Raw genomic sequence first — 56796 nt, 5'->3', positions numbered from 1 at the left:
GGACCGCACCAAGCGCACCCAAGATGTCCTCGAACTGGTCGAACTGGACAAGTTTGCCAACAAATACCCGTGGCAACTGTCGGGCGGGATGCAGCAGCGCGCCTCGATTGCCCGCGCGCTGGCTTTCGATGCCAAGGTCCTGCTGATGGACGAACCGTTCGGCGCGCTGGATGAAATCGTCCGCGACCGCCTGAACGAAGAACTCCTCGCCCTGTGGAAGCGCACCAACAAGACAACGCTCTTCGTCACCCACTCGATCCCCGAAGCCGTCTACCTGAGCACGAAAATCGTCGTCATGTCCCCGCGCCCCGGCCGCATCACCGACATCATCGACAGCCCCCTGCCCCACGACCGACCCCTCGATATCCGCGACACGCCCGAATTCCTCGCCATCGCCCACCGCGTCCGCGAAGGCCTGCGCGAAGGGATGGAGGTCGCATGACCCGCGACACCTGGCAGACCATCGCGGACATCATCGTCATCGCGATCTCGCTCTGGTTCCTGTTCTCGGGCAATTTCGATGACATTCCCGCGCGGCGGGTGGTCAGCGCCGTGGCCCTGTTCGTGATCGCCACCTCGGCCTGGCGCATCTTGCGGCGCTGGCGGGCCAGATCGTGACGGATACGCAGATCTCTGCCCCCGGCGCGGGCATCGGGCGGTCCGGCAGGGTCGCGCTGGCCATGCGCGGGATGCACCATCGGCTTGGCCCCGTTCTTGCCGTCGTCGCCGCGCTGATTGCACTCTGGTATCTGGCCGCCATACCGATGAACGCGCAGAACAGCCTGATGCTGGCCGAACGCGAGGGCATCGTCCTGACCCCTGCCACCGCGTCCGAGCGGCGCAACATGAGCGGCTTCGCCCTGACGCTGGCCGAACCATCCCAGGCCGTGGCCCGCGCCTTTGCGCAGGACCGACCCCGCCTGCCTTCGCCGCATCAGGTGCTGGCGGAATTGTGGGACAGCACGGTCAACCAGAACGTCACCTCCAAACGCAGCCTCGTGCGCCACGCGGGCATCACGCTGGCCCCCACGCTCTTGGGTTTCGTGATCGGATCGCTGGCCGGTATCGCGCTGGCCGTGGGCATCGTGCATTCGCGTCTCATGGACCTCAGCGTCATGCCCTGGGCCATCGCGTCGCAGACCATCCCGATCCTCGCCATCGCGCCGATGATTATCGTGGTGCTCAATTCCATCGGCGTGCAGGGGGTGCTGCCCAAGGCGATCATCTCGGCCTATCTGTCGTTCTTCCCGGTCACGGTCGGCATGGTGAAGGGGTTGCGCGCGCCCAGCCCCTCGGACCTCGACCTGATGCGGACATGGAATGCCTCGGCCACCCGCACCCTGCTGTCACTGCGCCTGCCGACGTCGCTGCCCTATCTGTTCACCTCGCTGAAGATCGCGGTTGCCGCCGCGCTCGTCGGCGCCATCGTGGGCGAATTTCCGACCGGCGCCGTGTCGGGCCTCGGCGCGCGGCTTCTGGCGGGCAGCTACTACGGCCAGACGGTGCAGATCTGGTCGGCTCTGTTCGGTGCGGCCATCGTCGCTGCGGCACTGGTGGCGGCCATCGGGCTGGCGCAGCGCGTGACCCTGAAACGCATGGGCTTGTCATGACTGTCGCCGCGCACAGGCCCGCTCGACTGGCCCCGTGGGGTCTGGCCCTCGGCGGGTTTGTCCTGATCGGCGTCGCGTTCCTTGTGGGATGGCAACTGGCGCTTGTGCTCGCGGTCTGGCTGGCACTCTGGGCGGTCAACGTCGGCGTGGCACGGACGACGGCGGGCACATGGGCCGCGCCTGTTCTGTTTGGCCTGACGCTCCTGATCTTGTGGGAACTGACCGTCCGGCTGTTCAACGTGCCCGGCGTCATTCTGCCCGCCCCGACACAGATCGCCGTGGCGCTTGCCGAAAATACCAACATGCTCCGGGCCGATTTCGTCCAGACCGTGCTCAAAGGCGCACTCGGCGGCTGGCTGATAGGCAGCACCGCCGGCATCGCCACGGCCCTTCTGGTGGCGCGCTCCGATTTCCTGCGCCGTGGCCTTCTCCCGGTCGGAAACTTCGTCGCGGCCCTGCCGATCGTCGGCACCGCGCCCATCCTTGTGATGTGGTTCGGCTTCGGCTGGGAAAGCAAGGCCGCCGTCGTCGTCGTCATGGTCTTCTTCCCGGTGCTCGTGAACACCGTCGCGGGGCTTGCCGACACGACATCCATGCAGCGCGACCTGATGCGCACCTACGGCGCCTCCGCGGGACAGGACCTGCGTTACCTCCGCGCGCCCTCCGCCCTGCCCTTCGTGTTCAACGGCCTGAAAATCGCCACCACGCTTGCCCTCATCGGGGCCATCGTCGCCGAATTTTTCGGCAGTCCCACCTTCGGCCTGGGCTTTCGCATCTCGACAGAGGTCGGACGCCTGAACCTGCCGGTCGTCTGGGCCGCAATCGTCGTTGCCGCCGTGACCGGAAGCCTCTGGTACGGGGCCATCGCCATGTTGGAAAAACGCCTGACGTTCTGGCATCCTTCACAAAGAGGGCGGGGATGACATCCGCCCCTGACAAGCGCACGGTCCAACCCGTCCGCACAACAGCAGAGAGAGAGACATGAAACATCTGATAGCTTCCGCAGGACTTGCCGTCGCAGGCCTGACCGCCCCGGCCTTCGCCGATGCGCACGCGAACTCGGTAACCCTGCAATTGCAGTGGGTCACGCAGGCGCAGTTCGCCGGATATTACGTCGCCAAGGACAAGGGCTTCTACGACGAAGAAAACCTCGACGTCACGATTCAGCCCGGCGGCCCCGACATCGCCCCGCCGCAGGTCCTCGCGGGCGGCGGCGCGGACGCCATGCTCAACTGGATGCCCTCGGCCCTGTCGGCGCGCGAAAAGGGCCTGCCCGTCGTCAACATCGCGCAGCCCTTCAAGACCTCCGGCCTGATGCTGACCTGCTGGAAGGACACCGGCATCACCGGCCCGCAGGACTTCATCGGCAAGACCATCGGCGTCTGGTTCTTCGGCAACGAATACCCGTTCCTGTCGTGGATGTCGCAGGAGGGCATCCCGACCGACGGCGGCGACGACGGCGTGACCGTCCTGAAACAGGGCTTCAACGTCGATCCCCTGCTGCAACGTCAGGCCGACTGCATCTCGACCATGACCTACAACGAATACGGCCAGGTGCTCGACGCGGGCGTGTCCGAGGATGAACTCGTCACCTTCAAATACGAGGACATGGGCGTCGCCACGCTGGAAGACGGCATCTGGGTTCTGGAAGACAACCTGGAAGACGAGGTCTTCGTCGACAAGATGACCCGCTTCGTCCGCGCCTCGATGAAAGGCTGGAAATACGCCGAGGAGAACCCGCAGGAGGCCGCCGAGATCGTTCTGGAAAATGACGAAACCGGCGCCCAGACCGAGGCGCATCAGGTTCGCATGATGGGCGAAATCGCCAAGCTGACGGCGGGCTCGAACGGCGCATTGGACGAGGCCGACTACCAGCGCACGGTCGATACCCTGCTGGCAGGCGGGTCCGATCCGGTGATCTCGAAAGCGCCGGAAGGGGCCTGGACGTCGGTGATTACGGATCAGGCGCTGAACTGAGGCTTGGTGTTTGGTGAAGGAGGGGGCGTCTCGCGGGGCGCCCCTTTCCGTTCGGCGGATATGCGCGGCTAATTCGATGACGGCCGATCTCCGGCTCCAGTGGATCAGGGCAAACGCATGAAAGGAACAAAAAGCCGAAAGCAAGGGTTCCGTCCGAGGGCCGGCAAAATCACAACCAACACCGATAGTTGTTCCATCGAAGCGACCCCTGAGGACACCACGCCATGGAAGATCCAATCGTTCCATTCGATTTGATGCGTATGTTCTTCGGGACAGATCCGGCGCTGTTCTACCTTGAGATCGTATTCCGAACTTTCGTGATCTACGCCTATGCCCTTCTTCTGATCCGCTGGGTCGGCGGGCGAGGCATCGCGCAGATGTCGGTAGTCGAATTCCTGCTTGTCATCGCGCTGGGCTCAGCGGTGGGCGATGCGATGTTCTACCCGGAGGTGCCGATACTGCACGCCATGCTGGTCATCACCATCGTGGTGCTCATAAACAAGTTCCTCGATGTTCTGATATTTCAATACAAGCCGATAGAAGAAATCATCGACGGCGTAACGTCAGAGGTAGTCAGCGATGGCGTGATCAATATGGAGACCCTGCGTAAAAGCAAACTCGGCAAAAGCGAACTCTTCGAGGGTCTGCGCGAGCAGGGCTATGTCAACCTTGGCGCCGTGCGGCAGGCATATCTCGAGTCCTCCGGACGGTTAAGCACCTTTCGCGCCAGGCCCCCACGCCCCGGACTGCCGATCGAACCCGCATGGAGTGTATGTCCTCCGGAAAAATTCGGCCCCGGCACGGTCGTTACCGGAACAGGGGCGGCCTGCTGCAAATGCGGCACGGTCATACAAGACTCCGGCAGGACACTGACTGCATGCCCCCGTTGCGGCAACAAGACCTGGACACATGCCGTGCTGGCTGAACAGTACGGCTCTTGACTGCAAATCCGGCTCACAGCCAAAAAATGGCACCGCCGGGTGCCATTTTTCCGCTTCGGGGGGTGAACCTGACGTCATCGCCTCTCCCATAGTTGAAAGACGATCTCAGGCCTCAGGCTCCAACGGGCGATTTCGCTGCATCGTTGACCGTCTTGTCCGCAAGTTTGGTCAGATCGGCGTCGGTCTTCCATTCCTGCTGCAACGTTTCATCCAGCAGTTTTGCCGCATCACCCATGTTCAGTTCCTTCGCCCAACGGTGAAGGGTCCCGTAGCGCGTAATCTCATAGTGCTCGACGGCTTGAGCGGACGAGATCAGGCCCGCATCCAAGGCCGGACTGCCCTTGAACTCTTCGATGATTTCTTCGGCCTCCGAGATGATCCCCTCGATTGCATCGCATGTCTTGCCACGCGCGGGCTTGCCGAGGATTTCGAAAACCTTCTGAAGGCGTTCGATCTGTTCTTCCGTTTCGCCAAGGTGCTTGTCGAACGCCGCGGCCAACTTCTCGTTGGTCGCCGCGCGTTTCATCTTGGGCAGAGCCTTCAGGATCTTGCGTTCGGCATAGTAGATATCCTTCAACGTATCGAGAAACAGATCTTCAAGTGTCTTGACCTTGGCCATCGTCGCGTCCTCTCCGATGATGAAATTGTTTTACGAACGGCATCACGTGCCGCGCAGGCCAACACCTGTCTCGATCAAACGTTCCATTCGCTGGGAAACCGCCGCCATCGTCCCGGGCAACGACGAGACCGCGGCCCACCAAGTCCGCATGATGGGCGAAACCGCCAAGCTGACCGCCGGGTCGGACGGATCGCTGGACGAGGCCGATTATCAGCGTACGGTCGATAGATTGCTGGCCGGCGGCTCCGACCCAGTAATTTCGGAAGCGCCCGAGGGGGCTTGGACGTCGATGATTATGGATCAGGCGCTGAACTGAGGCTTGGTTCTTCGGTGAAGGAGGGGGCGTCCGGGAGGGCGCCCTTTTTGACAATGCCCCTATCCGCCCCCACGCCGGGCGCGCGCCTGTCCGTGTGATGGTGCCGCACCGCCCGTGAATCCCACTTTATCCCCGTTCCACCCCTCTGCCGTCACGTTCCGCACCACGGCAGCACCGCGCCAAGCCGCCCGGACGGGCAGGCGCGCGCCCGGTGGCCGCACGCGGCCTTGTTCCGGGCGGGTTGGCGACACCGACAAGCCGTTGCACAGCGGCGACTGGCATGGCTGTTTCGCCGGTGACGTCCGCAGCCTACTCGACAGTCTGGAGATCGAGACTTGTACGGTTCTGGCCCGTGCCTCCGCCTATGCCCCCAACGCCTTGAGCCGTGCAATCAGGCTCGATGTGTCCCATCGTCCGCCCCCCATCGCCTGCACATCCTTGTAATACTGATCGATCAGAGCCGTGCCCGGCAACGGCGCTCCGATGTTCTCGGCTTCCGACAGGCAAATCCGCAAATCCTTACGCATCCAGTCGACGGCGAAGCCATGATCGAACTTGCCCTCCAGCATCGTCTTGTGGCGGTTGACCATCTGCCACGATCCGGCGGCACCGCCCTGAATGACATCAACCACCGCTTCGCCGTCCAGTCCGGCCTTCTGCGCGAACAGCATCGCTTCGGACAAGCCCTGCACCAGTCCCGCGATGCAGATCTGGTTAACCATCTTGGTCAATTGGCCCGCACCCACGTCACCCATTCTGCGCGAAACCTTGGCGAAGGCAGCCATTACCGGCTCGGCCCGATCATAGTCGTCCTGCGCGCCGCCGCACATGATGACCAGCTGGCCATTCTCCGCGCCCGCCTGTCCGCCGCTGACCGGCGCGTCGACCCAAGCGATGCCCTTCTCGGCCGCCGCCGCCGCCAATTCGCGTGTCACCTCGGCGGATACGGTCGTGTGATCGACGAACAGCGCCCCTTCCGCCATGCCCGCGAAGGCCCCGTCGTCGCCCAGGCAGACACCGCGCAGATCGTCGTCATTGCCGACGCAGGCCATCACGATGTCGCGACCCGCCGCAGCGGCGCGGGGGGTTTCGGCTGATGTCCCTTCATGAACTTCGACCCAGGATTCCGCCTTGGCGGACGTGCGGTTGTAGACGCAGACATCGTGTCCGGCCTTTGCCAGGTGGCCCGCCATCGGTGCCCCCATCACACCCATTCCCAGAAACGCGACATTTGCCATGATGGCCTCCCTTTGCATCTACTCGTCGTGAAGGTTAGATCGGCCCCGACCAAGGGGGTCAACAGGGGGAAGTATGGAGCGTCTGTTCCGCTGGACATTCCGTATCGTTGCGGCTGTCCTGCTGCTGGCCGGTCTGGCCATCGGCGTTGTCTACTGGCTGGCCTGGCGCAGCCTGCCCGACTATGACGCGACCGAGGTCGTCGCCGGACTGACAGCTCCGGTCGAGATCGTGCGCAATACCTACAATGTTCCCCACATTTTCGGCGAAACGGATGCCGACGTGTTCTTCGGGCTGGGCTATGCCCATGCGCAGGACAGGTTGTGGCAGATGACGCTGATGCGGCGCACGGCGCAGGGCAAGCTGTCGGAATTGTTCGGCCAGCGTACCCTGCGCACCGACGAATTGCTGCGCCGCCTTGGCCTATACCGTGCCGCCGTACGGTCGGTCGCGGCGCAGGACGACGAAACGCTGGCGATGCTGGAGGCTTATTCCGCCGGCGTGAATGCCCGGATCGAGGTCATAAACCGCGAGGCGCGCGGACGTGGCGCGCCCGAGTTTTTCCTGTTCGAACCTCAGATCGCCCCGTGGCAACCCGCCGACAGCATCGCGATCGTCAAGCTGATGGCGCTGCAATTGTCCGGACAGGCCAGTGAAGAAGTGCTGCGCGCCCGCGCCTCGCTGATCCTGCCGGAGGAGCGTCTTCGCGACCTGCATCCCGACGTTCCCGGCAAGGGCAAGGTTGTTCTGGCGAGTGATCTTTTCCCGACGCTGTCGCAGACCCAATTCGCCCAAGCCGACCCCGAAGATGACCCGTTTTTGTGGCCCGTTCCGCGCCGTGGTCTGTCGGGCGCGTCCAATGCCTTCGCCGTCGCCGCCGAACGAGCGGCCGCCGGGGGCGCCCTGCTGGCCAACGATCCGCATATGGGGCTGACGGCACCGACGATCTTCTATCTGGCGCGGTTGCAGCTATCGACGGGTGGCGCCATCGGCGGTACGATCCCCGGCATACCTGTCGTTATGGTTGGCCGGACAAACCAGCTGGGCTGGGGCCTGACATCCAGTTACATGGACGATCAGGACGTGATGATGGAGCAGTTGAACCCCGATGACATCACTCAGTATCGCACCCCAGACGGATGGGCCGATTTCGAGACCGAGCGGACGATCATCAAAATCAAGGATGCCCAACCCGTCACGCTGACCCTGCGACGGAGCGTCAATGGCCCGATTCTGACGGGACGCCAGTTCGATCTGGGAACGGTAACCCCGCAGGGCTATGTCCCCGCCCTCTCCTGGACCGCGCTGGCCGAAGACGACACGTCGCTGCGCACGGGGCTGGATTTGATGCGGGCCGCAGATCTGGACGAAGGATTGGCTGCCGCCAGGTATTTCGTCGCGCCGTCGCAGAACCTGATGCTGACCGATGGCAAGCGTATCGCCATGCAGGTGATGGGCCGTCAGCCCGACCGGGACGAACTGCATCAGTCCCAGGGCCGCATCCCCGCACCGGGCTGGGTCGAGGCCAATCGTTGGAAGGGCACGAAACCCTTCGAAGAGAATCCCGTCTGGACCGACCCCGAGGGAGGGTTGCTGGGCAATACCAACAACAAGACTGTCGATACGCCGTTCCCCGATCATCTGAGTTTCGTATGGGGCGACAGTCAGCGGGTGCAACGCATGGAGCGCCTGTTGCAGGCCCGCGACGTGCATACCCGCGCCTCCCTGATGGAAGCGCAGCTGGACACCGTGTCTTTCGCCGCGCGATCGCTGCTGCCGCTGGTCGGGCGGGATCTGTGGTTCACCGGAGATTCCGCCCCCGCCGACAGTGTGCAACGGCGCAGGCAGGTGGCGCTGGAACTGCTGGCCGCATGGAACGGCGAGATGTCCGAACACCTGCCAGAGCCGCTGATCTACTCCGCATGGATGCGATTCCTGCAACAGCGTCTGATCCGCGACGACCTTGGCCCGCTTACATCGGAATACCCCCTGATGGAGCCGCTGTTCATCGAACGTGTCTTCCGCAACACGGACGGCGCGGGCGCGTGGTGCGATGTCATTCAGTCGACCGCGCCGGAAACCTGCACCGAGATCGCGCGCCAGTCGCTGGACGATGCGCTGCAGTTTCTGGAAGACCGCTATGGCTCCCGTGTCGAGGCATGGCGCTGGGGCGATGCGCACGAGGCCCGGTCGGACCACCCCGTTCTGGGCGACATTCCCGGTCTGGGACTGATCGTGAATATTCGCCAATCGACCTCCGGCGGCGATCATACGCTGCAACGCGGGCGCACCAGTGGCGAGTTGCCCGACCCGTTCCTGAACGTACAGGCGGCGACCTATCGCGGCGTCTATGACTTTGCCGACCCGGAAAGCAGCGTCTTCATCACCTCGACCGGGCAGTCAGGGCATCCGCTGTCCAAGTATTACGACGACCTGGGCGAGTTGTGGCGACGTGGCGAATACATACCGATGACGCTGGACCCCGATCTGGCGCGCGCCGGTGCAGTCGGGATCACGACCCTGTTGCCCGTACCTTAAACGGGCGCTCCTTCAGTCTGACAGGGCCTTGCCCAGCCGCGGCAAACGCGCCCGTTTCATCAGGGCGCGCAAGGGTTGCGGTGTGCCTGAAAGACGCTGCGCCGTCGCACGCACGTCTTCGACGACCCACGCAACAGTCGCGCCATCCACCAGCCAAAGGTCCATCAGGAAAGCGTCGGGATTCTGCAACTTCATCCCCTCGGCAGCCACGTCGCGGCGTGGAAAATCCTTGATGTTCAGTGTCACCAGCACGTCGGCCCCGGCGTCCGAGGCCGACGCCAGAACATGGATGTCGTCCGGGTCCGGCAACCAGAGCCGGGCCTGCGTTGCATCGCCAGGAAGGACCTCCGCCTTCGGAAAACGCGCTCGCAGGGTCGCGATTTCACCCCGCGAAAACACTTCGCCGCCTTCGATCTTGCGCGAGGCCCTTGCCCATTCCTCCAGCACCCGCGGCGACCAGAGCGGACGATACAGTTCCGCGCGGGCGCAGCCGATCAGAATTTCGCGCAGAACCGTCGGATACAGCACACAGGCATCAAGGAAGACTTTCAATCCAGCAACCGGAACGTCAGTGTCTTGAGATACCCGCTTTCGGCCAGTTGCGGATGCACCGGATGGTCGGCCCCGGCGAACCCGGTATGGATCAGTTGTGCCGTTCTTCCGGCCCGCCCGATCCCCCGGATGCACGATGCTCGAAATTTGGACAACTCCGCAGCATGGCTGCACGAACACAGCGTCAGGTATCCACCCGACGCGACCAACGGGGCCGCAAGCCGCGCCACCCGTTCATAAGCCCGCAGGCCTGCCGTCAGCGCCGGTTTCGCTGGCGCGAAGGCCGGTGGATCGGCGACCACGATGTCGAACCGCATGCCATCCTCGCCCAAGGCGGTCATAACGTCGAAGGCATCGCCCTTGCGCGTCGTGAAAGCCTCGGCTCGTCCCATCCGCGACGCTCCCTCCTCGGCCAGCGCCAGCGCGGGGGCCGATCCGTCGACAGCCAGCGCCGATACCGCGCCCGCCGCCAATGCCGCCAGCCCGAACCCGCCGACATGGCTGAACACGTCCAGAACGGTCGCATCCTTGGCAAGCCCGGCGAGGAAAGCATGGTTCGGGCGCTGGTCGAAGAACAGCCCGGTTTTCTGCCCGCCTGTCAGGTCCGCCATATAGGTGGCCCCGTTCATCGGCACCGCAACCGCCGCGTCGAGTCCCCCACGCAGCCAGCGGGTCTCGTCACTCAACCCTTCGGTCGTTCGGGCCCGACCGCTGGCGTTCAACAGAACATGCGCAATTCCAAGGTCGCTCAATGCCGCCGCGATTTCCTCGACCAGAACATCCGCCCATGCTGCATTCGGCTGCACCACGGCGGCCTCCCCGAAACGGTCGATCACGACGCCCGGCATTCCATCAGCCTCGGCATGGATCAGACGGTAGAAAGGCGCACCGATCAGCCGATCTCTATGCGTCACGGCAGTCGATAACCTGGCCGCGATCCATGCGCCATCGATGGCGGCGTCAGGGTCCAGCGACAACACCCGCGCGGCAATCCGCGATCCCATGTTAACGCCGACCGTGGCCAGCGGCACGCGATCGGCGTCTTCCAGAACGGCAAGGCTGCCGGGCGCGATGGCGCGGCTGCGGCGGTCGGCGACAATATCGTCAAGATAGACCCAGGGGTGGCCGTGCCGGATGCGTTTGGCATCGACCTTGGGTTTCAGGCGGAGCGTCGGGCGGGGCGTGGGGGTGCTGTCGGACATACGCCTCCCCCTAATCGGTGCCCACGCCGTGCGAAAGCCCTGCCCGACATGCAAAAGCCCCCGAATAGGGGGCTTCGCATGGAACGTCCGGGCAAAAGGCCCGTCGTCATGTGACTCAGGCGTGAACGTCGCCCGTCGTCGTGGTCGCGCGCGTACCGCGGATGCGGGCGGCAAGGGCTGTGACCATATCGCGCACAAAGGCCGCACGAAGGGCGCGGGCATTGGCTTCGATTTCCATTGTGTCGATCATGATTGGGTGTGTCATCTTGCGTCTCCGGCTGCATCAGGAGCGTAGGACACGCTCCGCTTTTGCTTGAAAGATACTTATGCCGCGATGCGGCAGAAAACCAATGCCAGCGCAGCATTTCCCCCATGCAGTAGATGCAACCCGGAAAATCCGCCTATTTCAGCCCGCGAATACCTACTGCAACCGCCTTCGCACCCTGCAATATCCAGCTGTGCTCGCTGGCCACCACGAACATGGTGAACCCGTTGGGGCGCCAGTTTCGCGCCGTTTCAATGTCGGGTACCCAGGTCGCAAAGGTTTTGTTCTCGTCTGCGCAGACCTGTCCGACGGAGGTCATCGCGGCAGGCAGATCGGGGTTGTCGAGCGTCTCGTGGCCATAGGCGACCGTCAGATCCGCCGGACCGATGAACAACCCGTCGACACCCGGCACGGAGGCGATTTCGCGGGCCGCTTCCACGCCCTCCGGCTCTTCGATCTGGGTCAGCACGATGGTTTCCGCCGCCGAGCGGGCCAGCAGGTCGGGCATCTTCTGCGCCGTGAAACCGGCCCATCGGGTCGATCCGGCATAACCCCGCCCGCCATGGCCGAACCGGGCGGCGCGGGCGATGGCGCGGGCCTTCTCGACAGTATCGACATGGGGCACCACGATGCCCGTCGCCCCCATGTCCATTACGTCGAGGATGCGCGCCGGGGACCCATCGCCGATGCGGACCAGCACCGGAAAGTCCCGTGCCCGCGCCACGGCCATGCAGGCGTCGATGGCACCCCGGTCGAACGGCGAGTGTTCGGCATCGAGGCAAACGAAGTCCAATCCGGCCAGCATCAGGATTTCCAGCGTGACGTGGTTCGGCGTCTTCATGAATGTCCCGACGAGCATGTCGCCCGCCTGCATCCGGGCGCGAAGTCCCCTGGCTCTGGTCAGATCGGTCACGTCGCGGCCTCCGGAAATGGTGTCGGACGCAACCTTAAAAGGCGGCGGGTGGAGGGCAAGCCCGGAGGATCGCGTCAGGGTAGGTCTGGCAAGTCGGGCAGGTCAGGCAAGTCGGGCAGATCGGGTAATTCCAACATGTCGGACAAACCGTCCATCGCGGGCACTTCGTCCATCGCGGCCAGACTACCGGATGCAGCCTGCGGTGCACTCCGTTCAGCTTTCGGCCCGTCTTCGCCGTCAGATGCAGTCTCCGCCTTTGAAGAGGTCAGTTGGCCGGTCCCGCCGAACTCCGATTGCCCGTCGCAACCGCGATCGACCGCCTCTCCCGGAAGGGCCGTGATCTTGACGGCGCGCAGGCCGTTCAGCTGACCCAGCCGCGCCATCATTGCCGCGCCGCGTGGCAGACGTTTGCGGCCTGGCAAGGTCAGGCCCGAGGCACCGCCATGCAGAACGATCTGCGACAGGGCTTGCGGGTCAAGCGGGATAAGGTCGCCTGCTTTCATGTCCATCAGACGCGACAGCGGCAGACGCATCGGCGGCAACACGGCCTGCAGCAGCACGGGGGCCTCTTCAGTGGCGGCGCGCATCGCGGCTTTCCAGTCGGCCTCGGGGTCCAGCGCCTCTCCGACTTGCGGAAGCGGCGCGGCGTCCACTGGAAGGATCACCGAAATCGACCCGTCCCGCAGGCCGTCGCCCAGCTTCACCGCCATATCCAGCCGCAGGAACTGCGGCGACGTCAGGATCAAGGCCAGCGAGTCCGGCCCGGCAATGAAACTGCCCCCGCGCAATGCTCCGGGGCGCGGCTCATCGGTCGCGGCGGGCAGCAGACGCTGTATCTGCACCAGCAGGGCGCGGGCGAAGGGTTGGACCAGTGCCGCATCGATCCGCGTGGCCCGTCGCGCCGGGCGGGCGGGGCCATCGACCCGGCCAATGGTCTGCACCTCCACCAGGGCGTCAGTCAGCGCCGGATGCAGCACGATCAGACCGGTCAACGCGGCCAGAACCTCGGGCGAATGCGCCGTAGGCGCGCCGGGCACCATTCCCGGTGGATCGATCGGCAGGCAAAGCGCGCGTTCGTTCAGATCATCGAACGCGGTCTCGGCCATCACGCGTCGGGCCGTCCGCTCGCCCGTGGCAAGCCCAAGGCCCGACATGTCATCGCCGACCCGCAGTGCGGCCATTCCAAGCGCACCCAGCAGATCGGGTGCCGCCGAGGGGGCGGCACGACCCGACATGCCGGAGTCCGGCCCGTCGGACGGGCCCCCGGCCATACGGCGGAGTGTGGAAGAGGACAGATCGGGCGACATGGCATCCGGTTGCGAAGAGACTCACTGCCTCCTGTGTGCGGCAATCGGGTTAACAAAACCTTTGCACGGGTCAAAACTGGGGTCGGGCGGGGCTATTCCGCCGCCCGCGCGGTGCCCGCGGTCCGCGTCTCCCCCGGCAGACGCAGGCGGAATGCGGCACCGCCCTGCCCCGGCAGATAGTCGATGCTGCCGCCCAGCCGCGCCATGACCTCCCGGCAGATCGCAAGCCCAAGGCCCGCACTGCCTGCCGCCGCCTGGTCCGATAAACGTGCGAATTTCTCGAAGATCAGGCCGCGATCGGGCGCGGCAATACCGGACCCGTTGTCGGTGAAATCGACGATTACGCCATCTACCTCCGCCATCACCGCAATCCGCAACGCAGGCTCGTCCGCATCGCAGTATTTTGCGGCATTGGTGATCAGGTTGATGAATACCTGCGACAGCCGGTCCGGGTCCGTCCGCAATGTCACATCCTCGCCCTCCGGGTCTCGGTCGATCCTCAGGCCGAGTGACACCGTGCCGGCCGCCGTCACGGCACGGTCGATCACGGTGCGCAGTGTAACGTCTGCGGGGTTCAATACGACTTGCCCCGATTCAAGGACGCTCAGGTCCAGAAGGTCATCCAACAGACGGGTCAGTCGCTCGCTCTCGTCCAGAATGATCCCGGCATAGCGGGCACGATCCTCATCGCTTACCCTACCGTCAGCCTCGTCTCCGCGCAAAATCTCGGAAAACGCCCGGATCGACGTCATCGGTGTCCGTAACTCATGGCTTACCTGACTGAGAAAAGCGTCTTTCTGATGACCCAGTGCCGTCAGCTTGTCATTGGCCGCACGCAATTCACCCGCAGTGCGGACCAATTCTGCCGACGAGGCCTCCAGCCGGGCTGAATAATCCATTATCTGCGCCGTCTCGTCGGCCACGGCCAGCAGGTCTTCAACCGATACGGCGGCATCGCCGGTGATGCCGGTGACCATCGCGTGCGCAGTCGCGGCCCCGACCGACCCGGCAAGCTTCCGTTCCAGCCGATCCAGTAGGTCGGGCGTCGTTTCCGGCAGATCCGATGGACGTCCCTGGGCGCGGGATTCGGCAGCAAACACCTCCTGTGCCTCGGACGCGCCAAGAATGCGCTGCGCCATGATCAGAAGTTCCTCGGCCCCGGCATGATAGCTGCGACGGCCCCGAGGTGCTGCGGTACGGTCGAAGACCTGTACGAAACGCGGGGCCTGCAACTGCTCCATCGGCGTGGGGCGGGTCAGCAGGGATGTCAGGCACAGGACAAAGGTATTCAGCCCCAGCGACAGGATCATCGCGGACAACAGCGGATCGCCGGTTAGTCCGAACGGTGCTTCCGGGCGCAGCCATTCGATACCGAACGGTCCGACCGACGTCGGCCCCGCCAACACCGGCACCAGCATCGTCCAGGCCCAGATGACGAAGCCGGTGACGATGCCCGCCGCCGCGCCCAGACGTGTGGCCCCCGTCCAGAACAGGCCGAATCCCAGTGCCGGCAAGACCTGCGCCATGCCGACGAAGCTGATCAGCCCGATGGAGGCCAGCGCCGCCGTGCCGCCAGTCGCCAGAAAATAGAGATAGCCCATCGCCAGCACGACCAGGATCGACGCCCGCCGCGCCCGCAGCACGACGCCCCGCACATCGCCGGAAATCGACGCCTGTGCCTGCCCGCTTCCATCTCTGTTCTGCGCCGCCAGCCAGAGCGGCATGACGACGTGGTTCGACAGCATCGTCGCGAGCGCAACGCTGGCCACGATCACCATGCTGGTCGCCGAGGAAAATCCGCCGAGAAATGCCAGAAGCGCCAACCCGCCCTGCCCCTCGGCCAGCGGCAGCGTCAGGACGAACAGGTCGGGATTCGATCCGGCAGGCAGTCGCGCCAGACCCGTCACCGCGATCGGCACCACGAAGATGCACATGGCCATCAGATAGGCCGGAAACGCCCAGCTTGCGGTTACCAGGTGCCGCTCGTCAGAGTTTTCGACGACCAGCACCTGAAACATGCGCGGCAGGCAGATGACGGCGGCACCCGACACAAAGATCAGCCCGGCCCAACGCCCCGGCACTGCCGTCCAGTTCGCAACCGGTGACGTCGCGATGGCTTCGCCCGTGGCCGCGGCCCCGCCGTTGATCCCCCAGACCACGAAAGCGCCGACCGATAACAGTGCCACCAGTTTGACCACCGCCTCGACCGCGATGGCCGAGACGATACCGTCGTGACGTTCGCCTATGTCCAGCTTGCGGGTGCCGAACAGAATGGTGAATACCGCCAGCCCGCAGGCCACCCAGAATGCCAGCCCGGTCAACTCGCTGGCCTGCGTTCCCGGTGCCGCAAAGACACCGAACGACAGCGTGACCGATTGCAGTTGCAGCGCGATGTAGGGTGTCGTGCCGACCACGGCCAGCAACGTCACGATCACCGCAAGCAGGTTCGACTTGCCATAGCGGCTTGAGATCATATCGGCGATCGAGGTGATGCGTTCTGCCCGCCCGATCCGCACCAGTTTGCGCAGGCCCCACCACCAACCGATGAAGACCAGCGTCGGGCCAAGATAGATGGTCATGAACTCCAACCCCGATCGGGCGGCGTATCCGACGGCACCATAGAACGTCCAAGCTGTGCTATAGATCGACAGCGACAGGGTATAGATCGTCGGGCCACGCATCAGACTGCGCCCTTTGGCGGCAGCACGCTCGCCCGCGAAGGCCACGACGAAAAGGAATGTCACATAGGCCAGGCAGACCGCGACCAGTAGGCTGAACGTCAGGTTCATGTCCGCTGCCCTGCAAGAAGCGCATGGCCGATCATTCAGCCCCGCTTTCGCGATCTGCATCGTCACGCAGATCCCGCATGTGCAACCGCCCGATCCAGAGCGCCAGACCGATCAGACCCAACCACGAAGCGAAAAGATACGTAAGCCAAGGTGCTGTAGCCCCGGCAGCGGCCGGATCATCGGACAGCACCAGATCGGGGATCAGAAACAGGACCGCCCCCAGAAACGGCAGCAGCCGGGCCGCATCCACCAGACGTGCCCTGCGATGCGCGCGGGTTTGGGCGTCCGTGGCCATTCGGTCCGCCGTCGCCCGGCCCGTCATCCGGGTGCCGTCCGCGCCAGATCACGCACGGCCTCGATCAATTCCCGGTTCGAAAAAGGCTTGGTCATGAACCGGCTGACGCCCAATGCCTCGGCCCGGTCACGATCCTTGGTCTGGCCTTTGGCGGTCAGCATCAGGACCGGCAGATCTGCCCGCGTGCCATTCTGTCCGGCGCGCAACCCTCCCAGCACCTCGAACCCGGACTGGCCGGGCAACATCACGTCCAGCACGATCACGTCCGGCGCATGCCGCACCACCGCGTCCAGCGCCGTCCTGCCATCTGAATGGGTGGACACGCGCCAGCCCTCTCGTTGCAGCAGAAAGCCTATGGCGGTGGCGATATTCGGTTCGTCCTCGATCAACAGGACACGGCCGCGCGGCGCGTCAACAGGCGCATCGGCAGAAGGTATATCAATCATGTCCGGCCTCCCCTCCGATCATGAACGCGGTAAAGTGTCCCCCGTCAGGTCCACCATGTCCAGCATATCCGGTCGCGTCGACAGGACCGACGGTTCCCGACGCGCCGGACATTCAATGCGGGGACAGACGCGGCAGCCCGGTCCGACCGGCGCACCCGCACCGCCGCTTTGAGTTCGGGTCAACAGCATCGTCGCGCGTATCACGGGCGCGGCGCCAAACCCCGCGACCGCCACCGCCTGAGCGATGGCATGAACGCGCCAGTCCGCGCCGTCCGGCGTTTCAACCACCACGGTCAGAGGGCGACCCGGCTGACCCAGCGCAGTGTACACAGGCCAGAGCGGACATCCGGCCCCCATTACCGGCAATGGAAATCCCGCCACCGGCTTGCGCCGCAGCAGTGCACCGGCGGCATCGCAGATCACCAATCCGCGCCCCGGATCGACGACACCCATGCGCCGCAGAACCAGTGCCAGATCGCCCCCGGCAGCGGCGATCAGATCATCCGGGCCGTCTGCTGCCTCGACGAGCGCGCGTGGCAGTCGAGATGCGTCCTCGGCGTCGCCCGTCAGAATTTCTGTGGCCAGGACGCGCGCATCCTCCCCCGTCAGACCGCCGACAAGGTCCGGGACGGCGGCGACCCCGTCCCGTTCCAACACATCGAACCGGTGGCCCGCATCGTCCAGAAACCGCGAAACCGTCTCGGAAGGCAGCATGCGGTCCGCCCCGCGCGCCGCCTGCCGGTCGAACAGGCCGACGACGGCTTCGGCCCCATCGGCCAACCTGCGGCTGTCGGCGTCGAGGTTGGCATGAAACCGGCCAAGCCAGTTGGCGTCGATCTCGGGCGTCTGCGCAAGGATCGAGGCGGTGGAGCGGACGACAGACACTGTCGACAATAACTCGTGCATTGCGTCGGCCAGTGTCGGATCGTGGGACAGACGGTCCGATAGCGCCTCGATGGTACGGGCCTGTGCGGCCAGGGCCCGCGCCTGCGCCGCGATCAACCCGGCCCAGTGTGGAAACCGACGAGCCAGGTCGGGGGCATCGTCAAACTCCGCCTCGTTGTTCTGCTGTGCCCCTGCAGCCGCCCGTAGTTCCTCGATCAGTGCTTCGTCGCCGTCTTCGGCCAGGGCGGCGCGATCGGTTTCCAGTGCTGTGGCCAGGCGTGACAGAAGACTGCCCCCGATCGCCCTGCGGTTGTGCTCGATCAGGTTCAGATAGGACGGCGAGATACCCACTGTCCCGGCCACGGCGGTCTGTTTGCGTCCCAGGGCCAGGCGGCGTTCGCGGATTCGGCTGCCGGTTGGAATGGACCTTGGCATACAACCTCCTGACCTTGTTCGATTGCTGCGCGTGCAAGCGATTTGCTGCATGTGCGGGACAAAAAATTTACACGTATCCGGACAAGTCTGTCATATTATTTACAATAAAATCGCATCCCGTCTATGAGTTATTGATGATTTCACTTCAGGTCGTCGATAGTGCCGTTGACCCGTCAAGCTGGACGGGCCTGTCGCGCGGACCTTCGGAGGAGGGGGAGCGGGGCGTCAAAAACAGGGAGGGTCTCAATGACCAAATCGAATTTCACTCGCCGTGGCGTGATGAAGACCGGTGCCGCAACCGGTGCCGGACTTGCCATTCCAACGGTTTTCTCGGGCGCGGTCTGGGCCGACGCCCATAGCGGTTTCACCAATGCGCCTCAGGGCGACACGGTCACGCTCGGCTTCAACGTGCCCCAAACCGGCCCCTATGCCGACGAAGGCGCGGACGAGCTTCGTGCGTTTCAGCTCGCGGTCCAGCACCTGAACGGTGAGGGCGATGGCGGCATGATGCAGACGTTCTCGTCCAAGGCTCTGGATGGCACCGGCATCTTGGGCAAGAAGGTCGAGTTCGTCACCGGCGACACACAGACCAAGTCGGACGCGGCGCGCGCCTCGGCCAAGTCGATGATCGAAAAAGACGGCGCCATCATGATTTCGGGCGGCTCCTCGTCCGGTGTCGCGGTCGCCGTTCAGGGCCTCTGCCAAGATGCTGGCGTGATCTTCATGGCAGGCCTGACGCACTCGAACGACACCACGGGCAAGGACAAGAAGGCCAATGGCTTCCGCCACTTCTTCAACGCCTATATGTCCGCCGCCGCCCTCGCCCCCGTGCTGGAGCAGCTTTATGGTGCCGACCGTAAAGCCTATCATCTGACCGCAGACTATACTTGGGGCTGGACCCAACAGGAATCGATTGCCGCCGCGACCGAAGCTCTGGGCTGGGAAACCGTCAACGACGTGCGCACACCGCTCGCCGCGACGGACTTCTCGTCCTACATCGCGCCAGTTCTGAATTCCGGTGCCGATGTCCTGATCCTGAATCACTACGGCGGAAACATGGTCAACTCGCTGACCAACGCGGTTCAGTTCGGCCTCCGTCAGGCGCAAGCCAACGGCAAGCAATTCGAGATCGTCGTGCCGCTCTATTCGGAGCTAATGGCGCAGGGTGCTGGCGAGAACATTGCCGGTATCGTGGGCTCGCAGAACTGGGACTGGAAACTCGAAAACGAAAAGGGCGCGCGTTATACCGGCACCAATGCCTTCGTGAAATCGTTTGGCGAAAAGTACGGCTTCCCGCCATCACAGGCCGCTCAGACCTGTTATGCGCAGACCATGCTGTATGCGGATGCGGTCACCCGCGCCGGCTCGTTCAATCCCTGCGCCGTTGTCGAAGCCCTGGAGGGTTATGAGTTCGACGGTCTGGGCAATGGCCCCACGCTTTACCGCGCTGGCGATCACCAGTGCTTCAAGGACGTGGTCGTCGTGCGCGGCAAGGAGAACCCGGAGAACGAGTTCGATCTTGTTGAAATCGTCGAGGTCACTCCGGCCGAGCAGGTCACATACCCGGTCGATCACCCGATGTTTGCCGGTGGCGAACTGGGCGAATGCAACCCGGGCGCGTAAGCGAAAGCTGACAAAAGGGGCCGTGTCACTGGCACGGTCCCATTCCTTCCCAGCCGGTTCATCGGTCGCCGGATCGTCAAAGGCAGCGGTCCCGCGTCCCATGCACCCCGATGCCGCCCCATAATCAGAACGCATCGTCTTACAGGAGACCTCGGGCCATGGAAGCCTTCATCCTCCAGATCCTCAACGGCCTAGACAAGGGGTCCGCCTATGCGCTGATCGCCTTGGGTCTGACGCTGATCTTCGGCACGCTGGGGGTGGTCAACTTCGCTCACGGCGCGCTGTTCATGGTCGGGGCCTTCGTGGCCGTAACCATGTCCAAGCTGCTGTCGCTGTCGACCACGACAATCGACCCGACCCGCACCGACTTCCTCGGAAATCCGGCAACCATCGATACGCCTTATGTCGTCAACTGGTTCGGGCCGGAGGTCGGGGCCACGCTGATTGACTGGGCAGTGCCACTGGCCATCCTTCTGGCGATCCCGGTGATGATCCTGTTCGGCTTCATCATGGAACGCGGGCTGATCAAGCATTTCTACAAGCGCCCCCATGCTGACCAGATCCTCGTGACGTTTGGCCTCGCCATCGTGCTGCAAGAGGTCATCAAGTATTTCTACGGCGCGAACCCTATCCCGACCCCCGCCCCCGACGTATTTCGCGGGTCATTCGACTTCGGGACTTTGCTGGGCTTCGATCCGAATACCGTCATCTATCCCTACTGGCGTCTGGTCTATTTCGCTTTCGCGGGCGTCATCATCGCCGCCGTCTTCGCGTTTCTGCAGTTCACGACGTTCGGAATGGTAGTCCGCGCAGGCATGGCCGACCGGGAAACCGTGGGCTTGCTGGGCATCAACATCGACAAGCGGTTCACCATCATGTTCGGCATCGCCGCAGCCGTCGCCGGTCTGGCCGGAGTGATGTACACGCCGATCAACCCGCCAAACTATCACATGGGCATGGACTTCCTCGTGTTATCCTTCGTCGTCGTCGTCGTCGGCGGCATGGGGTCACTTCCCGGCGCGGTGCTGGCGGGTTTCCTTCTGGGCATCCTTGAGAGCTTCGCCTCGACCACATGGGCCACGAACGCCGTACCCGGCATCAACCAGATCATTATCTACCTCGTCGCCATGATCGTCCTTCTGACGCGTCCGCGCGGGCTGATGGGGCGCAAAGGCGTGATGGAGGACTGAGCACATGACCGACCAGACACAACATATCGCCACCCCGACGTCAGAGCCCGCCAAACCGGCCCGCAAACGAGTCGGCGGCGGCATCCTGGGATTGACGCGCAAGGACTTTGCCCTGCTTGTCATTGTCATTCTGCTGACGGTGTTGGCACCGTTCCTGCTGAACCCTTTTCCGACCGATTCGGCCATGGCGCAATTCAACGCGGGCTATCCTGACCTGATGCAGCGGTTCGTGATCTTCGGAATCTTCGCCATCGGTTTCAACATCCTGTTCGGCCTGACCGGCTATCTGTCGTTCGGCCATGCGGCCTTCCTCGGCGTCGGCAGCTATTCCTGCGTCTGGATGTTCAAGCTGCTGGGATACAATGTCCTGCCGGGCATCGGACTGGCGATCATCATTTCTGGCTTGTTCGCCCTGTTGATCGGGTTCATCTCGCTGCGTCGTTCGGGGATCTATTTCTCGATCCTGACGCTGGCCTTCGCGCAGATGTCCTTCGCGCTGGCCTATTCGGTTCTGTCGAATCCCAAATTCAATCTGACCAACGGCGAGACGGGCTTGCAGGTCTACACCAATGATCCTCAGATCTTTCACAACCCGGCCACCACTGTGAATGCGCCCCATATCTTCGGCCTTGCCATGCGCGAGACCGAGACGTTGTCGTTGGGAAGGTGGGATTTCCAGTTCAACGTCGGCTACTATTTGTCGGCGTTCTTCATGGTGATTTGCTTCTATCTGGCAATTCGGCTGTTCCGCTCGCCTTTCGGGATGATGCTGCGAGCTGTGAAGTCGAACCAGCAGCGGTTGAACTACACCGGGCTGAACCCCAAGCCCTATACGCTCGCCGCCTTTGTCATCTCCGGAATGTACGCCGGGCTGGCCGGTGGCCTTCTGTCGGCAATGGACCCGTTGGCCGGGGCCGAACGGATGCAGTGGACGGCAAGCGGAGAGGTCGTCCTTATGACCATCCTCGGTGGGGCCGGGACCCTGATCGGGCCTGTTCTGGGTGCAGGCTTCATCAAGTATTTCGAGAACATCTTCTCCAAGATCAACGAATCCACCTTGCAAGCCTGGTTCGCCTTCATGCCTGACGGGATGCAAGATGTGGTCGTCGCCATCGTTTACCCATTCGTAGGCAAAGGCTGGAACCTGACGCTTGGTCTTCTCTTCATGGTTGTCGTCATCTTCCTGCCCGGCGGGTTGGTTCAGGGCGGGCAGAAGATTGCAACAGTCTTCCGGCGCGACCGGAAGGCATCAGGCGTAGAAGACGATGCCGCCGAGCAACGTCAGGCTGGGGAGTAAGCATCATGGGTATTCTCGAGGTCAAAAACGTCGGTAAGCGCTTCGGCGGATTGCAGGCCCTGTCGGACATCAACCTGTCAATCACCCAAGGCACCGTTCACGCCATCATCGGTCCGAACGGCGCGGGCAAGTCGACCCTGCTGAACTGTCTTGTCGGCAAGCTGATTCCCGACACCGGATCGGTCAGCTTCGAAGGCAAGTCCGTACTGGGCCGCAAACCGCACGAGATCAACCAGATGGGCATTTCGCGCGTTTTCCAGACGCCCGAAATCTTCGGCGATCTGTCTGTCATGGAAAACATGATGATCCCCTGCCTGGCCAAGCGGGACGGTGCGTTTTCGCTGCAAGCCTATCATGCGCTGCTGAGCGACCGCGAAATCGTCGACCGGGCCGAACACATGCTCGAAGACATGAACATGGCCGACAAACGGAACATGCATGCGGCGGCGATGTCGCGTGGTGACAAGCGACGGCTGGAAATCGGTATGTGCCTTGCCCAGGAACCGCGCCTTCTGCTGCTGGATGAACCGACGGCGGGCATGGCGCGGGCAGACACGAACAACACCATCGATCTGCTGAAGCAGATCAAGGACTCGCGTCCGATCACCATCGCCATCATCGAACATGACATGCACGTCGTCTTTTCGCTGGCCGAATGGATCACTGTGCTGGCGCAAGGCACCCCGCTGGTCGAAGACACGCCCGACAAGATCAAGGGCCACCCCAAGGTGCGCGAAGCCTATCTGGGCGAAAGCGCCGAGCACTGAGGAGACATTCGATGAACGTCAAACCCGACTTCACCCGCGACGCGAACCAGGCCGCGACAGCCCCGGCGTATTTCTCGGTCCACGATATCCACGCCTATTACGGCGAGAGCTACATTGTGCAGGGCGTCAGTTTCAATGTCCACGAGGGCGAGATTCTCGCGCTGCTGGGCCGCAACGGTGCCGGCAAGACCTCGACACTGCGGACCTGCGCGCGACTGGGCAATCCGGAGCTCCAGCGCGGCGAAATCTGGCTGGATCACAAACCTCTGCACAAGATGAAGGCGCATGAGGCGTCGCAGGCCGGTCTTGGCCTCGTGCCCGAAGACCGCCGTATCATCGCCGGTCTAACGGTCGAGGAAAACCTCAAGCTGGCGCAGATTGCCCCGCCCGTCGGCTGGTCACTTGAACGCCTTTACGAACTTTTTCCGCGACTTGGTGAGCGTCGTAAACAGGAAGGCATCACCCTGTCCGGCGGCGAACAGCAGATGCTTGCCATCGCCCGTGCCCTTGCCCGTGATGTGAAGCTTCTGCTGCTGGACGAGCCTTATGAAGGACTTGCGCCCGTCATCGTCGACGAGATCGAGAAAACGCTGCACGAAATTCGCAAGCTGGGCATGACCACGATCATCGTTGAACAGAATGCCGTCCGGGCCCTGGAAATCAGTGATCGGGCCATCATCCTCGACACCGGCGGCGTGGTCTTCGACGGCACCGCAGCCGAGGTGCTGAGCAACGCGGAACTGCGCGCAGAATATCTAGCGATTTGAATGTATTATCGGGGGCCCATGCAGCCCCGACGCGGCCCGCACGGGCAAAGGAGACCCCATGCCAGACGATCAGATTTTCCCGCCCTCCGCCGAGATGGCGGCGAATGCCCATGCCGATCGCGCGACCTATGATGCGATGTATCAGGCCAGTGTCGAAGACCCCGAGGCGTTCTGGGCCGAGCATGGCAAGCGCGTCGACTGGATCAAACCCTATACCCGCGTAAAGGACACCAGCTTCGCGCCGGGCAACGTATCGATCAAATGGTTCGAGGACGGCACCCTGAACGTCGCCGCGAACTGCATCGACCGGCACCTGAAAGACAGGGGCACGCAGACCGCGATCATCTGGGAGCCGGACTCGCCCGATGACGAAGCGCAGCACATCACTTATCAGCAGTTGCATTCCCATGTCTGCAAGATGGCCAACGTCCTTAAAGGCATGGGTGTGACCAAAGGCGACCGCGTCGTCCTGTATATGCCGATGATTCCGCAGGCCGCCTATGCGATGCTTGCCTGCGCGCGGATTGGTGCGATCCATTCGATCGTCTTCGCGGGTTTCTCATCCGAGGCGTTGTCGGCGCGGATCAACGGGTCTGACGCGAAGGTCGTCATCACCGCTGACGGCGCGCCGCGCGGCGGGCGGGTCACCAACCTCAAGGACAGTGTCAACAAGGCGCTGCTGCATTGCGACGACAGCGTCAAATGCCTGTTGGTCAAGCGAACCGGACAACAGGTTGCGTTCCGCCCGGAGAATGACGTCTGGCTGCATGAAGCGGAGGCAGAGGTTTCCGACGACTGCCCGCCTGAGGAGATGAACGCCGAGGACACTTTGTTCATCCTCTACACGTCCGGCTCGACGGGGATGCCCAAGGGCGTGGTCCATACGACCGGGGGCTATCTCGTCTACGCCTCGATGACGCACCAATACACCTTTGACTACAAGGACGGCGAGGTGTTCTGGTGCACGGCGGACGTCGGCTGGGTCACGGGTCACAGTTATATCGTCTATGGCCCGCTGGCGAATGGCGCGACGACGCTGATGTTCGAAGGGGTGCCGACCTATCCTGACGCGGGCCGATTCTGGGCGGTCTGCGACAAACACAAGGTTGCGCAGTTCTATACCGCACCGACTGCCCTGCGTGCGCTGATGGGGCAGGGCAATTCCTTCGTGGAGCCGTATGATCTGAGCAGCCTTCGCATTCTTGGAACCGTGGGTGAGCCGATCAATCCCGAGGCATGGGCCTGGTACAACGACATCATTGGCAAAGGCCGCTGCCCCATAGTCGATACCTGGTGGCAGACGGAAACCGGCGGTCACCTGCTGACCCCCCTGCCCGGCGCCATAGCCACCAAACCGGGCAGCGCGACCCTGCCGTTCTTCGGCATTCAGCCCGTCATCCTTGAGCCCACGACGGGCGAGGAAATCCACGAGACCGCCGCCGAAGGGGTGCTTTGCATCAAGGACAGCTGGCCCGCCCAGATGCGGACCGTCTGGGGCGATCACGCGAGGTTCGAGAAAACCTATTTCAGCGACTACAAGAATTACTATTTCACCGGTGATGGCTGCCGCCGCGATGCCGACGGGTACTACTGGATCACGGGACGGGTCGACGACGTGATCAACGTGTCCGGTCACCGCATGGGCACCGCCGAAGTCGAAAGCGCGTTGGTCGCCCACCCCAAGGTGGCCGAAGCGGCAGTCGTTGGATACCCGCACGACGTAAAGGGTCAGGGTATCTATGCCTATGTCACGCTCATGGGGGGGCAGGAGCCTGACGACGCATTGCGTAAGGAGTTGTCAGACTGGGTCCGTTCCGAGATCGGACCCATTGCGAAACCTGATCTGATCCAATGGGCACCGGGTCTGCCGAAGACACGGTCAGGCAAGATCATGCGGCGCATTCTCCGCAAGATTGCAGAAAACGACTTCGGTGCATTGGGCGATACCTCGACTTTGGCCGATCCGTCGGTTGTGGACGATCTGATCGAAAATCGAATGAACCGATAAATATATGATTTATATACGTTAACGACGTCAAATTCTCGCCCCTGCATTACCGTTTCGACGCCGTGATGCAGGGGTTTTCTGTTCTGGCCCAGCGGGCGTAGCAAACAGAACGGAGGCCGACATGGCTATCATGGGACTTATCGGATCGTCACAACCATCATAAGGCGCGACAGCGACATCGGGTCAGGCGTAAGAACCGGACCGGGCAGCATCCACCGACAGTTCGACATCGACTGACACAAGTCATACCGCGGGCAACGCAAATGGCCAGCAGGCAGACGCGCCACGGTCTGCGGGCCAGACCCCTCCCGTGACGTATGCCCGCGGCGTGAACGGGACCGCATCGCGCTCCGGATCGGATGGTGGCGACAGCGTGGCCCGCCCGCAGAATGCACAGATGGATGCCCCGCGCCTGTTACAGGCATTTGCGCCTGATGCCGACGAAAATCGTGCCCGACGTTATGTCGAAGCAGCGCAGGACCGGCTGGTCAGCCAGCAACTCCTGTCTCGCATACCTCTCCCGACCGAAGCCCGACCCAATCTGATGGTCGAGACCCCTACCACGAAAGATGGGATCGCATCCAGTGGCACACCCCCACGAGGTCGCACCGCCTGACAGGAGGGCGGGTCGCGATGGACTTTTACCAAGCAGTTCGATCACGCAGCGATCTTAACGATTTGGTTATGAGCGCGGGAGCAGCTTTGGAGGCGAAATCATTTGTCGGCACAGCATTCCGGAGCCGTCGCGGCTGACGAACGGACGCTCGACTGGTCGGGCTGCCATCATCGCGATCACATCGAAGTCCTTTCCCTCGCGGCACGGACGCGGTAATGCCGGGCAAACAGGCAGCGGAGATGGCAATGACCAAAAACCACGAGAGCGATGTCGCCTTTATCAAGGCGCTGGCCGAACTTCTGCGCGAAAACGATCTAAGCGAACTGGAAGTCAGTCGCGAATACGGTGAAGACGACGCGCTGAACGTGCGTGTCGCGCGGCAACTGATCTCTGCCCCCGTTGCGGCCGCGCAGGCCCCGATGCAGATTTCTGCCCCACATTCGCCCCCGGCTTTGGCTCCTTCCAGTTCTGCCACCCCGCAGGAAGACCCGGCGCAAGACCCCGGCGCGGTCACATCACCTATGGTCGGCACGGCCTATCTGGCATCCGAGCCGGGCGTGGCCAACTTCATCGCCGTCGGCGATACTGTGGACGAAGGCCAGACGTTGCTGATCATCGAGGCCATGAAGACCATGAACCAGATCCCCAGCCCGCGCGCAGGCACCGTCAAACGCATTCTGGTCGAGGACGGCGCCGCCGTTGAATACGGTGCCCCCCTCGTGATCCTGGGCTGAGCGCGATGTTCAAGAAAATCCTGATCGCCAACCGGGGCGAGATTGCACTGCGCATCGTACGCGCCGCGCGCGAGATGGGGGTGGCAACCGTCGCTGTCCATTCCACCGCCGACTCTGATGCAATGCATGTCCGAATGGCCGACGAATCCATTTGCATCGGGCCTGCGCCAGGCAGCCAGTCTTACCTGAGCATACCGGCGATCATTTCCGCCTGCGAAATCACCGGCGCCGAAGCGATCCATCCCGGATACGGATTCCTGTCGGAAAACGCCGCCTTTGTGCAGGTGCTGGAAGATCACAACATCACCTTCATCGGCCCCACGGCGGAACACATCCGCATCATGGGCGACAAGATCACCGCCAAGGACACGATGATCAAACTTGGCGTGCCCTGCGTGCCGGGTTCGGACGGTGGCGTGCCCACGCTGGAGGACGCGCAGCGTCTGGGCGAGGAAATCGGATATCCGGTCATCGTCAAGGCCACGGCAGGTGGCGGTGGGCGCGGCATGAAGCTGGCCAAAACCGCCGCCGACATGGAAACCGCGTTCCGCACCGCACGCACCGAATCCAAGGCGGCGTTCGGCAACGACGAAGTTTATCTGGAAAAATACCTGACCACGCCGCGCCATATCGAGGTTCAGGTCTTCGGCGATGGGAAAGGCCGTGCGGTTCATCTGGGCGAGCGGGATTGTTCTTTGCAACGCCGTCACCAGAAGGTCTTCGAGGAGGCCCCCGGCCCCACGATTACACCCGAGCAGCGCGCGCAGATCGGCAAGACCTGCGCCGAGGCCGTAGCCCGCATCAACTATGCCGGCGCTGGCACGATCGAATTCCTGTACGAGAACGGCGAATTCTATTTCATCGAGATGAATACCCGCCTTCAGGTCGAACACCCGGTGACCGAGGCCATCTTCGGTGTCGACCTGGTGCGCGAACAGATCCGCGTGGCGTCCGGCTTGCCGATGTCGTTCCAGCAGGACGATCTGAAGATCAATGGCCATGCCATCGAAGTTCGGATTAATGCCGAAAAGCTGCCCAACTTTGCGCCCTCGCCCGGCACGATCACGCAATATCACGCCCCCGGCGGGTTGGGCGTGCGGATGGATTCGGCGCTTTATGACGGGTATCGCATCCCGCCCTATTACGACTCGCTGATCGGCAAGCTTATTGTCCATGGCCGCGACCGGCCCGAAGCACTGGCTCGTCTGCGACGGTCGCTGGGCGAGTTGATCGTCGATGGGGTCGATACCACGGTCCCGCTGTTTTTCGAGCTGTTGAAAGACTCGAACATACAGTCCGGCGATTACACGATTCATTGGCTGGAAGGCTGGCTGGAAGAGAACCTTGGCTGGAAAGGCTGACGCGCCAGAGGATTGAAAAGTCTTGGCGACACGGATCGACTGCGCGACAATGGGATCATGCCCCGCGATACCGCACCGATCACGCCCGAAAACCTTCTGATGGCCTATGCCTCGGGCGTTTTCCCGATGGCCGAAAGCCGGGCCGATCCCGATATATTCTGGGTTGACCCCGAAAGGCGCGGGGTTATGCCACTGGATGGGTTCCGTATGTCACGCAGCCTGGCAAAGCTCATCCGGCAGAACCGGTTCATCGTCACCCTGAACGAAGAGTTCGACGGTGTGGTCGCAGGATGCGCCGACCGGGCAGAAACTTGGATCAATCCCGAAATCATGGCGCTTTATTCCACCCTGCACGAAACCGGCTTCGCACATTCGCTGGAGATATGGGACGGCGATACACTGGCGGGCGGGGTCTATGGTGTGACGCTGGGTGCCGCGTTCTTCGGCGAGTCGATGTTCTCGCGCAGGCGCAATGCCTCAAAAGTGGCGCTGGCCTATCTGGTGACATTGCTGAACGCGCATGGATTCAAGCTGTTCGATACGCAGTTCCTGACGGAGCATCTGGCGTCCCTGGGCGCAATCGAAATCTCGCGCGGCCAGTATCACATTCGACTAAAGGATGCCCTGTCCAAAAAAGCGAAATTGACCGGGCCGGTGCCTCAGTTTCCGGCCGTCATGCATCTGAGAAGCCAGACGTCGTAACGCCGGTGCTCCAGCGCATTGAGGGCCGGTGACGAAGCCACCATCCATCCGGCGAACAGTTCCTTCACTTCACGCGCATCGACGATCTGGATCAGGCCGAAGGCATCACCGGTGGGATTGTTGGCAGGGAAGCGGCATTCGATCAACGTCACCTGCAACGGACCATAGGCCATCGTCTGGCCAACCGACATTTCAACGTCGATGACTTCGCCGCTGGTCTTGTCGAGCGTTCGCAGGACCGCGCCGTTGCCTGTGCCGGTGCGCACTGCCTGTGCCGAGGCGGGCACGGAGGCGACGACAACCGCGGCGGCGGCACAGCCAATGATGGCGGCGAAAAAGCGCGTCACTCCGGCCTCCACGCCTCGTAGTCGGTGGCGGGTTCGACATCCGCCCGGCGCAGCGATCCCTTGCGGAAAAACGCTCCGTCCGATCCGGTCAGATTGGGCAGATGCGGCTTTTCCCATGTCTTGCGGATGATCGGGTCACGGGTCGGCGGAAGCGCATAGGTGTGATGTAACCAACCATACCATTCGGTCGGCACGCGGCTTGCATCGTTGTCGCCGACATAGTGAATCCAGCGGCGGCTGTCGTCGGCATTGCGATAATAGACATTGCCCGCCACGTCCTCGCCGACTTTCTCGCCGAAGCGTCGGGTCCAGAGTGCGGTGCCAAAGCTCTGCCCGTCCCACCATCCAAAGAGGCGTTTCAGAAATCCGGCCATGACAATCCTCCGCGCGATGCACGCCACTTCCTACACCGCAGAGCCGGGTGGTCAAGGTTGCAGGGCGCAGTGCGCGACGGGTCGCGTATCTGTGCATGAATGCGTATTGAGCCGATCGGTTCAGTTTCCATATTACCTCCCATCTGAAACCAAGGACTCCTGTCATGATGCGATCCGCCCTTTTGCTGTCTACCATTCTGATGCTGGTCGCCCCGCCCGTCCTGTCACAACCCGAGCAGCGCACCGATATGGGCGAAGCGGCCATCGACGGGTTTGCCTACTCCATCGACCTCAATGCCGACGGGCAAATTTCGCCGATCGAGATGGACAGCGCGACGCGACAGGTTTTCACGTCGATGGATGTCGATGAAGACGGTCTTGTCGTTCGCAACGAGATGATTGGCTGGGAAAACGGCCTGTCCGGTCTGGCCGAGTTCCGGGGGCGTGGCCAAGCCTATGGTGCCACGATGGGTCTGGTGTTCGACATGCTGGACGCCGACCGCTCGGGTGCGCTGGACGTGGACGAACATGCAGCAGGCCTTGCGCGGGCATGGGTCTATGCCGACCGGGACGGCAATGGGATGATGTCCGTTTCGGAGTTTCGGGACAATTTTCTGGTAACGGTGGCGTTGCGCACCGCTTTGACCGAGTAACCCCGCTAGCCGGCGGATACCTTCAGCCCTGCAACTCCGGCCACGATAAGGGCGACCGACACCACCTTTAGTGGCGTGAACGCCTCCCCCAGCCAGAGCCAGCCCAACACGATGGTGCCGATGGCGCCCAACGCTGTCCAGATGGGATAGGCGACCGACACCGGCAAGTCCCGCATCGCCAGGGCCAATAACCAAAGGCCCACGATAACGCTGATAATTGTAATCACAGTCGGTCCTGTCCGGGTGAGTCCGTCTGACATCTTCATCGAAACTGCGAAAGCCACTTCGAACACGGCGGCAAGGGCGAGATATATCCAGGCCATGTGCCCTCCGGTGCGACGGACTCTGGTCGCTGTGGTTTCTGATGGTTCAGCGCAGGCCTACGGAATATCTAAGAAAGATGGAATTTGATCCCGGATTGGAATCGCCCAGCCCGCCGTTCGATGTGTGGTCGAGTCCGATACTGATCTGGCTGGAGCTGCCCAGCTGAATTCCGGCTTCAACGTCCGTGCGAAATTGCAGGGTATGGCCCAGATCGGGCCCGTCGCCGCGGCTGTAGGCGCCAGGCATGAACGATCCACCGACGAACCATCCGCTCGACGTCTCAATCCGGCCGGCCAGACCAACGCCAGCCCAGACGGCCCCGGCATCGGTGATCGCCGCGCCATAGACCAAGCTTAGCCCAAGGGCGCGTTCATCCTCCATTCGTCGGACGTAAAGTTCCGCATCGCGGTTGCCGTCCGTCTCGCGGACCCCCAGCGAAAACGCCAGCTCCTGCGCCGGGGCGGCATTGGACAATGCCAGGATTGCAGAAACGGCAATCGCCAATGGGCGAAAACCGGACAAACGTCCGGGTCTGCTCGAAATACGCAACATCAAGGTCTCCGCCTTTTTGTGTGTTTTTTGCCTCGGCTGAGAGAGTAGCCCCGCCTGACCCCAAGACGAAAACCCAAAACGGCGACAGCGGGCATTGGACAAACATCTGCGACCTTCATATCACACTGCGGACAGAGGGCACGCGCCATAGTGCCAGGCAAGGGAGAGCGAAGATGACAGAAACCCGCCAATACGGCTTCGACACGCTGCAGATTCATGCAGGGGCGCGCCCCGATCCGGCGACCGGCGCGCGCAATACGCCAATCTATCAGACGACGGCCTATGTGTTCCGTGACGCCGAACATGCCGCAGCGCTGTTCAACCTGCAGGAAGTCGGATTCATTTATTCACGCCTGACCAACCCGACCGTCGCGGTGCTGCAGGAACGCATCGCCACGCTGGAGGGCGGAGCGGGCGCGGTCTGCTGTTCTTCAGGTCATGCCGCGCAGATCATGTCGCTGTTCCCGCTGATGCAGCCGGGTTGCAACATCGTCGCCTCGACGCGTCTCTACGGCGGCACGGTCACGCAGTTCAGCCAGACGATCAAACGCTTCGGCTGGTCCTGTAAGTTTGTCGATTTCGACGATCTGGATGCCGTGCGCGATGCCATCGACGATGACACCCGCGCCATCTTCGGCGAGGCGATCGCCAACCCCGGCGGCTGGATCATGGACGTGCGCGCGGTGGCCGATATCGCCGATGCAGCGCAAATTCCGCTGATCATCGACAACACGTCGGCGACCCCCTATCTGATCCGCCCGATCGAACACGGGGCAACGCTGGTTGTCCATTCAACCACGAAATACCTGACCGGAAATGGCACCGTTACCGGCGGCTGCGTCGTCGATTCCGGCACCTTCGACTGGTCCGCAACCGGCAAGTTCCCATCCCTGTCCGAGGCCGAGCCCGCCTATCACGGTCTGAAATTCCACGAGACATTCGGCAACCTGGCCTTTACCTTCCACAGCATCGCGGTCGGGTTGCGCGACCTGGGCATGACGATGAACCCGCAGGCCGCGCACTATACCCTGTGCGGGATCGAGACGCTTTCGCTGCGGATGGAACGCCATGTCCGCAATGCCGAAACCGTGGCTGGCTGGCTGGAAAAGCACCCGGCGGTCGATCACGTCACCTATGCCGGGCTGCCGTCGTCCAAATATCACGCTTTGGCCAAGAAAATTTCCCCCAAGGGCGCAGGTGGTTTGTTCACCGTCGCCCTGAAGGGCGGTTATGACGCCTGCATCAAGTTTGTCGACAACCTGGAGATCTTCAGCCATGTCGCCAACCTTGGCGACACGCGCAGCCTGGTGATTCACTCCGCCTCGACGACCCACCGGCAGCTTTCACCGGAACAGCAGGCGGCTGCGGGGGCCGGTCCGGACGTGGTCCGCATTTCCATCGGGATCGAAGACGCCGATGACCTGATAGCCGATCTGGATCAGGCGCTGACCAAGGCGTCTGCCTGACAAACCGAAGACCGGGGCGGAACACAGCAATTGTCCGCCCCGGAAACTCCGTCAGCTTTTCTTGCGCGGTATCCTGCCTTAAGCTGCTTTCTTGTTCGGCGTCCTACTCGCCAGGGCGCGCATCCCCGTGCTAGGCCTTTTGCATGACCCCATTGATCGCGCTCGACCTTTCACTTGACGGCATCGCCATCCTGTCCCGTTCCGAAGGGGGGGTATGGTGGCGCGAGGGCATCGTTCGGCTGGATGTGCCCGATATGGGCGATGCGCTGACCCGGATGCGCAGGCGTTGCGCCGCGCGCGTAGGCGAGAATTTCACCTCGGTTCTGATCATTCCCGACAGTCAGCTTTTGTTCACGTCGCTGGAACGCGACGATCGTGACCCGAAGGTGACGATCCGTGCCCTTCTGCGCGGTCGCACTCCCTACGAGGTCGAGGACCTGACCTTCGATTTTATCCAGAAGGGCGACCGGCTGCAGGTCGCCGTGGTTGCCCTGGAAACGCTGCTGGAGGCGGAAAATTTCGCGGCCAAGTTCGGCTTCCGCCCGGTTGCCCTGATCGGCGCTCCGAAAGATGCCACCTATCCCGGCTTGCCCGACTTCGGTCCGACCGGTATCGCAGCGGAAATATTGAACGGCGAAAAGCTGATCCTTGATCTGGGTGACGAAATCACCGTGGTCCCGGCCCCGGACGCCCCGGACATGCCTGAAGAGCCCGAGGCCGAAACCTTCGGCGAAGCCCTCGCCGCCGTCAAAGCATCCGACGCGGATGATCGGTCGAAACCGTCTGCAGAAGACCCGGTTCCGCCAAAAGTCGCGGCTCCGACGTTTCCGCCATCCGCGCCCATGCCCTCGTCCGCACCGGTCGCGCCGCCGCGCGCCCGTGCCGAACCTGTGCCGTCTGTCCGCGCGGTTCCGCCGCCGCCGATCGGCAGCGCACCGGATTTAAGCGATCAAGGACCTCAGGATACTGCCGCGGTACTGCCGGAACCCGATGTGACAGTTCCCGAAGTGCCGACCATCCCGGAAGCGAAACCGGCAGACGTGACCCCGCCCACGCTTGTCACTCCGGCGGCGGCATCCGCGCCGTCTTCACCTAAGGTATCGACCGAGAGCGTCTCCGATACGCCAGGTTCAGAAGAGACCGACCGCGCGCCGACCGAAAATATACCGGATAGTCTGGATGACGCGTACGTTTTCACCCGCGCCCCGGCAGACCAGCGCAAGCCCGCCACAAAAGGCCCGACATTCAGCACTCAACGCAAACCACTGAGTGCGGCCGAACAGTCAAAGAAGCCACATCTGGCGCGCATAACTCCGCGCCTGAGTGGCCCGACCGCCGTGACCGACAGGAATACCTTGGCCGACGCAGCGGACCAATCGAAACCAGCCAATGTATCTGCCGCAAGTTTCCTGTCTGCCGACAAAGGCGACGACGATCTGACGTCGGCGACCGGCGATACGCCAACCTCTGCGCCGCCGCAGCCGACGTCTCCGGCCAAGGCGTCAACATCCTACGACCAACCCCGCCCAAAGGCGCGAAATTCGCTTGCGGACCGTCTGCGCCGACAGCCCAAGTCACCCCGACCGGCCCCGTCCGCGTCAGCCACCACGGACGAGACGGTCGCCATGACACTGCCGGGACTTGCGCGCGAGAATGCCGCGCAACCGGCGGGCAAGTCCGGCCTCGGAATGGGCCTTGTCCTGACGCTGGTCCTGCTTGGGCTCATGGCGTTGATCGCGGCATGGTCGGTGCTCTTCCAACCCGGCGATGCGGTTCCCGAGGTTGCGGATGACGCGTTGACGAAGCTTGAAGATTCCGCATCGGCCACGCTGATCCCGGATGCCACACCCGAGGCATCGCCCGAACGGGCACCCGACACAGACGTCGCATTGCTCTTGCCGGACAGCAGCAGTGCCACCCGAAGTGCGGGGGGCAGCGTTGCCTCTCCGGTGCCCGATCTGGTGACACCGCCTTTGCCGATTCCCGGCGCATCACCCGAGGAAATGGACGAAGCGGGCCTCATCGACGCCCCCGACGACGTCGGACTGTCCGAAAATCAGACCGACGTCGCAGGCGCGGATGGCACGTTCGAAACACCCGGTGCCTTCGACACGGTGACGGCCCTGCCGGATGCACCGCAGGCACAAGACCCGGAAGACATATATGTCGCATCGATCGACCCGGCCGTCCGCGTGGGCGACGCCGTCGCCCTGCCGCAATCTGCGCCGCCCGCCGATACATTTTCGCCGCAGACCGTGCCCGCGCCTGCCGGGACCGAATTTCCGACAGCCACGAACGGGCTTGTCGTGGCCAGCGCCAAGGGCACGCTTGCACCCGGCGGATATACCGTGGTGTCCGGGCGACCGCAGGTCTTTCCTGTACCCCGGCCCCAGACAAGCGCGGCACAAGTCGCGACCCGATCCGCCGAAGATGAGGCCCAGCGGGTCGTCCTGTTGCGCACCCGTCCCACCCAGCGCCCGAATGACGCTGAAGAACGGGTGGAACGGGTGTTGTTCAATGGCATGACCCAAGCGGAGCTGACCCGTGTCCAGCCCCGCCAGCGGCCTGCGTCGATCATCGCAGCCTCGGCCGCGCAATCCGAAACGCAGGCTGCGGCTACTGCCCGCGCCGCCTCCGAAGCCGCGGCCGCCGTTGCCGCGTCCGACGAACAGAATGCTGCCGTTCAGGCCGCCGCCGCCGCTGCCGCCGCATCGCTGGCCAATCGATCGTCCGCCGCTCCGACATCCCGCTTGGCGCTTGCGGAGTCGAACCGGCCCCGCACGCGCCCCCGTTCGGTCGAGCGCGAGGCCGCGCAGATTGTCACGCAGCGCCGCGAACAGGCTACTGTCGCTTCCGCCTCCACAAGCAGCGCGACTGCTGCTCCTCAGGCGACCAGCAGGGCGCCTGCAGCTCAGGCCAGCAGCACTCGCCAGACCATCCGGTCGGCAGGCGGCAGTGTGGCCCGCGCGGCCACACAGTCCAACGCCATTCACCTGCGCGAAATCAACCTGATCGGCATCTATGGACGCCCGACAGATCGTCGCGCCCTGGTCCGGATGTCGAATGGCCGATATGTAAAGGTCAAGGTCGGCGACAGGCTGGACCGGGGCCGCGTCACAGCCATCGGCGAAAGCGAGCTGAGCTATCAGAAGCGCGGACGCAATATTGTTTTGCGGATGCCCCGCGTCTGATCCTGGCCAATCTCAATCTGTCAGTCCGAGGGCGGCGCGCGTTGCCTGTGTCCATCCCAGGTGAAGCGTTGTGTCGGTGTCCACTACTGGACGTTTGATCAATGCCGGGTGCGCCACCATCAGTGTCACGAAATCACCTGCACGGACCTCTTCTGGCAGTCCGCGCCATGTCATCGACCGTGTATTCAGCATCGTGTCACCCAGTGCGTCATGCCAGTCCGCGACCTCGGCGCGTGTCACCGGATCGTCTCGCAGATCGCGCAGCCGGACATCATGCCCCTGAAGTGACAAGAGTTTAAGCGCTTTACGGCAGGTATCGCAGGCTTTCAGCCCGTGCAGGACGATCATCGGCAAGTCTCCCATTTTCAGGCGCACGTTTGCCCTCTCCCCTTGACGTTTTCAACGCAACCTTTAGCTCAGGATTGTGTCCGGAGGTCTCCGCGAGCACCTTCTCGCTTTGTGCTCCGGTCACCATACCGTCGCGATATTGCGGACGGACGACACGAAGGAGACACGGGAATGGCCGTTGGCACCGTGAAATGGTTCAATGCTACCAAAGGCTTCGGCTTCATCGCGCCCGATGACGGTGGAAAGGACATTTTCGTCCATATTTCCGCAGTCGAACAGGCCGGTCTGACGGGCTTGCGGGACAATCAGAAAATACAGTTCGAGTTGCGGGACGGTCGCGATGGCCGCACCTCCGCCACGGATCTCGTGGCGTTGGACTGAACCGTAAACTGGCCAACTGATTGTCACGCCGCGCCATTGCGGCGTGACGACCTGGGATGGCTGCGAAAGCGGGCATTTTTTACCGAAGCATGGCAACTGCCGTAGCGGGAGGCTGCGCTCCCAGAACGTCAGATGAACGGCCGAACGCTAGGCCCATTCCCACGGGCGAGTGTAATTGCCCATGACGGCAATGACGTCCCGCTGCTCGACTTCTCCGGTCTTTTCCAGCTTGGCGACAAGGCCGCGTTTCTTATCTTCGAACACGGACTGCACCCTGGCGGCAATACCGGCATCTGCCAGCGCAGCATCATAGACGCGCGTGATGGCCTTTTTGCGCAGGTCCGGCTTGAACACCTTGCCCACGGCAGTCTTGGGCAACTCGTCCAGGATTTCGATATATTTCGGAAGTGCCGCGCGTTCATGGACGTGTTCCTTGCACCAGGCAATCAGATCGTCCGGCGTGCATTTGGCCCCGGCGACCAATTCAACATAGGCGCAGGGCAATTCGCCCGCGAAGGCATCGGGCTGACCGATGGCCCCGGCCATGCCGACCGCTTCATGCCCGGCCAGCGCCTCCTCGATTTCGGCGGGGTCGATATTGTGACCGCCACGAATGATAAGGTCCTTGGCGCGCCCCGTGATCCAGAGATAACCGTCCTCATCCACCCGCCCCAGATCACCGGTTCGCAAATGCGTGCCGTAGTGGAACAGGTCGGTGTTCTTAGTTGCCTCGGTGTAGGTATGACCGGCCCAGACACCGGGAGACGCAACGCAGATTTCCCCCACGGTATCCGTCGGACATTCCTTTACGCCATTGCCATCTGTCGTCAAAATCTTGACGTCCGTGTACATGAACGGAATGCCGACCGAGCCGATTTTCTTCTCGCCGTCGATCGGGTTGCAACTGACCAGACAGGTCGCCTCGCTCAATCCGTAGCCTTCGACCACCTTGACGTTAGTCGTCTTTTCAAAACGACGGAACAACTCGACCGGCAGCGGGGACGATCCGCAGAACGCCGTCTTGATCGAGGAGATATCGGCATCGACTGGGCGCTGCATCATCGCCGACATGGCCGTCGGCACGGTAATCAGGAACGTGACCTTCCAGCGTTCGATCAGCTTCCACATGTTGTCGAAAACACCTTCACCGCGATAGCCCTGCGGAGTCGGGAAGACGACATGTGCGCCCGATGCGACCATCGCCATCAGAATGACGTGGCAAGCGAAAACGTGAAACAGCGGCAGCGGGCAGATCACCACGTCCTGTTCCGAAAACAGCAGGCGATGGCCGATCCAGCCATTGTAGATCATGCCGGAATACTTGTGCTGCACGACCTTCGGCATGCCCGTGGTGCCACCAGTGTGGAAGTACGCGGCAACGCGGTCTCCGGCACTGTCGGCAAAAGTCAGACGATCCTTGGGCTGCTTGGCCATTTCTGCGGTCCAGTTCAGGACGCGCGCCTTGTGCTTGACCTCGACCTTGGGCCGGATCAGCGGCACGATCAGTTTTTTGACGCCGGTCAGATAGCGGTGCAGATCGACCTCGATCACCGTATTGACGTTCGGAGCCAGCGCGACGGCTTCAGCTACCTTCTGCGCTACGTCGGTCTTGGGGAAGGCGCGCAGGGTGACGACGATCTTGGCCTCTGTCTCCCGCAGGATGGCACCGATCTGCTGTGCTTCCAACAACGGGTTGATCGGGTTGGCGATGCCGGCCACGGTCGCACCCAGAAGGGCAGTCGCGGTTTCGGTGCAATTGGGCAGGACGTATGCAACGCTATCGGTCTCGGACACGCCGAGCGATCGGAACAGGTTCGCGGCCTGAGTGACCTGACCATGGAACTGTGACCACGTCAGCGTTTCGGCCGGGTCGGTCGAACCGGACAGCAATTGATAGCTGATGGCCGCGCGATCACCATGCTTGGCCGCGGTCTGCGACAGAAGCTGATACAGAGTCTGCGCGGGCTGCGCAGACTCCCACGGCTCTGCCGCCTCGATGTCCAGAATATCCTGCTTGTTGGCGAAAGATGCCATGTGGTCGTCCCCTCCCGGTCAGCCGAGGCTCCCTCCCCGGTTCGTGCCGCGCAGGATGGGGGACAGGGCGCGTTGGTGCAAGTGAGACGCTACGGCGAGACGGCTTTCACTCCCTTCCAAATTTGTCAGGATCATCAGCCAGTGACACAGTTAAGGTCTGGATCAGAAGGGCCCGTCGGTTCGCTTCCAGGTCAGCCGCCCAGCTGCGCCTATTCCGCCGCCAGTCCGTCGGTGAACTGCAGTCGCGCCAGGCGTGAATATAGCCCGCCCTGCGCCACCAGCTCTTCGTGCGTACCCTGCGCGGCGATGCGACCGTTTTCCATGACGACAATACGGTCGGCCTGTTTTACGGTAGCCAACCGGTGCGCGACGATAATGGTGGTGCGGTTCTGCGCCAGCTTGGCCACAGCATCCTGCACCGCGCGCTCGGATTCGGCGTCAAGTGCACTTGTCGCTTCGTCCAGCAGCAGGACAGGGGCATTCCTGAGAATGGCGCGGGCGATCGCGATGCGTTGCTTCTGCCCGCCCGACAGCATCACGCCGCGTTCGCCGACATAGGTATCGTAGCCCTGCGGGAGCGCAGACAGGAAATCGTGTGCGGCGGCAGATTTCGCCGCCTCCTCGACCTGTGCATCGGTGGCTTCGGGGCTGCCGAAGCGGATGTTTTCGCGGGCCGATGCGGCAAAGATCACCGGGTCCTGCGGCACCAGGGCCAGATTGGCACGGAAGGCATCGCGATCCATATCCCTCAGGTCGACACCACCCAGTGTCACGCGCCCTTGATCGGGGTCATAGAACCGCTGAATCAACTGGATAACGGTGGATTTTCCTGCCCCCGACGGCCCGACGAGCGCAACCGTCTCGCCGGGGTTCACCACCAGATCCACGTCGTGCAGCGCCTTTGTTTCCGGTCGCGTGGGATAGCGGAACGTCACGCCCTCGAAAGCCACGGCATCGGCGCGCGGCGACATGACGGGCTGCGCCGGGTCGCGCACATCGTCTTCCACTTCCAGCAGTTCGACCAGACGTTCGGTCGCGCCCGCCGCGCGCTGCAATTCACCCCAGATTTCTGACAGGGCCGCCACCGATCCGGCGACCATGATGGCGTAGATCAGGAACTGGATCAGCTCACCGATCGACATGATTTCGGCTCGTACATCCCGCGCCCCGATCCACAACACGCCAACGACGCCGGCGAAAATCAACGCAATCACGATCACCGTCATTACGGCGCGAACCTTGATGCGGGTGCGTGCCGACAGGAACGACTTTTCGGTCACGTCGTCAAACCGATCAGACGCTTGCCCCTCGTAAGTATAGGCCTGCACGGTTTGCGCCGATAACAGCCACTCGGACGCCCGGCCTGAGGATTCAGCGATCCAATCCTGATTTTCACGGCTGAGCGTCCGCAGCTTCCGCCCAAGCACGATGATCGGCACGATCACCGCCGGTACCAATAACAACACCAACCCCGATAATTTGGGCGCAGTCCAGAGCATGAGAGCCAACCCGCCGCCAAAGATCAGGACGTTGCGCAAGGCTATGCTGACCGACGACCCAATCACCGATAGCAGCAGGGTTGTGTCCGTAGTGATGCGCGACAGAACCTCGCCCGTCAGTATATTGTCATAAAAGCTGGGAGACATGCGGATCATCCGGGCGAAAACCGCCTTGCGGATGTCGGCCACGACCCGTTCGCCCAGGCGCGTGACCAGATAATATCGCAGTCCGGTGCCCAAGGCCAAAAGTCCTGCAACGATCAGGGCGGCACCGAAATATTGGTCCAGAAGCTGGGTTTCACCCGTCTGGAACCCGTCGACCACGCGGCGCACCGCCAGCGGCAGAACCAGAGACACAAAGGCAGTCAGTACGAGCGCGGTCATCGCGGCGAACACCATGACCAGATGCGGCCTGAAGAACGGAATCAAGGATCGCAGGCTGCCAATCCGCTTCGACCCCGTGCGATCGGCTACCTTCGCGATATCGGCCATGCGGTTCTCCGGCTGTATTGACGCTGACCTAAGCGCGACATGGGGGCGGCGCAAGTTCATGGACCTGGTCGGGGGGTGGAGCGGGCGGCGGGAATCGAACCCGCGTCATTAGCTTGGAAGGCTAAGGTCTTACCACTACACAACGCCCGCATCAGTAGACGCAGTTATCGCGGTTCGTTTCTGAGCGCAAGATCACACCTGCTCGATCCGAGTCAGGTTTGCTCATGGAGGACAAGCGCAGTCTCACCTCCTGTCTCACAGGTGCCCGCAGGAACCCTTATTGGCCACGGCACCTGCAGCCACAGTCCAGCTCCGGCTGTGAACCGATGCGGCAGGGCCTTAGTGACTGGCCGATACTGCGGTCAGAACCGGTTTGCGATGCGACGGGCGAAGCGTGCCATAGACGTCACCGATGATCTCGGTCAGGCGCGCACGGGCAGGGTCAAGCGGGGCCGGCGCGGAGTAGAGCGAAATACCGACTTCGCCGATTTCAGGCAGGTTCCCACCATGTGGAACGGGCAACATTTCCGGCGTATCGAAACCGTCGATCACGACGTGACAGGCCAGATCGGCGCTGACGGAAGCGTCAATCGCGCGGCTGGATTCGGCAGTAATCGCCACCTCCCATGAAATGTCCGCGGCATCCAGAGCGGCCTGCGCACGGGTCCGAAACACGCAGGCGGTCTCGAAAGCCAGACGCAGTGGGCGCTGTGTCCAGGCGATGCCCTCTTCGGCACCGACCCAGATCATCGGCAATCGCACCAATTCCTCGCCGCCCGGACCGGGGGCAGCTTCGGTAGTCAGGATGACATCGCAGCCGCCTTCTGCGAACATCTCGTGCAAAGTGGTGGTGACGCTGGAAATCAAGGTGATCCGTACACGCGGGTACTCTGCCGCAAACGCCCGCAGGACCGCTGGAATGCAACGTGGCACGATATCGTGCGGCACGCCCAGACGAATTTCGCCCTCGGGCACAGCATCGCGCATCCGATCAAGCAACTCGTCATTCAACGAGAGCATGCGCCGGGCATAGGCCAGCACCTTTTCCCCTTCGGGCGTCAAGCGTACGCCGCGACCCGCCCTGTCCAGCAGGCGGGTATCCAGCGCCTCCTCCAATCGTTTGATCTGCATCGACACAGCCGATTGCGTCAGATGCAAAAGCACGGCGGACCGTGTTACGCCTCCGGTCGCGGCGACGGTGGCGAAAGCACGTAGTGCGGTAAGATCTAGATTTCGGGCCATCTGGTTTTCCTTCCGCGGGTTTTCTAACAAGTTGGCCCAAATAACGGAAATAGATTGGTTTCATGGCACACATCACAATCTGGAATGTGCCTGCGATGACATCTATAGACAAAACAGTAGCCTTCGATAGGTAATAACAATCGAAAAGCCGCGAAACTGCCATAATGCCCGCTTGAATTGTCTTCAGCCAACCCCGATATTCCACCCGAGGGAAGCCGCACCGGCCCACCCATGTTCTCATCCCTATGGAGGAACCAGATGGCACAATTCGACGCTCTGCGGACCGGTACCGTTTCCGGCGCCCGCGCCGCAGAAATTGATCAGGGCCTTCGCGCCCACATGAACAAGGTCTACGGCACGATGTCCGTGGGCATGCTCATCACATTCGCTGCAGCCTGGGCGCTGTCCGGCCTCGCGACCACGACCGATCCGACGCAGGCTGTCGCACAGATGCCCAATGGGGTCATGGTGACATCGCTGGGCGAAACGCTGTATTTCTCGGCCCTTCGCTGGGTTGTGATGTTCGCACCGCTGGCCTTCGTCTTCGGCTTTTCAGCCATGATCAACCGGATGTCAGCCGCAACCGCGCAACTGGTGTTCTACGCTTTCGCCGCCACCATGGGCGTGTCGCTCAGTTCGATCTTCATCGTCTTCACAGGCGTATCGATCATGCAGACGTTTCTTGTGACGTCGATCGCCTTCGCGGGTCTGTCGCTCTATGGCTACACGACCAAGAAGGATCTGTCCGCGATGGGCACGTTCCTGATCATGGGCGTAATCGGCCTGATCGTGGCGATGGTCGTCAACCTGTTCATCCAGTCGGGTCCGCTCGGCATGGCGATCTCGGCGATCGGTGTGCTGATCTTTGCGGGTCTGACGGCCTACGATACGCAGAAGATCAAGACCGAGTACATCGCTCACGCCGCACAAAGCGATCAGGAGTGGTTGGGCAAAGCCGCCATCATGGGCGCGCTGAACCTCTACCTCGACTTCATCAACATGTTCATGTTCCTGCTGCAGTTCATGGGCAACCGCGAGTAACGTACAGTTCATGAAAATGGATCAGGCCGCCCTTCGGGGCGGCCTTTTGCGTTCCGGGAACAGTTGCAAGTTTCAGCCCGAACACAGCATTCTCTTGCGACCCAACACAAGGATACATGTCATGAAGATCGACTATGTAGAGTTCACCTCTCCGGCTTTGGAAGATACGCAATCCTTCTTCGCCGCCGCATTCGGGTGGAGCTTCGTGGACTATGGTCCAGACTATCGCGATATTCAGAATGCCGGAACCGGCGGTGGGATCGAGCGGGGGGGCCAGCGTGCACCGCTTATCGTGCTGCGGACCGATAATCTGGACGACGCACTGGCGCGAATTCGTGATGCCGGTGCCGAGATCACGAAGGAAATCTTCGATTTTCCCGGCGGTCGCAGGTTTCAGTTCCGTGAACCCGGCGGAACGGAGATGGCCGTCTGGTCCGACGGCTGAGACGCCGCCCACCCCTATCGCTTGAACAACTGTCCTTCGCCCTGCGCACGGGGCCTGTGCACATGAGCGGATTGCACGATCCCGAACGCCAGCATCAAAACAAGCATCGCCGACCCGCCATAGCTGACCAGCGGAAGCGGCACACCGACAACCGGGGCCATACCCATGACCATCGACATATTGACCGCAAAGAACAGGAAGAACGTCGCCGCAACACCCAGCGTTGCCAAGGCTGAGAACCGATCCTTCATGCGCAGGGCCGATACGATGCAGAATATGATGATAAGCATGTACAGCGCCAGAAGGGATGCACCCCCCACCAGACCGAACTCTTCGGCAAGAATAGTGAAAATGAAATCTGTCTGCTTTTCAGGCAGGAAGTCCAGGCGCGCCTGCGTGCCCTGCATGAATCCCTTGCCGGTCCAGCCCCCCGAGCCCAGCGCAATCTTGGACTGGGTTATATTGTAGCCCGCTCCCAACGGGTCCGTGTCCGGGTCCAGAAAGGTATCGATGCGACGATACTGATAATTCTCGATCATCTGCCACGTCGTACCCCGTGATTTGATCACCGCCGTAACCAGCCCCGCCGCTGCCGCGAAGACCGTGGCGAAATATGCCCAGTGTACCCCTGCCAGAAACATCATCATGGCGCCGCCCATCAGCAACAGGATCGCGGTGCCCAGATCGGGTTGTTTCAGTACCAGCATTGTCGGCAAAAGAATTATCAGCACGGGCAGGATCACCCACTGCGGGCGATTGACCTTAGTGACCGGCAACCAGTCGTAATAGGCCGCCAGCATGAGAACGAGCGTGATCTTCATCAACTCGGACGGCTGCAGTCGCATGAAACCGATGTCGATCCATCTTTGCGCACCGCCTCCCGAGGCACCCACAAAATCCACCGCCAGAAGAAGAACCAGGGCTCCGCCATACATCGCAGCCGAAACATTGCGCCAAAACCAGATCGGAATCATGGCGGCCGCGAACATCACTACAAGACCCAGAGCGAACCGCTGCATCTGCGGCTCGGCCCAGTACCAGCTGCCACCGCCCACCGAGTAGAGAACAATGAACCCGATCGACGCTACTGCCGTCACCAGAAGCACAAGACCCCAATTCAGAGCGAGCACCTTGCTCAGACCTGACGGCACACGGGCGACTTTATATTCAAGGTAGCTCATCTTTGCATCATGCTTCCGATGTGCCCGAAGTTCGGCTGGATATTGCAGGATTCAGCTTCAGATCGGACAGAATACCCTCGACCTTTTCACGGTCCCGGCTGGGATAGGCGTCAAGCGGCGGCATCCCGTTGTTGAGCGCATAGAGCATGATATCGCGGGCGATAGGTGCCGCCACAGTAGATCCGCCGCCACCGTGTTCAACTACGACCGAGACAGAATACCTGGGGTTTTCATAGGGACCATATCCGACGAAAAGGGCGTGATCCCTCCGGTCCCATGGCAGATCTTCGTTGCTGATCACGCCCTTCGCACGTTCGGCTGTCGTGATGTTGCGAACCTGACTGGTGCCGGTCTTTCCGGCCCATTTCATGCCCGCCAGGTCGAATTTGGACCCCCCTGCCGTGCCTTTGGGGGCGTTCACCACCTGAAACATGCCGTCGCGCGCACGATCCAACCAACTGCGCGGCAGGTCCAGCGGCCCCTGGACACCCGAAGGGCGCGCCACACCACCGACCGAACGGACCATCCGGGGGTTGACCTCCAACCCCGACGCAATGCGGGCTGTCATCACGGCCAATTGCAACGGAGAGGTCAGGACATACCCCTGCCCGATGGCCGCATTCAGGCTATCGCCGACATACCAGTCCTCGCCCCGTCGGGTGCGTTTCCAGTCGCGATCAGGGATCAGCCCTTCGCTGATCGACGTCATCTCGATATCATGCGCGATACCCAGCCCCAACCTGCGCGCCATCCTGGCGATGTTGTCGATCCCTGTTCTTTGCGCCATTTCATAATAATAAATGTCGCAGCTTTCGCGCAGCGATTTCGCCATATCCACATTGCCATGACCCCCGCGCTTCCAGCAATGGAACCGGCGGTTGGAGACATTGATATAGCCGCCGCAATAGATCTGTTCGTCAGGTGTGATGACCTCCGCTTCCATGGCTGCCATAATTACTGCCATTTTGAACGTCGATCCGGGGGGGTACAGGCCCTGCACGATCTTGTTGTGCAAGGGGCGGCGATCGTTGTCGCGAAGGCCGGAATAATCTGGCACGCTTATGCCCGACACGAACATGTTCGGATCGTATGACGGCGAAGACACAGCGGCGACAATATCACCATTGAGCACATCCATCACCACAGCGCTGGCGCTTTCCGTGCCAAGGCGCGCCTGCGTGAAGTTCTGCAATCCCGCGTCGATCGTCAGCTGAACATCGGCACCGGGCCCGGATTCCGTGCGCCCCAACTCGCGCATGATACGGCCCGCGGCATTCTGCTCGACACGCATGGCCCCCGCCCGCCCGCGCAAATCGTCCTCCAACCGCTGCTCGACTCCGATTTTCCCGATCTGGAACTGAGGTGTCAGCAACAGCGGATCAGGGTTTTCGGCATCCTCGATATCACGCTCGGACACGCTTCCGACATAGCCGATGACATGGGCATAATCCGGTCCCATCGGATAGGAACGGCTAAGTCCCACTTCAGGCGTGATCCCGGACAGCGCGGGCACGTTGACCGAAATCATCGAAAGTTCGTCCCAGGTCAATCGGTCGGCCAGCGTGACGGATTGATGTGGACGACGATCCATCTCGCGCAGGGCTCGCTGCAACACCTCTTCGTCCAGCTTCACCAGACCGCGCAGGTTGGCGATCACGGCATCCGCGTCATCGGCATCCTGGCGGATCATCGAGACGCGGTAAATCTGCTCATTGCCAGCAAGTTCGATGCCATTGCGGTCGTAAATCACCCCGCGTTCGGGCGCGATCAGGCGAACCTTGATGCGGTTTTCTTCCGCCAGCAGCAGAAACTCATCGGCCTGGTCCACCTGCAGATAGCGCATCCGCCCCAATACAAGAGCGCCGATCCCAAGCTGCACACCGCCCAAGATCAGACCGCGACGCGAAACGCGCCGGGACGACAGAGTGATATCCTGTGCGTTGCGTTTCATGGCGCGTCCTTGCAAGCTGAACGATAGAGGTCTCAGGCGCGAGTGCCGAGGCTGTCGAGCTCGCCGGGGGCAAGCCGTCTAACCCCGATCATCTGTGAGAATATGGCGACTGCAGGGTAAAAGACAACGGTTGCAAATGCGTGCAAGCCCTGCCCCAGAATCGGTGGTGTTTCGGCAAGAAGAAGCACAAGCACCAGGTAATCTGCTGCAAACGCCGCCAAGATACAGACCGAGACCACACCAACTTCAGACCAGAACGGTGCCGCTTCGGCATGATCGACCCGGCGGCGCAGATATTCGCTCATCAGAAAGACGATCAGGGTCCAGAGACCCAAGGGTCGCATCAACACGAAATCGCCCAGCAGCAACACGATCACCAGAAGCCAAACCGGCAGATAATCGGGACGGCGCAAAACCCAGGCCGCGACCAGGGCAATGACCAGGTCTGGTCCGGGCACATTGCCGTCACCCGCATCGAATGGCAGCAGGGCAAAGAAAAATATCAGCGCCGACAAACCCACGAAAGTCGCCCGATACCCCCAGATCGACTTTGCCGCCATAATCTCAGCCCCCGTTTGCGGCGGCGGCAGCATCCGGTTCTGCGATGCCCTTCGGAATCGGCGGGCCCTGCAACGGTGCGGGCGCAGGCAGCAGCAGATCGCCGGTGGTGGAGATGTCCTGTGCCACGCGTGTTCGCAGGACCCTCAGAAATTCCAGCCGCGTGATATCCGCAGACAACCGGACGCGCAGCCGCCCATCCGCCCCACGCACGATCTGTCCGACGGACAGATCCGGAGGAAACACTCCACCGTCGCCACTGGTAACGATACGGTCGCCGGCCCGTACGTCGTCCGGGTTTTCGACAAATTCCAGCACGGGGGCGGACGTTGTGTCGCCCGCAAGAATCGCGCGCTTGCCCGAAGGCTGGATCGTGACCGGAACACGGCTGTTTCCATCTGTCAGCAACAGAACACGGGCCGTCCGGTTGCCCACGCCCGAAATGCGTCCGACAAGCCCCAGTCCATCCATTGCTGCCCAGCCATCACGGATGCCATCGTCCGCCCCGATGTTCAGAAGGACCGAACGCCGGAAAGGGCTGCCGGAATCGGTCAGCACCACACCGGTAATATAGGTCAGGCCCGGCGATAGGCGCACCTTGTTCAGATCCAACAGACGGGCGTTTTCCTGCTCCAGCTGGATCGCGGCCTCCCGCCAGGCTTTCATTTGCTGCAACTCACGCCGCAGCTCCTGATTTTGCTCATAGACGCGGGCGTAGCCCTCGAAATCCTCGATCAGACGACCGGCCCAGGTGACCGGGGCCAATGCCCATTCGAAATTCGGAACAACCCGGTCGACCAGCGCCGCGCGAATGCGTTCGGCACGGGGATTGTCGATCCGCCAGAGCAAAAGCAACGCGATCAGAACGGTACAGGTCAGCGCCACGAAAAGCCGCCGGAGCGGCTTGCCGTAGATATCCTCGCCGGGCCGGGACCGCGCCATGGCGGATCAGCTGTCGTAGTCGATGACGTGGCTCAACTGCCGCTCGTATTCCAGCGCCTTGCCGGTACCCAGCGCCACGCAGTTCAGACATTCGTCGGCGACCGAAATGTTCAGGCCCGTCTGTTCGCGCAAGGCGAGGTCCAGATCGCCCAGCAATGCCCCTCCGCCGGTCAGCATCACTCCGCGGTCAACGATATCGGCGGCCAGATCGGGCGGCGTGGATTCCAGCGCCGTCATCACCGCTTCGCAGATCTGCTGCACCGGCTCAGCCAGCGCCTCGGCGACCTGCGCCTGGCTGATCTCGGTTTCCTTTGGCACACCATTCAACAGGTCGCGACCCCGGATCATCATGACCTCGCCACGCCCATTTTCCGGCATCCGGGCGGTGCCGATTTCCTTCTTGATCCGCTCGGCCGTAGCCTCGCCCACCAACAGGTTCTGGTGACGGCGCAGATAAGAAATTAACGCCTCGTCCATCCGGTCACCGCCGACACGAACCGACCGCGCATAGACGATATCAGCCAGCGACAGCACGGCCACTTCGACCGTGCCGCCGCCTATGTCGACGACCATGCTGCCGGTTGGATCGGTGATCGGCATACCCGCCCCGATTGCCGCCGCGATAGGTTCCGCGATCAGGCCCGCCTTGCGCGCACCTGCGCCCAGAACCGACTGACGAATGGCGCGCTTTTCAACCGGCGTGGCCCCGTGGGGAACACAGACGATGATCTTCGGCTTAGAGAAGGTAGAGCGGCGATGCACTTTGCGGATGAAGTGCTTGATCATTTCCTCGGCCACATCGAAATCGGCGATGACACCTTCGCGCATCGGCCGTATCGCCTCGATGGACCCTGGCGTGCGACCCAGCATCAGTTTGGCATCCTCGCCCACGGCCAGCACTTCCTTGCGGCCATTCTTCATATGGTAGGCGACAACCGATGGCTCGTTCAGCACGATCCCCTTGCCCTTGATGTAGACCAGCGTGTTCGCCGTGCCGAGGTCTATGGCCATGTCCGAGCTGAACAGGCTTCCGAAGATATTCATTCCACTTTCCCCAAACCATACTCGCCTCCGTGGCGGCTGGCCCGGAAGGTTTGGTGCGGTGTAGCGGCTCCGGGGGGGTGGGGTCCAGTGCGCGTGTGCTACGGGGTCGGCGGAGGGTTGCCGGGGCGGTGTCGCAAGCCAGTCAGCCTACGTCCTTGTAAGAAATCTCCCGCCCGTCAGTTCCGCCCCGCTCGCGCCGCATCAGCAGTCGGTTGAGCGCGTTCACGTAGGCCCGAACGCTTGCCACGACTGTATCCGTATCCGCAGACTGGCCGGATACGATTCGTCCATCCTCCTCCATCCGCACGGTAACAGTGGCCTGTGCATCGGTGCCTTCGGTCACAGCCGACACCTGATACAACTGCAACGTGGCCGAATGCGGGACCAGTGCCTTGACTGCGTTGAAGGCCGCGTCGACCGGGCCGTCGCCGGTCGCCTCGGATGATTTCGCTTCGCCGTCTATGGTCAGGGTCAGCTCGGCTTCCTGCGGGCCGTCGGTGCCGCAGACGACGCGCAGACGTTCGACCTTGATGCGGTCTTCGGCCTGCCGCTCCTCGTCCTGCATCAGGGCGATCAGGTCGTCGTCGAAGACCTCTTTCTTGCGGTCGGCCAGCGCTTTGAAGCGGACGAAAACATCGGCCAGCTGATTGTCGGCCAGTTCATACCCCAGTTCCTTCATCTTGGACCGCAGCGCCGCGCGACCCGAATGCTTGCCCATCACCAATGAGGTTTCAGACAGGCCGACGTCTTCGGGGCGCATGATCTCGAACGTCTCCGCGTTCTTCAGCATACCGTCCTGGTGGATTCCGCTCTCGTGAGCGAAGGCATTCTTGCCGACGATGGCCTTGTTGAACTGCACCGGAAACCCCGAGACCGATGCCACGCGACGCGAGATCGCCATCAGTTTGCGACTGTCCACGCCGGTGGTGAACGGCATGATGTCGTGGCGCACCTTCAGTGCCATCACGACCTCTTCCAGCGCCGTGTTGCCCGCGCGTTCGCCCAACCCGTTGATCGTGCATTCGATCTGCCGCGCGCCGCCTTCGACCGCGGCCAGCGAATTGGCCGTCGCGAGCCCCAGATCGTTGTGACAATGCGTGGCAAAGATAATCTCATCCGCACCGGGCACTTCGGCGATCAGGCGGCGGATCAGTTCGGCAGATTCGTTTGGCGCGGTATAGCCCACGGTATCGGGGATGTTGATCGTGGTGGCCCCGGCCTTGATGGCGATCTCGACCGTTCGGGCCAGATAATCCCATTCGGTCCGGGTCGCATCCATAGGCGACCATTGTACGTTATCGCACAGATTGCGGGCATGGGTGACCGTCTCGTGAATACGCTCGGCCATCTCGTCCCTGGTCAGGTTCGGAATGGCGCGGTGCAGCGGCGAGGTGCCGATAAACGTGTGAATGCGCGGCGATTTTGCGTGTTTCACAGCTTCCCAACAACGGTCAATATCTTTCAGATTGGCGCGGGCCAGACCGCAGATCGTGGCCCGGTCGGCGTTTTTCGCAATGTCTGAGACGGCGGCGAAATCACCGTCCGAGGCGATGGGGAACCCGGCCTCGATCACGTCGACACCCATCTCGTCCAGCATGGAGGCGATCTCCAGCTTTTCGTCGTGGGTCATCGTGGCACCTGGCGACTGCTCGCCGTCGCGCAGGGTAGTATCGAAAATTATGACGCGATTGCCGGTGGGTTTTACGGGGGTGTTCATGGTGACTGATCCTGTGCTTTGCGTTTCCTGTCCGGCGCTGCATCCCTCCCGAGCGACCGCGCCGAATGGCACGCTCAGGAGCGGATAAGAAGCAGGTCCAGGGTCAGTCGGATCTTCGTCATGGCGCAAAGATACGGAATCGTGACTGGAAAGAAAGCCCCGATTTCGCGCTAGGGTTTCGAAATGCGAATCCTGATCCTTCTCCTCGCTCTTTTCGCCACACCTGTTGCCGCCTGCGGCATCGACAGTGATTGCGAGGTGCCGGGCGGAACGTATCGCATCTATGTGCCCGATGGCGGGGCGGATGGCGCGATTTTCTTTGCCCATGGCTACGGAGGGTCGGCGGCAGGCACGATGCGCAATGACCGATTTCGGGCCTTGGCCGGCCGGTTGGGCGTGGCGCTGGTGGCATTGGCCTCCGTTGGCAAAGACTGGGCGCTGCCGAACGCGCCGGAACATGGCAACGATCCGCCGCGGGACGAGATCGCCTATGTTGCTGCGGTCAAGGCTGACGTCGTGGCGCAGTTTGGGCTGGACCCCGACCGGATGCTGCTGGCCGGATTTTCGGCGGGCGGCATGCTGACGTGGAACGTAATCTGTCAGGGTGGCGATCTGTTCGCGGCTTTCGTGCCGATGTCGGGGACATTCTGGAAAGAGCCACCCCAGTCCTGCGATGCTGACGCCGCCGTCACGCATTACCACGGAACCGCCGATACCGTGGTCCCCATCGGCGGCCGGGCCATCGGTTCCTCCCGGCAAGGCGACATGGGTGAAGTACTGGCATTCTATGTCCGCGACCGCGCCCTGACACCCGCGGGTCCGGTCGATGCCCCGGATGGGCTGTCGTGTCAGCGATGGGACGGCAAAGAGGAAACTTATCTGGAGTACTGCACCCATCCGGGCGGTCATCGGTTTTCCGCCGACTGGATCGAACGCGTCTGGACCCGTGACATGAAGTGACGCCCGCACTGGACGGCACCACGACACCGCCTAGATCGGAAACATGGACAACGCACTTGTCATCGGCGCGTCGGGCGGTATCGGGGCGGCCTTGGCCGACCGGCTGGACGCAAAGCATTTCGTCACCCGTCTCAGCCGACGGGACGATGGTCTCGACGTCACCGATCCGGTGTCGGTCGTCAGGGTCATGAACCGTATCGAAGGTCCGGTCCATCTGGCCTTCATCGCGACCGGCATCCTTGCCCCGGACGGCCATGCGCCGGAAAAGGCGCTTGACGCGATCGACGCCGACGCCATGGCCCGGACCTTCGCCGTGAACGCCATCGGCCCGGCCCTTATCCTGCAACATCTGGCACCGCTTCTGGCCGATGATGCCCGCGTCGGCGTGTTGACGGCGCGGGTGGGAAGCATCGGCGATAATCGCATGGGCGGCTGGTATTCCTATCGTGCCGCCAAGGCCGCGGCGAACCAGATCACCCACGGCGCAGCGATCGAAATCGGGCGCAGGCACAAACGGTCGGTGGTCGTGGCCCTGCACCCCGGAACGGTCGAAACGCCGTTCACCGAAGGATACAACGCGCCGAAGATCAGCGCGAAGGATGCAGCGGAACGTCTGATTGGCGTGTTGACGGACCTTACACCCGACGACACCGGCGGATTTTTCGACTATGCGGGCAAACGCGTTGAGTGGTGAACTGCGCCTGATTCTGATCCTGGGCGATCAACTGTCCGACGACCTGAGCGCCCTGCGTGAAGGCGACGCCGACCGCGATGTGATCGTCATGGCCGAGGTTCAGGCCGAGACGGATTACGTTCCCCACCATCCAAAGAAGATCGCCTTCCTTTTCTCCGCGATGCGTAAGCACGCGGCACATCTGCGCAAACAGGGCTGGACCGTCCGCTATGCCACGCTGGACGACCCCGACAATACGCAGTCCATTCCCGGCGAAATGCTGCGCGCGGCCGAAGCCACGGGTGCGACCGAGGCGATCGGCACCGAGCCGGGCGAATTTCGCCTGATTTCCGCACTCGAGGACGCGCCAATCCCTGTCCATCTGTTCCCCGACGACCGCTTCCTGTGTTCCCATGCAGAGTTCGAGGGTTGGGCCGAGGGCCGCAAGGAGCTTCGGATGGAATGGTTCTATCGCGAGATGCGCCGCAAGACCGGCCTGATGATGGAGGGCGACAGGCCGGCGGGTGGCAAATGGAACTATGACCACGACAACCGCAAACGCGCGCCCAGGGGGCTGACCGTGCCCGGACCGCTGCGCCACGAACCCGACAGGATTACCCGCGACGTGATCGAAATGGTGCGCAACCGCTTCGGCGATCGCTATGGTTCCGTCAATGACTTCTGGTTCGGGACCAGCCGCGACATGGCCCTCGAAAGTCTTGGGCATTTTGTCCAACACAGTCTTCCGACTTTCGGAGACTACCAGGACGCGATGGTTACCGGGGAGCCGTTCCTGTTCCACGCGCTTCTATCCCCTTACCTCAACGCAGGCCTTCTGGGGTGGCGCGAAGTCTGCGATGCTGCCCAAGCCGCCTGGATGGCAGGCGATGTTCCGATCAACGCCGCCGAAGGATTCATCCGCCAGATCATCGGCTGGCGCGAGTACATCCGGGGGATCTATTTCCGCGAAGGTCCGGACTACACCTCCCGCAACGCGCTGGGGGCAGACCGCGACCTGCCCGAATTCTATTGGACTGGCGATACCGACATGCGCTGCCTGTCCGAAACCATCGGCACCACCATGGCCGAGGCCTATGCCCATCATATTCAGCGGCTCATGGTAACAGGCAACTTCGCGATTCTTGCCGGTCTGGACCCGGCGCAGGTGCATGAATGGTATCTGGTGGTCTATGCCGATGCCTATGAATGGGTCGAGGCACCCAACGTGATCGGCATGTCGCAGTTCGCAGACGGCGGCGTGGTGGCGTCGAAACCCTATGTTTCGGGCGGAAATTACATCAACCGGATGTCGGACTACTGCAAGACCTGCGCCTATGTCGTGGAGCAGAAATCGGGCGAGGGCACATGCCCGTTCAACCTGCTCTATTGGGGGTTTCTGGATCGTCATCGCGACAGGTTCCAAGGCAATCCCCGGATGGCGCAGATGTACCGCACCTGGGATCGGATGGACGCGGATCACCGTCAGACCGTGCTGACCGAGGCCTCTGACATCTTGCGAAAACTGGATGCGGGCGACCGTATATAGGCCGCGACAATATCGCCGATTCACCCAAGCGCCGCCGCAATTTCGCCGCCCACTGGGGGCAAACCGTGTCCAAAGACGATATTGTCGAGGACATGATATGCAGTTCGACCGCTTGATGATGAAAACCGTGACCCGGCTCGCAAGATCCGGCATTGCGGGGCTGCGCTCCACATCCGTGGCTGCGACCGGCAAGGAGGCAGACGCTTCAGGGCCGCGCGGATCGGGAAGCTGGGCCAATGAATGGAGCGGCGCCAAATCCGCAGTCGCCAAAACTGCCGTGGAACGGGCGAAGTCGCTGGCGCGTCCGGGCAAGTCCCGCACAAAATCCAATGCACCCCAAGACGCGATCCCTGAAGGCACCATTCGCACCCGTCCGTTGATGTCTGTGCGAAATGTGAAGCTGCATAACTGGATCGCCGACAGGATGGAGGCCGAGGCACCGACCTGTTCACTACATGCCTGCGTGGCCCTGAACAGCTTTCTGACCTCGCTTGCGAACCCGGATGGCACCGATCCCCTGACGGGCCTGACCGCCGACCTTCTGATCGTGGATGAACATGGACAGCCCGTCGTCGCGCTGATCCGCGAAAATGCTGCGGATCCATCTCAGCAACTGATGGTCATTGATGCCTTGCTGGATGCCGACCTGCCGATTGTGGACATCCCCGCGCGCCCATCGCTAAGCGGGCTCTGGGCATCAATCGCCGAAACGCTTCCGAAAGACTGACATCGTCGTTCCCGCACCGCTCACTCCGGGCGGAACAGGGGGCATGGCCGAGTGATCGGTCATGCCCCGCTTGTCATCATGGGTATAGCGATTGACCCGTTACCCACTCCCAACCTCAGACAGACGCTCCAATTCACCCGTCGCTGCCCGGTGCCACTGGCGCTTCAGCCCCTTCGGGCGCCGGGGCGGATTCGGCAGCCGGGACATCGGCTGCGGGTGCTGTCTCCGACGTCTCGCGTTCCGCCAGACCGCCGCCTTCCCAGCGACCCGTCTCAACCTGCCCGGTGGCATAGCGCATCGTGCCCGGCCCTTCACGACGACCGGCCTTGAACGATCCTTCGTAGACGTCGCCATTGGCGTAGGTTGCGATCCCCTCGCCTTCGATCTCGCCGTCGTTCCAGCCTCCGGTGTAGTTGAATCCGTCGGCCATCTGGATCGTGCCCTGACCCTCGCGCTGACCCCGGATGAATCCGCCTTCATAGACAGTGCCATCGGCATAGGTGGCCTTGCCCTGCCCGTGACGCAGGCCTTCGGCCCAGTCACCCTCATACCGATACCCGTCCGAGAATGTCATGATGCCGAATCCGTGGTTCTGTGCGTTCACGAACCCGCCCTCGTAGACCAGGCCGTTGGGATAGGTCGCGCGGCCTTCGCCGTCGATCACACCCTCCTTCCATTCGCCTTCGTAAATGCCGCCATCCTGATAAGTAATCTTGCCGGTGCCATCCGCCAGATCGTTCTGGAACTGCCCGACATAGACCGAGCCATCGGGATAGATCACTTCGCCTGACCCTTCGATCCGACCTTCTGACCAGCTGCCGGTGTATTTGTAGCCATCGGTGCCGGTGAAGGTGCCCTGACCATCACGGCGATCGGCCTTGAATTCGCCCTCATAGACGTCGCCGTTGGCATAGGTGACGCGGCCCTTCCCTTCGCGTTTGCCGTCTACCAGCGTGCCGACATATACGTCGCCGTTTCCCTGCGTCAGTGTGCCGGTGCCGTTGATCTGACCGTTTTCCCACAACCCGTCATAGATCAGCCCGTCCGGAGTCCGCAAAATGCCCTGCCCCGAACGTACGTTGCCAGCCATCTGACCCTCGTAGGTCGAGCCATCGGGATAGGTGATCCGCCCGATGCCGGACTTTTCGCCCGCGACCCAGCCACCTTCGTAACGATAGCCGTTGGCCGCCTCCATCACGCCTTCGCCATCGTGAACGGCATTGACGAAACTGCCGGTATAGCGAGTGCCATTGGCGTAATCCGCAACGCCCTCGCCTTCGATCCGGCCATCGACCCATTCGCCGGTATAGGTCGCGCCGTCGGCAAAAATGATCGTGCCGATGCCATTGGGTTCCCCCCGTTCGAAGGCGCCTTCATAGATCGAGCCGTCCGGAAACACGGCGCGGCCTTGACCGACGATTTCGCCGTTGGCCCATTCGCCGCTGTAGGTATAACCCGACGGCAGGGTATAGGTGCCCGTTCCGTGCTGTTTGCCGTTCAGGAATGTTCCTTCATAGACGCCACCCTCGTCGTATTGCTTGGTGATGACCTCCTGCGCGTCCGCAATGCCGGCCAGCGCCACCACCATCGTCAATACTGCGGTCCTGATCAGCCCGTTCATCACCTTGCCCCCTCATCGTCCGTTTGTTGCCTGACAGGCTAGGCAAATGGGGGCCGACAGGCAACGGGAGATGCACAGGCGGCATCGGCATCGGCG

53 protein-coding genes, 1 tRNA gene and 1 pseudogene (1 of these 55 running past the window's edge) are annotated in these 56796 nt (G+C 62.2%); 28 read left to right on the top strand and 27 right to left on the bottom strand.

The window, feature by feature from the left end; all coding sequences use genetic code 11:
* From BMY38_RS14890 to BMY38_RS14865, 6 genes are all read left to right on the top strand, one after another.
* Positions 1-442: the 3' portion of an ABC transporter ATP-binding protein gene (locus BMY38_RS14890; protein WP_092764210.1), read on the top strand. 338 nt of this gene lie to the left of the window's left edge; 442 of the gene's 780 nt are visible here — the last part of the coding sequence; its start codon lies off the left edge, out of view; it ends in the stop codon at positions 440-442.
* Complete coding sequence (locus BMY38_RS14885) at positions 439-618, top strand: hypothetical protein (RefSeq protein WP_092764208.1); 180 nt, start codon at positions 439-441, stop codon at positions 616-618. The genes BMY38_RS14890 and BMY38_RS14885 overlap by 4 nt, the downstream gene beginning before the upstream one ends.
* 71 nt (positions 619-689) lie before the next feature.
* Positions 690-1610 carry an ABC transporter permease gene (locus BMY38_RS14880; RefSeq protein ID WP_092764336.1) on the top strand — a complete coding sequence of 307 codons (921 nt, stop codon included), beginning with the start codon at positions 690-692 and terminating at the stop codon, positions 1608-1610.
* A complete protein-coding gene (locus BMY38_RS14875; RefSeq protein WP_092764206.1) occupies positions 1607-2533 on the top strand; it encodes an ABC transporter permease in 927 nt (308 codons plus the stop codon). Before BMY38_RS14880 ends, BMY38_RS14875 begins: the two co-directional genes overlap by 4 nt.
* 58 nt (positions 2534-2591) lie before the next feature.
* Positions 2592-3587: an ABC transporter substrate-binding protein gene (locus tag BMY38_RS14870; protein WP_092764205.1), complete on the top strand. Its 996-nt coding sequence runs from the start codon at positions 2592-2594 to the stop codon at positions 3585-3587.
* Positions 3588-3811: 224 nt separating this feature from the next.
* Complete coding sequence (locus BMY38_RS14865) at positions 3812-4528, top strand: DUF421 domain-containing protein (RefSeq protein ID WP_092764203.1); 717 nt, start codon at positions 3812-3814, stop codon at positions 4526-4528.
* Positions 4529-4640: 112 nt separating this feature from the next.
* Here the strand turns inward: BMY38_RS14865 and BMY38_RS14860 are convergent, their stop codons facing one another.
* Positions 4641-5147 (bottom strand): YciE/YciF ferroxidase family protein, encoded by a 507-nt coding sequence (locus BMY38_RS14860; RefSeq protein WP_092764201.1) that lies wholly within the window; start codon positions 5145-5147, stop codon positions 4641-4643.
* Between the two features lie 94 nt (positions 5148-5241).
* Here BMY38_RS14860 and BMY38_RS14855 point away from each other — a divergent pair.
* A pseudogene (locus tag BMY38_RS14855) lies at positions 5242-5463 on the top strand (ABC transporter substrate-binding protein); the annotation flags it as partial.
* A gap of 362 nt (positions 5464-5825) precedes the next feature.
* Here BMY38_RS14855 and BMY38_RS14850 read toward each other — a convergent pair.
* Positions 5826-6701 carry an NAD(P)-dependent oxidoreductase gene (locus BMY38_RS14850; RefSeq protein ID WP_092764199.1) on the bottom strand — a complete coding sequence of 292 codons (876 nt, stop codon included), beginning with the start codon at positions 6699-6701 and terminating at the stop codon, positions 5826-5828.
* A 73-nt stretch (positions 6702-6774) separates the two neighbouring features.
* Here BMY38_RS14850 and BMY38_RS14845 point away from each other — a divergent pair, with 73 nt between their 5' ends.
* On the top strand, positions 6775-9237 hold the full coding sequence (locus tag BMY38_RS14845) for a penicillin acylase family protein (RefSeq protein ID WP_092764197.1): 2463 nt from the start codon (positions 6775-6777) through the stop codon (positions 9235-9237).
* Positions 9238-9249: 12 nt separating this feature from the next.
* Here the strand turns inward: BMY38_RS14845 and BMY38_RS14840 are convergent, their stop codons facing one another.
* The 9 genes from BMY38_RS14840 to BMY38_RS14805 all read right to left on the bottom strand — a co-directional run bounded on the left by BMY38_RS14840 (position 9250) and on the right by BMY38_RS14805 (position 18326).
* Positions 9250-9789 (bottom strand): RSP_2648 family PIN domain-containing protein, encoded by a 540-nt coding sequence (locus BMY38_RS14840; protein ID WP_092764195.1) that lies wholly within the window; start codon positions 9787-9789, stop codon positions 9250-9252.
* Positions 9786-10991, bottom strand: a complete 1206-nt coding sequence (locus BMY38_RS14835; RefSeq protein ID WP_092764193.1) for an RSP_2647 family RNA methyltransferase — start codon at positions 10989-10991, stop codon at positions 9786-9788. The genes BMY38_RS14840 and BMY38_RS14835 overlap by 4 nt, the downstream gene beginning before the upstream one ends.
* A 115-nt stretch (positions 10992-11106) precedes the next feature.
* Positions 11107-11256 carry an RSP_7527 family protein gene (locus tag BMY38_RS18210; RefSeq protein ID WP_175495905.1) on the bottom strand — a complete coding sequence of 50 codons (150 nt, stop codon included), beginning with the start codon at positions 11254-11256 and terminating at the stop codon, positions 11107-11109.
* Positions 11257-11392: 136 nt separating this feature from the next.
* Complete coding sequence (locus BMY38_RS14830) at positions 11393-12169, bottom strand: HpcH/HpaI aldolase family protein (RefSeq protein WP_245737634.1); 777 nt, start codon at positions 12167-12169, stop codon at positions 11393-11395.
* A 74-nt stretch (positions 12170-12243) separates the two neighbouring features.
* Complete coding sequence (locus tag BMY38_RS14825; RefSeq protein WP_092764189.1) at positions 12244-13476, bottom strand: flagellar motor switch protein FliM; 1233 nt, start codon at positions 13474-13476, stop codon at positions 12244-12246.
* Between the two features lie 92 nt (positions 13477-13568).
* A complete protein-coding gene (locus BMY38_RS14820; protein WP_092764187.1) occupies positions 13569-16265 on the bottom strand; it encodes a sensor histidine kinase in 2697 nt (898 codons plus the stop codon).
* A 31-nt stretch (positions 16266-16296) separates the two neighbouring features.
* Complete coding sequence (locus tag BMY38_RS14815) at positions 16297-16560, bottom strand: hypothetical protein (RefSeq protein ID WP_092764334.1); 264 nt, start codon at positions 16558-16560, stop codon at positions 16297-16299.
* Between the two features lie 23 nt (positions 16561-16583).
* Entirely contained in the window at positions 16584-17006 is a 423-nt protein-coding gene (locus BMY38_RS14810; protein WP_092764185.1) for a response regulator transcription factor, read from the bottom strand.
* A gap of 18 nt (positions 17007-17024) precedes the next feature.
* Positions 17025-18326: a helix-turn-helix transcriptional regulator gene (locus BMY38_RS14805; protein ID WP_175495904.1), complete on the bottom strand. Its 1302-nt coding sequence runs from the start codon at positions 18324-18326 to the stop codon at positions 17025-17027.
* 246 nt (positions 18327-18572) lie between these two features.
* Here BMY38_RS14805 and BMY38_RS14800 point away from each other — a divergent pair, with 246 nt between their 5' ends.
* From BMY38_RS14800 to aat, 10 genes are all read left to right on the top strand, one after another.
* Positions 18573-19949, top strand: coding sequence for a substrate-binding protein (locus tag BMY38_RS14800; RefSeq protein WP_092764181.1), 1377 nt, complete (start codon positions 18573-18575; stop codon positions 19947-19949).
* 158 nt (positions 19950-20107) lie between these two features.
* The gene (locus tag BMY38_RS14795) at positions 20108-21139 is read left to right on the top strand and encodes a branched-chain amino acid ABC transporter permease (RefSeq protein ID WP_092764179.1); all 1032 of its coding nucleotides are present in this window, start codon (positions 20108-20110) and stop codon (positions 21137-21139) included.
* A gap of 82 nt (positions 21140-21221) precedes the next feature.
* Positions 21222-22436 (top strand): branched-chain amino acid ABC transporter permease, encoded by a 1215-nt coding sequence (locus BMY38_RS14790; protein ID WP_092764332.1) that lies wholly within the window; start codon positions 21222-21224, stop codon positions 22434-22436.
* Positions 22437-22441: 5 nt separating this feature from the next.
* Entirely contained in the window at positions 22442-23203 is a 762-nt protein-coding gene (locus BMY38_RS14785; protein ID WP_092764177.1) for an ABC transporter ATP-binding protein, read from the top strand.
* A gap of 11 nt (positions 23204-23214) precedes the next feature.
* Positions 23215-23970 carry an ABC transporter ATP-binding protein gene (locus tag BMY38_RS14780; RefSeq protein WP_092764175.1) on the top strand — a complete coding sequence of 252 codons (756 nt, stop codon included), beginning with the start codon at positions 23215-23217 and terminating at the stop codon, positions 23968-23970.
* Positions 23971-24028: 58 nt separating this feature from the next.
* Entirely contained in the window at positions 24029-25978 is a 1950-nt protein-coding gene (gene acs, locus BMY38_RS14775; protein ID WP_092764173.1) for an acetate--CoA ligase, read from the top strand.
* Between the two features lie 310 nt (positions 25979-26288).
* The gene (locus BMY38_RS14770; protein ID WP_092764171.1) at positions 26289-26594 is read left to right on the top strand and encodes a hypothetical protein; all 306 of its coding nucleotides are present in this window, start codon (positions 26289-26291) and stop codon (positions 26592-26594) included.
* Between the two features lie 245 nt (positions 26595-26839).
* Complete coding sequence (accB, locus tag BMY38_RS14765; RefSeq protein ID WP_092764330.1) at positions 26840-27328, top strand: acetyl-CoA carboxylase biotin carboxyl carrier protein; 489 nt, start codon at positions 26840-26842, stop codon at positions 27326-27328.
* 5 nt (positions 27329-27333) lie between these two features.
* The gene (accC, locus tag BMY38_RS14760) at positions 27334-28689 is read left to right on the top strand and encodes an acetyl-CoA carboxylase biotin carboxylase subunit (RefSeq protein ID WP_092764169.1); all 1356 of its coding nucleotides are present in this window, start codon (positions 27334-27336) and stop codon (positions 28687-28689) included.
* A 57-nt stretch (positions 28690-28746) separates the two neighbouring features.
* The gene (aat, locus tag BMY38_RS14755; protein ID WP_092764326.1) at positions 28747-29391 is read left to right on the top strand and encodes a leucyl/phenylalanyl-tRNA--protein transferase; all 645 of its coding nucleotides are present in this window, start codon (positions 28747-28749) and stop codon (positions 29389-29391) included.
* Here aat and BMY38_RS14750 read toward each other — a convergent pair.
* Both BMY38_RS14750 and BMY38_RS14745 read right to left on the bottom strand, forming a co-directional pair.
* A complete protein-coding gene (locus BMY38_RS14750; protein ID WP_175495898.1) occupies positions 29349-29738 on the bottom strand; it encodes a DUF2155 domain-containing protein in 390 nt (129 codons plus the stop codon). The two genes, aat and BMY38_RS14750, sit on opposite strands and share 43 nt — an antisense overlap.
* Complete coding sequence (locus tag BMY38_RS14745) at positions 29735-30112, bottom strand: NADH:ubiquinone oxidoreductase subunit NDUFA12 (RefSeq protein WP_092764167.1); 378 nt, start codon at positions 30110-30112, stop codon at positions 29735-29737. The genes BMY38_RS14750 and BMY38_RS14745 overlap by 4 nt, the downstream gene beginning before the upstream one ends.
* A 164-nt stretch (positions 30113-30276) precedes the next feature.
* Between BMY38_RS14745 and BMY38_RS14740 the strand changes: the two genes are divergently transcribed.
* The gene (locus tag BMY38_RS14740) at positions 30277-30765 is read left to right on the top strand and encodes an EF-hand domain-containing protein (RefSeq protein ID WP_092764165.1); all 489 of its coding nucleotides are present in this window, start codon (positions 30277-30279) and stop codon (positions 30763-30765) included.
* A 5-nt stretch (positions 30766-30770) separates the two neighbouring features.
* Here BMY38_RS14740 and BMY38_RS14735 read toward each other — a convergent pair whose 3' ends face one another.
* Entirely contained in the window at positions 30771-31088 is a 318-nt protein-coding gene (locus BMY38_RS14735) for a DMT family transporter (RefSeq protein WP_092764163.1), read from the bottom strand.
* Between the two features lie 46 nt (positions 31089-31134).
* Positions 31135-31641 carry an acyloxyacyl hydrolase gene (locus BMY38_RS14730; RefSeq protein ID WP_092764161.1) on the bottom strand — a complete coding sequence of 169 codons (507 nt, stop codon included), beginning with the start codon at positions 31639-31641 and terminating at the stop codon, positions 31135-31137.
* A 173-nt stretch (positions 31642-31814) separates the two neighbouring features.
* Between BMY38_RS14730 and BMY38_RS14725 the strand changes: the two genes are divergently transcribed.
* Together BMY38_RS14725 and BMY38_RS14720 are read left to right on the top strand one after the other, a co-directional pair.
* Entirely contained in the window at positions 31815-33107 is a 1293-nt protein-coding gene (locus tag BMY38_RS14725; RefSeq protein WP_092764159.1) for an O-acetylhomoserine aminocarboxypropyltransferase/cysteine synthase family protein, read from the top strand.
* A 143-nt stretch (positions 33108-33250) separates the two neighbouring features.
* The gene (locus BMY38_RS14720; protein ID WP_092764157.1) at positions 33251-36298 is read left to right on the top strand and encodes a hypothetical protein; all 3048 of its coding nucleotides are present in this window, start codon (positions 33251-33253) and stop codon (positions 36296-36298) included.
* 12 nt (positions 36299-36310) lie between these two features.
* Here BMY38_RS14720 and BMY38_RS14715 read toward each other — a convergent pair whose 3' ends face one another.
* Positions 36311-36646, bottom strand: coding sequence for an arsenate reductase family protein (locus BMY38_RS14715; protein ID WP_342707782.1), 336 nt, complete (start codon positions 36644-36646; stop codon positions 36311-36313).
* A gap of 171 nt (positions 36647-36817) precedes the next feature.
* On the opposite strand from BMY38_RS14715, the gene BMY38_RS14710 reads away from it, so the two are divergent.
* Positions 36818-37027 (top strand): cold-shock protein, encoded by a 210-nt coding sequence (locus BMY38_RS14710; protein ID WP_092764155.1) that lies wholly within the window; start codon positions 36818-36820, stop codon positions 37025-37027.
* Between the two features lie 147 nt (positions 37028-37174).
* Here the strand turns inward: BMY38_RS14710 and BMY38_RS14705 are convergent, their stop codons facing one another.
* The 4 genes from BMY38_RS14705 to BMY38_RS14690 all read right to left on the bottom strand — a co-directional run bounded on the left by BMY38_RS14705 (position 37175) and on the right by BMY38_RS14690 (position 42294).
* Positions 37175-39061: an acyl-CoA synthetase gene (locus BMY38_RS14705; RefSeq protein ID WP_092764153.1), complete on the bottom strand. Its 1887-nt coding sequence runs from the start codon at positions 39059-39061 to the stop codon at positions 37175-37177.
* A 209-nt stretch (positions 39062-39270) separates the two neighbouring features.
* Positions 39271-41052 carry an ABC transporter transmembrane domain-containing protein gene (locus tag BMY38_RS14700; protein WP_092764151.1) on the bottom strand — a complete coding sequence of 594 codons (1782 nt, stop codon included), beginning with the start codon at positions 41050-41052 and terminating at the stop codon, positions 39271-39273.
* A 76-nt stretch (positions 41053-41128) separates the two neighbouring features.
* Positions 41129-41202, bottom strand: a tRNA-Gly gene (locus BMY38_RS14695).
* Positions 41203-41391: 189 nt separating this feature from the next.
* Positions 41392-42294, bottom strand: a complete 903-nt coding sequence (locus BMY38_RS14690; RefSeq protein ID WP_092764148.1) for a LysR family transcriptional regulator — start codon at positions 42292-42294, stop codon at positions 41392-41394.
* A gap of 258 nt (positions 42295-42552) precedes the next feature.
* On the opposite strand from BMY38_RS14690, the gene BMY38_RS14685 reads away from it, so the two are divergent.
* Positions 42553-43335: a Bax inhibitor-1/YccA family protein gene (locus BMY38_RS14685; protein ID WP_092764146.1), complete on the top strand. Its 783-nt coding sequence runs from the start codon at positions 42553-42555 to the stop codon at positions 43333-43335.
* A 121-nt stretch (positions 43336-43456) separates the two neighbouring features.
* Positions 43457-43780, top strand: a complete 324-nt coding sequence (locus BMY38_RS14680) for a VOC family protein (RefSeq protein WP_092764144.1) — start codon at positions 43457-43459, stop codon at positions 43778-43780.
* 14 nt (positions 43781-43794) lie between these two features.
* Here BMY38_RS14680 and rodA read toward each other — a convergent pair whose 3' ends face one another.
* From rodA to BMY38_RS14650, 6 genes are all read right to left on the bottom strand, one after another.
* Positions 43795-44961 carry a rod shape-determining protein RodA gene (rodA, locus tag BMY38_RS14675; RefSeq protein WP_092764142.1) on the bottom strand — a complete coding sequence of 389 codons (1167 nt, stop codon included), beginning with the start codon at positions 44959-44961 and terminating at the stop codon, positions 43795-43797.
* Between the two features lie 7 nt (positions 44962-44968).
* Entirely contained in the window at positions 44969-46912 is a 1944-nt protein-coding gene (gene mrdA / locus BMY38_RS14670) for a penicillin-binding protein 2 (RefSeq protein WP_092764140.1), read from the bottom strand.
* A gap of 32 nt (positions 46913-46944) precedes the next feature.
* Positions 46945-47472 (bottom strand): rod shape-determining protein MreD, encoded by a 528-nt coding sequence (locus BMY38_RS14665; protein ID WP_139204722.1) that lies wholly within the window; start codon positions 47470-47472, stop codon positions 46945-46947.
* A 4-nt stretch (positions 47473-47476) separates the two neighbouring features.
* Positions 47477-48412: a rod shape-determining protein MreC gene (mreC, locus tag BMY38_RS14660; protein ID WP_092764136.1), complete on the bottom strand. Its 936-nt coding sequence runs from the start codon at positions 48410-48412 to the stop codon at positions 47477-47479.
* A 6-nt stretch (positions 48413-48418) separates the two neighbouring features.
* On the bottom strand, positions 48419-49456 hold the full coding sequence (locus BMY38_RS14655; RefSeq protein ID WP_092764134.1) for a rod shape-determining protein: 1038 nt from the start codon (positions 49454-49456) through the stop codon (positions 48419-48421).
* 142 nt (positions 49457-49598) lie between these two features.
* The gene (locus BMY38_RS14650; RefSeq protein WP_092764132.1) at positions 49599-51173 is read right to left on the bottom strand and encodes a 2-isopropylmalate synthase; all 1575 of its coding nucleotides are present in this window, start codon (positions 51171-51173) and stop codon (positions 49599-49601) included.
* A gap of 183 nt (positions 51174-51356) precedes the next feature.
* Here BMY38_RS14650 and BMY38_RS14645 point away from each other — a divergent pair, with 183 nt between their 5' ends.
* From BMY38_RS14645 to BMY38_RS14630, 4 genes are all read left to right on the top strand, one after another.
* On the top strand, positions 51357-52133 hold the full coding sequence (locus BMY38_RS14645) for a CE1 family esterase (RefSeq protein ID WP_092764130.1): 777 nt from the start codon (positions 51357-51359) through the stop codon (positions 52131-52133).
* A gap of 43 nt (positions 52134-52176) precedes the next feature.
* Positions 52177-52827, top strand: coding sequence for an SDR family NAD(P)-dependent oxidoreductase (locus BMY38_RS14640; RefSeq protein ID WP_092764127.1), 651 nt, complete (start codon positions 52177-52179; stop codon positions 52825-52827).
* A complete protein-coding gene (locus BMY38_RS14635) occupies positions 52817-54352 on the top strand; it encodes a cryptochrome/photolyase family protein (RefSeq protein ID WP_245737633.1) in 1536 nt (511 codons plus the stop codon). The genes BMY38_RS14640 and BMY38_RS14635 overlap by 11 nt, the downstream gene beginning before the upstream one ends.
* Positions 54353-54449: 97 nt before the next feature.
* On the top strand, positions 54450-55079 hold the full coding sequence (locus BMY38_RS14630; RefSeq protein WP_092764122.1) for a hypothetical protein: 630 nt from the start codon (positions 54450-54452) through the stop codon (positions 55077-55079).
* 133 nt (positions 55080-55212) lie between these two features.
* On the opposite strand, the gene BMY38_RS14625 is transcribed toward BMY38_RS14630, so the two are convergent.
* A complete protein-coding gene (locus tag BMY38_RS14625) occupies positions 55213-56700 on the bottom strand; it encodes an MORN repeat-containing protein (RefSeq protein WP_092764120.1) in 1488 nt (495 codons plus the stop codon).
* Positions 56701-56796 lie beyond the last annotated feature (96 nt).

The sequence above is a fragment of the Jannaschia helgolandensis genome (assembly GCF_900109285.1).
GTDB classification, from domain to species: domain Bacteria; phylum Pseudomonadota; class Alphaproteobacteria; order Rhodobacterales; family Rhodobacteraceae; genus Jannaschia; species Jannaschia helgolandensis.
Note: the sequence above shows the minus strand (reverse complement) of the source record. Positions and strands in the feature narration are given on the sequence as shown.

What these genes read in the sequence shown, in the direction of transcription:
- BMY38_RS14885 (WP_092764208.1), top strand. Translation starts at nt 439, where the DNA reads ATGACCCGCGACACCTGGCAGACCATCGCGGACATCATCGTCATCGCG.
- BMY38_RS14880 (WP_092764336.1), top strand. Translation starts at nt 690, where the DNA reads ATGCACCATCGGCTTGGCCCCGTTCTTGCCGTCGTCGCCGCGCTGATT.
- BMY38_RS14875 (WP_092764206.1), top strand. Translation starts at nt 1,607, where the DNA reads ATGACTGTCGCCGCGCACAGGCCCGCTCGACTGGCCCCGTGGGGTCTG.
- BMY38_RS14870 (WP_092764205.1), top strand. Translation starts at nt 2,592, where the DNA reads ATGAAACATCTGATAGCTTCCGCAGGACTTGCCGTCGCAGGCCTGACC.
- BMY38_RS14865 (WP_092764203.1), top strand. Translation starts at nt 3,812, where the DNA reads ATGGAAGATCCAATCGTTCCATTCGATTTGATGCGTATGTTCTTCGGG.
- BMY38_RS14860 (WP_092764201.1), bottom strand. Translation starts at nt 5,147, where the DNA reads ATGGCCAAGGTCAAGACACTTGAAGATCTGTTTCTCGATACGTTGAAG.
- BMY38_RS14850 (WP_092764199.1), bottom strand. Translation starts at nt 6,701, where the DNA reads ATGGCAAATGTCGCGTTTCTGGGAATGGGTGTGATGGGGGCACCGATG.
- BMY38_RS14845 (WP_092764197.1), top strand. Translation starts at nt 6,775, where the DNA reads ATGGAGCGTCTGTTCCGCTGGACATTCCGTATCGTTGCGGCTGTCCTG.
- BMY38_RS14835 (WP_092764193.1), bottom strand. Translation starts at nt 10,991, where the DNA reads ATGTCCGACAGCACCCCCACGCCCCGCCCGACGCTCCGCCTGAAACCC.
- BMY38_RS18210 (WP_175495905.1), bottom strand. Translation starts at nt 11,256, where the DNA reads ATGACACACCCAATCATGATCGACACAATGGAAATCGAAGCCAATGCC.
- BMY38_RS14825 (WP_092764189.1), bottom strand. Translation starts at nt 13,476, where the DNA reads ATGTCGCCCGATCTGTCCTCTTCCACACTCCGCCGTATGGCCGGGGGC.
- BMY38_RS14820 (WP_092764187.1), bottom strand. Translation starts at nt 16,265, where the DNA reads ATGAACCTGACGTTCAGCCTACTGGTCGCGGTCTGCCTGGCCTATGTG.
- BMY38_RS14815 (WP_092764334.1), bottom strand. Translation starts at nt 16,560, where the DNA reads ATGGCCACGGACGCCCAAACCCGCGCGCATCGCAGGGCACGTCTGGTG.
- BMY38_RS14810 (WP_092764185.1), bottom strand. Translation starts at nt 17,006, where the DNA reads ATGATTGATATACCTTCTGCCGATGCGCCTGTTGACGCGCCGCGCGGC.
- BMY38_RS14805 (WP_175495904.1), bottom strand. Translation starts at nt 18,326, where the DNA reads ATGCCAAGGTCCATTCCAACCGGCAGCCGAATCCGCGAACGCCGCCTG.
- BMY38_RS14800 (WP_092764181.1), top strand. Translation starts at nt 18,573, where the DNA reads ATGACCAAATCGAATTTCACTCGCCGTGGCGTGATGAAGACCGGTGCC.
- BMY38_RS14795 (WP_092764179.1), top strand. Translation starts at nt 20,108, where the DNA reads ATGGAAGCCTTCATCCTCCAGATCCTCAACGGCCTAGACAAGGGGTCC.
- BMY38_RS14785 (WP_092764177.1), top strand. Translation starts at nt 22,442, where the DNA reads ATGGGTATTCTCGAGGTCAAAAACGTCGGTAAGCGCTTCGGCGGATTG.
- BMY38_RS14780 (WP_092764175.1), top strand. Translation starts at nt 23,215, where the DNA reads ATGAACGTCAAACCCGACTTCACCCGCGACGCGAACCAGGCCGCGACA.
- acs (WP_092764173.1), top strand. Translation starts at nt 24,029, where the DNA reads ATGCCAGACGATCAGATTTTCCCGCCCTCCGCCGAGATGGCGGCGAAT.
- accB (WP_092764330.1), top strand. Translation starts at nt 26,840, where the DNA reads ATGACCAAAAACCACGAGAGCGATGTCGCCTTTATCAAGGCGCTGGCC.
- accC (WP_092764169.1), top strand. Translation starts at nt 27,334, where the DNA reads ATGTTCAAGAAAATCCTGATCGCCAACCGGGGCGAGATTGCACTGCGC.
- aat (WP_092764326.1), top strand. Translation starts at nt 28,747, where the DNA reads ATGCCCCGCGATACCGCACCGATCACGCCCGAAAACCTTCTGATGGCC.
- BMY38_RS14745 (WP_092764167.1), bottom strand. Translation starts at nt 30,112, where the DNA reads ATGGCCGGATTTCTGAAACGCCTCTTTGGATGGTGGGACGGGCAGAGC.
- BMY38_RS14740 (WP_092764165.1), top strand. Translation starts at nt 30,277, where the DNA reads ATGATGCGATCCGCCCTTTTGCTGTCTACCATTCTGATGCTGGTCGCC.
- BMY38_RS14735 (WP_092764163.1), bottom strand. Translation starts at nt 31,088, where the DNA reads ATGGCCTGGATATATCTCGCCCTTGCCGCCGTGTTCGAAGTGGCTTTC.
- BMY38_RS14730 (WP_092764161.1), bottom strand. Translation starts at nt 31,641, where the DNA reads ATGTTGCGTATTTCGAGCAGACCCGGACGTTTGTCCGGTTTTCGCCCA.
- BMY38_RS14725 (WP_092764159.1), top strand. Translation starts at nt 31,815, where the DNA reads ATGACAGAAACCCGCCAATACGGCTTCGACACGCTGCAGATTCATGCA.
- BMY38_RS14720 (WP_092764157.1), top strand. Translation starts at nt 33,251, where the DNA reads ATGACCCCATTGATCGCGCTCGACCTTTCACTTGACGGCATCGCCATC.
- BMY38_RS14715 (WP_342707782.1), bottom strand. Translation starts at nt 36,646, where the DNA reads ATGATCGTCCTGCACGGGCTGAAAGCCTGCGATACCTGCCGTAAAGCG.
- BMY38_RS14710 (WP_092764155.1), top strand. Translation starts at nt 36,818, where the DNA reads ATGGCCGTTGGCACCGTGAAATGGTTCAATGCTACCAAAGGCTTCGGC.
- BMY38_RS14705 (WP_092764153.1), bottom strand. Translation starts at nt 39,061, where the DNA reads ATGGCATCTTTCGCCAACAAGCAGGATATTCTGGACATCGAGGCGGCA.
- BMY38_RS14700 (WP_092764151.1), bottom strand. Translation starts at nt 41,052, where the DNA reads ATGGCCGATATCGCGAAGGTAGCCGATCGCACGGGGTCGAAGCGGATT.
- BMY38_RS14690 (WP_092764148.1), bottom strand. Translation starts at nt 42,294, where the DNA reads ATGGCCCGAAATCTAGATCTTACCGCACTACGTGCTTTCGCCACCGTC.
- BMY38_RS14685 (WP_092764146.1), top strand. Translation starts at nt 42,553, where the DNA reads ATGGCACAATTCGACGCTCTGCGGACCGGTACCGTTTCCGGCGCCCGC.
- BMY38_RS14680 (WP_092764144.1), top strand. Translation starts at nt 43,457, where the DNA reads ATGAAGATCGACTATGTAGAGTTCACCTCTCCGGCTTTGGAAGATACG.
- rodA (WP_092764142.1), bottom strand. Translation starts at nt 44,961, where the DNA reads ATGAGCTACCTTGAATATAAAGTCGCCCGTGTGCCGTCAGGTCTGAGC.
- mrdA (WP_092764140.1), bottom strand. Translation starts at nt 46,912, where the DNA reads ATGAAACGCAACGCACAGGATATCACTCTGTCGTCCCGGCGCGTTTCG.
- BMY38_RS14665 (WP_139204722.1), bottom strand. Translation starts at nt 47,472, where the DNA reads ATGGCGGCAAAGTCGATCTGGGGGTATCGGGCGACTTTCGTGGGTTTG.
- mreC (WP_092764136.1), bottom strand. Translation starts at nt 48,412, where the DNA reads ATGGCGCGGTCCCGGCCCGGCGAGGATATCTACGGCAAGCCGCTCCGG.
- BMY38_RS14655 (WP_092764134.1), bottom strand. Translation starts at nt 49,456, where the DNA reads ATGAATATCTTCGGAAGCCTGTTCAGCTCGGACATGGCCATAGACCTC.
- BMY38_RS14650 (WP_092764132.1), bottom strand. Translation starts at nt 51,173, where the DNA reads ATGAACACCCCCGTAAAACCCACCGGCAATCGCGTCATAATTTTCGAT.
- BMY38_RS14645 (WP_092764130.1), top strand. Translation starts at nt 51,357, where the DNA reads ATGCGAATCCTGATCCTTCTCCTCGCTCTTTTCGCCACACCTGTTGCC.
- BMY38_RS14640 (WP_092764127.1), top strand. Translation starts at nt 52,177, where the DNA reads ATGGACAACGCACTTGTCATCGGCGCGTCGGGCGGTATCGGGGCGGCC.
- BMY38_RS14630 (WP_092764122.1), top strand. Translation starts at nt 54,450, where the DNA reads ATGCAGTTCGACCGCTTGATGATGAAAACCGTGACCCGGCTCGCAAGA.
- BMY38_RS14625 (WP_092764120.1), bottom strand. Translation starts at nt 56,700, where the DNA reads ATGAACGGGCTGATCAGGACCGCAGTATTGACGATGGTGGTGGCGCTG.